59 protein-coding genes, 2 tRNA genes and 1 other RNA gene (1 of these 62 only partly in view) are annotated in these 53,983 nt (G+C 70.2%); 40 read left to right on the top strand and 22 right to left on the bottom strand.

All coding sequences use genetic code 11. The features are described 5' to 3' along the window. The 3 genes in view from ACFRFH_RS15630 to ACFRFH_RS15620 are tightly spaced (at most 22 nt apart) and all read left to right on the top strand, a layout consistent with a single transcriptional unit that may run on beyond the window. Positions 1-452, top strand: partial view of an ATP-binding cassette domain-containing protein gene (locus tag ACFRFH_RS15630; RefSeq protein WP_382464171.1) — the final stretch only. 565 nt of this gene lie to the left of the window's left edge; the window shows 452 of its 1,017 coding nt (coding positions 566-1,017); its start codon lies beyond the left edge, outside the window; its stop codon occupies positions 450-452. Further along, positions 428-2,005: a hypothetical protein gene (locus ACFRFH_RS15625; protein WP_382463918.1), complete on the top strand. Its 1,578-nt coding sequence runs from the start codon at positions 428-430 to the stop codon at positions 2,003-2,005. The genes ACFRFH_RS15630 and ACFRFH_RS15625 overlap by 25 nt, the downstream gene beginning before the upstream one ends. Positions 2,006-2,027: 22 nt before the next feature. Continuing rightward, complete coding sequence (locus ACFRFH_RS15620) at positions 2,028-2,309, top strand: DUF3039 domain-containing protein (RefSeq protein WP_382463917.1); 282 nt, start codon at positions 2,028-2,030, stop codon at positions 2,307-2,309. Positions 2,310-2,328: 19 nt separating this feature from the next. Here the strand turns inward: ACFRFH_RS15620 and ACFRFH_RS15615 are convergent, their stop codons facing one another. Further along, positions 2,329-3,633: a nicotinate phosphoribosyltransferase gene (locus ACFRFH_RS15615; RefSeq protein WP_382463916.1), complete on the bottom strand. Its 1,305-nt coding sequence runs from the start codon at positions 3,631-3,633 to the stop codon at positions 2,329-2,331. Positions 3,634-3,676: 43 nt separating this feature from the next. On the opposite strand from ACFRFH_RS15615, the gene murI reads away from it, so the two are divergent. The 4 genes from murI (at position 3,677) to ACFRFH_RS15595 (ending at position 6,892) form a co-directional block, all read left to right on the top strand. Beyond that, the gene (gene murI / locus ACFRFH_RS15610; protein ID WP_382463915.1) at positions 3,677-4,495 is read left to right on the top strand and encodes a glutamate racemase; all 819 of its coding nucleotides are present in this window, start codon (positions 3,677-3,679) and stop codon (positions 4,493-4,495) included. Positions 4,496-4,542: 47 nt separating this feature from the next. Further along, complete coding sequence (gene rph / locus ACFRFH_RS15605) at positions 4,543-5,298, top strand: ribonuclease PH (protein ID WP_370057049.1); 756 nt, start codon at positions 4,543-4,545, stop codon at positions 5,296-5,298. Continuing rightward, positions 5,298-5,897 carry an RdgB/HAM1 family non-canonical purine NTP pyrophosphatase gene (gene rdgB / locus ACFRFH_RS15600; protein WP_382463914.1) on the top strand — a complete coding sequence of 200 codons (600 nt, stop codon included), beginning with the start codon at positions 5,298-5,300 and terminating at the stop codon, positions 5,895-5,897. The genes rph and rdgB overlap by 1 nt, the downstream gene beginning before the upstream one ends. 92 nt (positions 5,898-5,989) lie before the next feature. Then, positions 5,990-6,892, top strand: coding sequence for a cation diffusion facilitator family transporter (locus ACFRFH_RS15595; protein ID WP_382463913.1), 903 nt, complete (start codon positions 5,990-5,992; stop codon positions 6,890-6,892). A gap of 68 nt (positions 6,893-6,960) precedes the next feature. Here the strand turns inward: ACFRFH_RS15595 and ACFRFH_RS15590 are convergent, their stop codons facing one another. The 4 genes from ACFRFH_RS15590 to ACFRFH_RS15575 all read right to left on the bottom strand — a co-directional run bounded on the left by ACFRFH_RS15590 (position 6,961) and on the right by ACFRFH_RS15575 (position 10,301). After that, on the bottom strand, positions 6,961-7,665 hold the full coding sequence (locus ACFRFH_RS15590; RefSeq protein WP_382463912.1) for a DedA family protein: 705 nt from the start codon (positions 7,663-7,665) through the stop codon (positions 6,961-6,963). Positions 7,666-7,814: 149 nt separating this feature from the next. Continuing rightward, positions 7,815-7,896: transfer RNA gene (locus ACFRFH_RS15585), tRNA-Leu, on the bottom strand. A gap of 17 nt (positions 7,897-7,913) precedes the next feature. Then, positions 7,914-8,951, bottom strand: coding sequence for an LLM class flavin-dependent oxidoreductase (locus ACFRFH_RS15580; protein ID WP_382463911.1), 1,038 nt, complete (start codon positions 8,949-8,951; stop codon positions 7,914-7,916). Between the two features lie 69 nt (positions 8,952-9,020). Then, positions 9,021-10,301, bottom strand: coding sequence for an MFS transporter (locus tag ACFRFH_RS15575; RefSeq protein WP_382463910.1), 1,281 nt, complete (start codon positions 10,299-10,301; stop codon positions 9,021-9,023). Positions 10,302-10,368: 67 nt separating this feature from the next. Between ACFRFH_RS15575 and prfB the strand changes: the two genes are divergently transcribed. The 6 genes from prfB to ACFRFH_RS15545 all read left to right on the top strand — a co-directional run bounded on the left by prfB (position 10,369) and on the right by ACFRFH_RS15545 (position 15,659). Next, the gene (prfB, locus tag ACFRFH_RS15570) at positions 10,369-11,481 is read left to right on the top strand and encodes a peptide chain release factor 2 (RefSeq protein WP_382463909.1); all 1,113 of its coding nucleotides are present in this window, start codon (positions 10,369-10,371) and stop codon (positions 11,479-11,481) included. A gap of 119 nt (positions 11,482-11,600) precedes the next feature. After that, entirely contained in the window at positions 11,601-12,647 is a 1,047-nt protein-coding gene (gene ftsE, locus ACFRFH_RS15565; RefSeq protein ID WP_382463908.1) for a cell division ATP-binding protein FtsE, read from the top strand. Continuing rightward, positions 12,644-13,549, top strand: a complete 906-nt coding sequence (ftsX, locus tag ACFRFH_RS15560; RefSeq protein ID WP_382463907.1) for a permease-like cell division protein FtsX — start codon at positions 12,644-12,646, stop codon at positions 13,547-13,549. Before ftsE ends, ftsX begins: the two co-directional genes overlap by 4 nt. An 82-nt stretch (positions 13,550-13,631) precedes the next feature. Next, complete coding sequence (gene smpB / locus ACFRFH_RS15555; RefSeq protein ID WP_382463906.1) at positions 13,632-14,108, top strand: SsrA-binding protein SmpB; 477 nt, start codon at positions 13,632-13,634, stop codon at positions 14,106-14,108. 47 nt (positions 14,109-14,155) lie between these two features. Beyond that, positions 14,156-14,920, top strand: coding sequence for a tyrosine-protein phosphatase (locus ACFRFH_RS15550; protein ID WP_382463905.1), 765 nt, complete (start codon positions 14,156-14,158; stop codon positions 14,918-14,920). Between the two features lie 64 nt (positions 14,921-14,984). Beyond that, entirely contained in the window at positions 14,985-15,659 is a 675-nt protein-coding gene (locus tag ACFRFH_RS15545; RefSeq protein ID WP_382463904.1) for a DUF5666 domain-containing protein, read from the top strand. Between the two features lie 16 nt (positions 15,660-15,675). On the opposite strand, the gene ACFRFH_RS15540 is transcribed toward ACFRFH_RS15545, so the two are convergent. Together ACFRFH_RS15540 and ACFRFH_RS15535 are read right to left on the bottom strand one after the other, a co-directional pair. Then, complete coding sequence (locus tag ACFRFH_RS15540; protein ID WP_382463903.1) at positions 15,676-16,341, bottom strand: SIMPL domain-containing protein; 666 nt, start codon at positions 16,339-16,341, stop codon at positions 15,676-15,678. Between the two features lie 58 nt (positions 16,342-16,399). Next, the gene (locus tag ACFRFH_RS15535) at positions 16,400-17,428 is read right to left on the bottom strand and encodes a LacI family DNA-binding transcriptional regulator (RefSeq protein ID WP_382463902.1); all 1,029 of its coding nucleotides are present in this window, start codon (positions 17,426-17,428) and stop codon (positions 16,400-16,402) included. A gap of 209 nt (positions 17,429-17,637) precedes the next feature. On the opposite strand from ACFRFH_RS15535, the gene ACFRFH_RS15530 reads away from it, so the two are divergent. The 7 genes from ACFRFH_RS15530 to ACFRFH_RS15500 all read left to right on the top strand — a co-directional run bounded on the left by ACFRFH_RS15530 (position 17,638) and on the right by ACFRFH_RS15500 (position 23,504). Further along, positions 17,638-18,621, top strand: coding sequence for an asparaginase (locus tag ACFRFH_RS15530; protein WP_382463901.1), 984 nt, complete (start codon positions 17,638-17,640; stop codon positions 18,619-18,621). A gap of 35 nt (positions 18,622-18,656) precedes the next feature. Next, a complete protein-coding gene (locus tag ACFRFH_RS15525) occupies positions 18,657-19,535 on the top strand; it encodes a polysaccharide deacetylase (RefSeq protein ID WP_382463900.1) in 879 nt (292 codons plus the stop codon). Between the two features lie 42 nt (positions 19,536-19,577). Next, positions 19,578-20,972, top strand: a complete 1,395-nt coding sequence (locus ACFRFH_RS15520; RefSeq protein WP_382463899.1) for an MFS transporter — start codon at positions 19,578-19,580, stop codon at positions 20,970-20,972. Next, a complete protein-coding gene (locus ACFRFH_RS15515; protein WP_382463898.1) occupies positions 20,969-21,727 on the top strand; it encodes an SDR family NAD(P)-dependent oxidoreductase in 759 nt (252 codons plus the stop codon). The genes ACFRFH_RS15520 and ACFRFH_RS15515 overlap by 4 nt, the downstream gene beginning before the upstream one ends. Before the next feature lie 9 nt (positions 21,728-21,736). Next, positions 21,737-22,474, top strand: coding sequence for an SDR family NAD(P)-dependent oxidoreductase (locus ACFRFH_RS15510; protein ID WP_382463897.1), 738 nt, complete (start codon positions 21,737-21,739; stop codon positions 22,472-22,474). Between the two features lie 104 nt (positions 22,475-22,578). Then, positions 22,579-22,973, top strand: a transfer-messenger RNA (tmRNA) gene (gene ssrA, locus ACFRFH_RS15505). A gap of 147 nt (positions 22,974-23,120) precedes the next feature. Further along, positions 23,121-23,504 carry a carboxymuconolactone decarboxylase family protein gene (locus tag ACFRFH_RS15500; protein WP_382463896.1) on the top strand — a complete coding sequence of 128 codons (384 nt, stop codon included), beginning with the start codon at positions 23,121-23,123 and terminating at the stop codon, positions 23,502-23,504. 120 nt (positions 23,505-23,624) lie between these two features. On the opposite strand, the gene ACFRFH_RS15495 is transcribed toward ACFRFH_RS15500, so the two are convergent. Continuing rightward, positions 23,625-23,777 (bottom strand): hypothetical protein, encoded by a 153-nt coding sequence (locus tag ACFRFH_RS15495; RefSeq protein ID WP_382463895.1) that lies wholly within the window; start codon positions 23,775-23,777, stop codon positions 23,625-23,627. 228 nt (positions 23,778-24,005) lie between these two features. Here ACFRFH_RS15495 and ACFRFH_RS15490 point away from each other — a divergent pair, with 228 nt between their 5' ends. From ACFRFH_RS15490 to ACFRFH_RS15465, 6 genes are all read left to right on the top strand, one after another. After that, the gene (locus ACFRFH_RS15490) at positions 24,006-24,779 is read left to right on the top strand and encodes a response regulator transcription factor (protein WP_382463894.1); all 774 of its coding nucleotides are present in this window, start codon (positions 24,006-24,008) and stop codon (positions 24,777-24,779) included. 60 nt (positions 24,780-24,839) lie between these two features. After that, positions 24,840-25,016, top strand: coding sequence for a hypothetical protein (locus tag ACFRFH_RS15485; protein WP_382463893.1), 177 nt, complete (start codon positions 24,840-24,842; stop codon positions 25,014-25,016). 122 nt (positions 25,017-25,138) lie between these two features. Continuing rightward, positions 25,139-25,555, top strand: a complete 417-nt coding sequence (locus ACFRFH_RS15480; RefSeq protein WP_382463892.1) for a hypothetical protein — start codon at positions 25,139-25,141, stop codon at positions 25,553-25,555. 60 nt (positions 25,556-25,615) lie between these two features. After that, positions 25,616-26,545, top strand: a complete 930-nt coding sequence (locus ACFRFH_RS15475; RefSeq protein WP_382463891.1) for a heavy metal-binding domain-containing protein — start codon at positions 25,616-25,618, stop codon at positions 26,543-26,545. A gap of 25 nt (positions 26,546-26,570) precedes the next feature. Continuing rightward, on the top strand, positions 26,571-27,392 hold the full coding sequence (locus ACFRFH_RS15470) for a heavy metal-binding domain-containing protein (protein WP_382463890.1): 822 nt from the start codon (positions 26,571-26,573) through the stop codon (positions 27,390-27,392). Continuing rightward, the gene (locus ACFRFH_RS15465; protein WP_382463889.1) at positions 27,389-28,213 is read left to right on the top strand and encodes a hypothetical protein; all 825 of its coding nucleotides are present in this window, start codon (positions 27,389-27,391) and stop codon (positions 28,211-28,213) included. Before ACFRFH_RS15470 ends, ACFRFH_RS15465 begins: the two co-directional genes overlap by 4 nt. Positions 28,214-28,274: 61 nt before the next feature. Here ACFRFH_RS15465 and ACFRFH_RS15460 read toward each other — a convergent pair whose 3' ends face one another. Further along, positions 28,275-29,486, bottom strand: coding sequence for a toxic anion resistance protein (locus tag ACFRFH_RS15460; RefSeq protein WP_382463888.1), 1,212 nt, complete (start codon positions 29,484-29,486; stop codon positions 28,275-28,277). A 197-nt stretch (positions 29,487-29,683) separates the two neighbouring features. On the opposite strand from ACFRFH_RS15460, the gene ACFRFH_RS15455 reads away from it, so the two are divergent. After that, a complete protein-coding gene (locus ACFRFH_RS15455) occupies positions 29,684-30,229 on the top strand; it encodes a hypothetical protein (RefSeq protein WP_382463887.1) in 546 nt (181 codons plus the stop codon). Between the two features lie 2 nt (positions 30,230-30,231). On the opposite strand, the gene ACFRFH_RS15450 is transcribed toward ACFRFH_RS15455, so the two are convergent. The 3 genes from ACFRFH_RS15450 to ACFRFH_RS15440 form a co-directional block, all read right to left on the bottom strand. Beyond that, complete coding sequence (locus ACFRFH_RS15450) at positions 30,232-31,647, bottom strand: APC family permease (RefSeq protein ID WP_382463886.1); 1,416 nt, start codon at positions 31,645-31,647, stop codon at positions 30,232-30,234. A gap of 86 nt (positions 31,648-31,733) precedes the next feature. Further along, positions 31,734-32,588 carry an alpha/beta fold hydrolase gene (locus ACFRFH_RS15445; RefSeq protein ID WP_382463885.1) on the bottom strand — a complete coding sequence of 285 codons (855 nt, stop codon included), beginning with the start codon at positions 32,586-32,588 and terminating at the stop codon, positions 31,734-31,736. Beyond that, positions 32,576-33,589 carry an adenosine deaminase gene (locus ACFRFH_RS15440; protein WP_382463884.1) on the bottom strand — a complete coding sequence of 338 codons (1,014 nt, stop codon included), beginning with the start codon at positions 33,587-33,589 and terminating at the stop codon, positions 32,576-32,578. The genes ACFRFH_RS15445 and ACFRFH_RS15440 overlap by 13 nt, the downstream gene beginning before the upstream one ends. Positions 33,590-33,708: 119 nt before the next feature. On the opposite strand from ACFRFH_RS15440, the gene ACFRFH_RS15435 reads away from it, so the two are divergent. Further along, positions 33,709-34,170, top strand: coding sequence for a DUF2809 domain-containing protein (locus ACFRFH_RS15435; RefSeq protein ID WP_382463883.1), 462 nt, complete (start codon positions 33,709-33,711; stop codon positions 34,168-34,170). Here the strand turns inward: ACFRFH_RS15435 and ACFRFH_RS15430 are convergent. The 4 genes from ACFRFH_RS15430 to ACFRFH_RS15415 form a co-directional block, all read right to left on the bottom strand. After that, complete coding sequence (locus tag ACFRFH_RS15430) at positions 34,073-35,059, bottom strand: NAD(P)H-quinone oxidoreductase (protein WP_382463882.1); 987 nt, start codon at positions 35,057-35,059, stop codon at positions 34,073-34,075. The two genes, ACFRFH_RS15435 and ACFRFH_RS15430, sit on opposite strands and share 98 nt — an antisense overlap. Continuing rightward, positions 35,059-36,300, bottom strand: a complete 1,242-nt coding sequence (locus ACFRFH_RS15425; RefSeq protein ID WP_382463881.1) for an ABC transporter permease — start codon at positions 36,298-36,300, stop codon at positions 35,059-35,061. The genes ACFRFH_RS15430 and ACFRFH_RS15425 overlap by 1 nt, the downstream gene beginning before the upstream one ends. A gap of 2 nt (positions 36,301-36,302) precedes the next feature. Continuing rightward, complete coding sequence (locus ACFRFH_RS15420) at positions 36,303-37,178, bottom strand: ABC transporter ATP-binding protein (protein ID WP_382464170.1); 876 nt, start codon at positions 37,176-37,178, stop codon at positions 36,303-36,305. A 141-nt stretch (positions 37,179-37,319) separates the two neighbouring features. Beyond that, on the bottom strand, positions 37,320-38,123 hold the full coding sequence (locus ACFRFH_RS15415) for an inositol monophosphatase family protein (RefSeq protein ID WP_382463880.1): 804 nt from the start codon (positions 38,121-38,123) through the stop codon (positions 37,320-37,322). Positions 38,124-38,244: 121 nt separating this feature from the next. On the opposite strand from ACFRFH_RS15415, the gene ACFRFH_RS15410 reads away from it, so the two are divergent. Further along, a tRNA-Lys gene (locus tag ACFRFH_RS15410) sits at positions 38,245-38,317 on the top strand. Positions 38,318-39,063: 746 nt separating this feature from the next. Here the strand turns inward: ACFRFH_RS15410 and ACFRFH_RS15405 are convergent. Beyond that, positions 39,064-39,339 carry a tyrosine-type recombinase/integrase gene (locus ACFRFH_RS15405; protein WP_382463879.1) on the bottom strand — a complete coding sequence of 92 codons (276 nt, stop codon included), beginning with the start codon at positions 39,337-39,339 and terminating at the stop codon, positions 39,064-39,066. A gap of 15 nt (positions 39,340-39,354) precedes the next feature. On the opposite strand from ACFRFH_RS15405, the gene ACFRFH_RS15400 reads away from it, so the two are divergent. Both ACFRFH_RS15400 and ACFRFH_RS15395 read left to right on the top strand, forming a co-directional pair. Then, positions 39,355-39,660: a nucleotidyltransferase family protein gene (locus ACFRFH_RS15400; RefSeq protein ID WP_382463878.1), complete on the top strand. Its 306-nt coding sequence runs from the start codon at positions 39,355-39,357 to the stop codon at positions 39,658-39,660. Between the two features lie 19 nt (positions 39,661-39,679). Next, positions 39,680-39,946 carry a hypothetical protein gene (locus ACFRFH_RS15395; RefSeq protein ID WP_382463877.1) on the top strand — a complete coding sequence of 89 codons (267 nt, stop codon included), beginning with the start codon at positions 39,680-39,682 and terminating at the stop codon, positions 39,944-39,946. A gap of 231 nt (positions 39,947-40,177) precedes the next feature. Here the strand turns inward: ACFRFH_RS15395 and ACFRFH_RS15390 are convergent, their stop codons facing one another. Continuing rightward, entirely contained in the window at positions 40,178-40,648 is a 471-nt protein-coding gene (locus tag ACFRFH_RS15390) for a hypothetical protein (RefSeq protein WP_382463876.1), read from the bottom strand. Positions 40,649-40,767: 119 nt separating this feature from the next. Here ACFRFH_RS15390 and ACFRFH_RS15385 point away from each other — a divergent pair, with 119 nt between their 5' ends. The 5 genes from ACFRFH_RS15385 (at position 40,768) to ACFRFH_RS15365 (ending at position 44,560) form a co-directional block, all read left to right on the top strand. Then, positions 40,768-41,598 carry an alpha/beta fold hydrolase gene (locus ACFRFH_RS15385; protein ID WP_382463875.1) on the top strand — a complete coding sequence of 277 codons (831 nt, stop codon included), beginning with the start codon at positions 40,768-40,770 and terminating at the stop codon, positions 41,596-41,598. After that, the gene (locus ACFRFH_RS15380) at positions 41,595-42,014 is read left to right on the top strand and encodes a Rid family hydrolase (protein WP_382463874.1); all 420 of its coding nucleotides are present in this window, start codon (positions 41,595-41,597) and stop codon (positions 42,012-42,014) included. The genes ACFRFH_RS15385 and ACFRFH_RS15380 overlap by 4 nt, the downstream gene beginning before the upstream one ends. A gap of 70 nt (positions 42,015-42,084) precedes the next feature. Then, the gene (locus ACFRFH_RS15375) at positions 42,085-42,552 is read left to right on the top strand and encodes an SRPBCC family protein (RefSeq protein ID WP_382463873.1); all 468 of its coding nucleotides are present in this window, start codon (positions 42,085-42,087) and stop codon (positions 42,550-42,552) included. Continuing rightward, on the top strand, positions 42,549-43,244 hold the full coding sequence (locus ACFRFH_RS15370) for a class I SAM-dependent methyltransferase (protein WP_382463872.1): 696 nt from the start codon (positions 42,549-42,551) through the stop codon (positions 43,242-43,244). The genes ACFRFH_RS15375 and ACFRFH_RS15370 overlap by 4 nt, the downstream gene beginning before the upstream one ends. A gap of 92 nt (positions 43,245-43,336) precedes the next feature. Beyond that, positions 43,337-44,560, top strand: coding sequence for an MFS transporter (locus ACFRFH_RS15365; RefSeq protein ID WP_382463871.1), 1,224 nt, complete (start codon positions 43,337-43,339; stop codon positions 44,558-44,560). Between the two features lie 25 nt (positions 44,561-44,585). Here the strand turns inward: ACFRFH_RS15365 and ACFRFH_RS15360 are convergent, their stop codons facing one another. After that, positions 44,586-46,520: an FG-GAP repeat domain-containing protein gene (locus ACFRFH_RS15360; protein WP_382463870.1), complete on the bottom strand. Its 1,935-nt coding sequence runs from the start codon at positions 46,518-46,520 to the stop codon at positions 44,586-44,588. Positions 46,521-46,617: 97 nt separating this feature from the next. Continuing rightward, positions 46,618-46,965, bottom strand: a complete 348-nt coding sequence (locus ACFRFH_RS15355) for a metalloregulator ArsR/SmtB family transcription factor (RefSeq protein ID WP_382463869.1) — start codon at positions 46,963-46,965, stop codon at positions 46,618-46,620. A gap of 68 nt (positions 46,966-47,033) precedes the next feature. Here ACFRFH_RS15355 and ACFRFH_RS15350 point away from each other — a divergent pair, with 68 nt between their 5' ends. Beyond that, entirely contained in the window at positions 47,034-47,984 is a 951-nt protein-coding gene (locus tag ACFRFH_RS15350; RefSeq protein ID WP_382463868.1) for an NAD-dependent epimerase/dehydratase family protein, read from the top strand. Here the strand turns inward: ACFRFH_RS15350 and ACFRFH_RS15345 are convergent. Both ACFRFH_RS15345 and ACFRFH_RS15340 read right to left on the bottom strand, forming a co-directional pair. Continuing rightward, a complete protein-coding gene (locus ACFRFH_RS15345) occupies positions 47,963-48,724 on the bottom strand; it encodes an SDR family oxidoreductase (RefSeq protein WP_382463867.1) in 762 nt (253 codons plus the stop codon). The two genes, ACFRFH_RS15350 and ACFRFH_RS15345, sit on opposite strands and share 22 nt — an antisense overlap. Before the next feature lie 11 nt (positions 48,725-48,735). Continuing rightward, positions 48,736-49,842, bottom strand: a complete 1,107-nt coding sequence (locus ACFRFH_RS15340; RefSeq protein WP_382463866.1) for an AI-2E family transporter — start codon at positions 49,840-49,842, stop codon at positions 48,736-48,738. Between the two features lie 237 nt (positions 49,843-50,079). On the opposite strand from ACFRFH_RS15340, the gene ACFRFH_RS15335 reads away from it, so the two are divergent. The 3 genes from ACFRFH_RS15335 (at position 50,080) to ACFRFH_RS15325 (ending at position 53,861) form a co-directional block, all read left to right on the top strand. Continuing rightward, positions 50,080-51,294, top strand: coding sequence for an ROK family protein (locus tag ACFRFH_RS15335; protein ID WP_382463865.1), 1,215 nt, complete (start codon positions 50,080-50,082; stop codon positions 51,292-51,294). Next, positions 51,291-52,481: a Gfo/Idh/MocA family protein gene (locus ACFRFH_RS15330; RefSeq protein ID WP_382463864.1), complete on the top strand. Its 1,191-nt coding sequence runs from the start codon at positions 51,291-51,293 to the stop codon at positions 52,479-52,481. Before ACFRFH_RS15335 ends, ACFRFH_RS15330 begins: the two co-directional genes overlap by 4 nt. 114 nt (positions 52,482-52,595) lie before the next feature. Then, positions 52,596-53,861 (top strand): ABC transporter substrate-binding protein, encoded by a 1,266-nt coding sequence (locus tag ACFRFH_RS15325; protein ID WP_382463863.1) that lies wholly within the window; start codon positions 52,596-52,598, stop codon positions 53,859-53,861. Positions 53,862-53,983 lie beyond the last annotated feature (122 nt).

The following is a 53,983-nucleotide window of genomic DNA, read 5'->3' as shown; positions in this document are numbered from 1 at the left end:
TGCGCGGGCTCTCGGCCAAGACGGTCCACGCCCGCACCGCCGACCTCGCGAACGCCTTCGGCATCGCCGACGCCCTCGACCGGCTGGTCGCCGACTACTCGGCGGGCATGACCAAGAAGATCGCGCTCGCGGCCGCCATGATCCACTCGCCGCGCCTGCTGGTGCTCGACGAGCCCTTCGAGTCCGTCGACCCGGTCTCCGCCGCGAACGTCGTGGACATCCTGCAGCGCTACACCTCGGCGGGCGGCACGGTCGTGCTCTCCAGCCACGGCATGGACATGATCGAGCGGGTCTGCGACAGCGTCGCCATCATCGTCCGCGGCCAGGTGCTCGCGGCCGGGACCATCGACGAGGTGCGCGGGGAGCAGACCCTGGAGGAGCGGTTCGTCGACCTGGCGGGCGGACGCAAGGCGGCGGAGGGCATGGAGTGGTTGCACAGCTTCTCGGATTAAGACTCAGGCTGCTGGGCAACTCCTTCCGGCGCAGCCCGTGGCAGGTGTTCGGCCTGGTGCTGGCAGTGGCGTACGGCATCGTGACGATCATCCTGGTCTTCGCCGCGCTGGTGGCGGCGCGCCTCGCGCCGGACGTCGCCGACGTGCACGGCGTGCTCGTCGTCATCGGCTCGATCGTCGTCGCCGGGTTCCTCCTGCTGCCGCTGATGTTCGGCGTGGACGACGCGCTCGACCCGCGCAAGTTCGCGCTGTTCGGCATCCCGGAGCGGGAGCTCGCCCGCGGCCTGGCCCTCGCCGCGCTGGTCGGCGTCCCCGCCCTCGTGCTGTTCGTCTGCTCGCTCGGCACGGTCATCACCTGGTCCCGCGATCCCGGCGCGGCCGTGCTCGCCGTGCTCTCGGCGCTGCTTGTCGTGCCCACCTGCGTCCTGGCGTCGCGGATCTCGACGGCGATCGCGTCGCTCCTGGTCCCGCCGCGCCGGTCGAAGGAGGCCGGCGGCGTCGTGGCGATCCTCGCCTTGGTACTGCTCGCCCCTGTGCTGATCCTGCTGCTCACCGTCGACTGGGGCCGCGACGGCCTCGGCGCCCTGAACGGTTTCGCCGGCTGGCTGCAGTGGACCCCGCTCGGCGCGGTCTGGAGCATGCCGGGCGCCGCCGCCGCGGGCGACGGGGGAGCGGCCTTCGTGCAGTTCCTGATCGCCGTCGCGACCGTCGGCGTGCTCTGGCTGGTCTGGCGCACCCTCGTCGCCCTGGTGCTCGTCGCGCCGGAGCGGGAGGTGCATGTGCGCGACCACCACGGCCTCGGCTGGTTCGCCCGGCTCCCCGGCGGCCCGACGGCGGCCATCGCCGCGCGGTCGATGACGTACTGGGGGAGGGACGCGCGCTACTGGGTGGCCCTGGTGGTGGTCCCGGTCATCCCGGTGTTCGTGGTCGTCGCGCTCGCGCTCGGCGGCCTCCCGATCCACTTCGCCTCGCTGGTGCCGCTGCCGCTGGTCTGCCTGTTTCTCGGCTGGACCATCCACAACGACATCGCCTTCGACAGCACCGCGGTCTGGCTGCATCTGGTGTCGGGCACCCGCGGCATCGCGGACCGGCTCGGGAGGATGTTCCCGCCGGTGCTCATCGGCATCCCGGTCATCCTGCTCGGCTCGATCGTGACCGCGGCGGTCTTCGGCGACTGGGCGGTGCTGCCCGCCATCGCCGCGCTGTGCGGGTCCATCCTGGTGATCGGCCTCGGCCTGTCCAGCGCCTTCTCGGCGCTGTTCCCGTACCCGGCGACCAAGCCGGGCGACAGCGCGTTCACCCAGCCGCAGAACTCCGGAGCGTCCGCGGCGCTGGCGCAGGCGTTCAGCTTCTTCGCCATCGTCGTCCTGGCGTCGCCGGCGATCGTGTTCCTCGCGCTCGGCCTGACCGTCGACCCGTTCTGGCTCGGCATCTCGCCCATCGCGTCGGTGCTGGTCGGGTTCGCCGCGCTCGGCGGCGGCCTGTGGGCGGGCGCGCGGGCGTTCGACAAGCGCGGCCCGGAGCTGATGGCGTTCGCCAACCGCAACGACTGAGCGACGTGCCTAGACTGGGAGGATGAACGACGCCAGCATCCTCGAACCCGGCGGCGAGCCGGGCGGCGGTGGCACCTCCACGCTGGAGCGGCCCGATGTCCGGGAGGCCCCGCAGAGCGGCGAGCCGGGCGACCACGAGCGCTTCTCGCACTATGTGAAGAAGGAGCAGATCCTCGAGTCCGCGATGACCGGCAAACCCGTCAAGGCGCTCTGCGGCAAGATGTGGACTCCTGGCCGTGACCCGGACAAGTTCCCCGTGTGCCCCACCTGCAAGGAGATCTACGAGAAGATGCGGGACGAGTGAAGCTGGACGTGTAGGGTGCTCAGCCGAAGATCGTCGGCAGCACCGGGTCGCCCCGGCCCAGCCGGAACGCCTCGTCCGGCAGTTCCCGCATCGCGCTCGCGCGGTGCTCGCGCGCCCGCGTCGTGCCCTCCGGGCCGAGGTGCTCGCGGTGGAGTTCGCCGTCCGTGACCAGCGACACGAGCAGGTCGCGGCCGGTGTCGTCGGGGATATCGCCGGCCTCCACGATGTGCACGACCTCGGCGACTGCGTGCCCCGACGCGTCCAGCCGGCGCACCGGGTGCTTGCGGCCGGGGATGCTCGGCTTGCCGTCGGACTTCTTGGCCACCGGCACCCACGCGCCGTCGTCGCCGCGGTGCGCGACGAGCTTGTAGACCATCCCGGAGGCCGGCGACCCCGAGCCGGTGACGACCGCCGTCCCGACGCCGTACGAGTCGACGGGCGACGACGACAGCGCGGCGATGGTGAACTCGTCCAGGTCGTTGGTCACCGTGATGCGCGTGCGGGTCGCGCCGAGCCGGTCGAGCTGGTCGCGCACCCGTCGGACGAGCTTCGGGAGGTCGCCCGAGTCGAGGCGGACAGCGCCCAGCTCCGGGCCGGCGACCCGCACGGCGGTCTCGATCGCGCGCTCCACGTCGAAGGTGTCGACCAGCAGCGTCGTGCCGGGCCCGAGCGCCGCGACCTGCGCGCGGAAGGCGTCCTCCTCTGTGTCGTGCAGCAGGGTGAACGCGTGCGCCGCCGTGCCCATCGTCGGCACGCCCCAGGTGCGGCCGGCCTCCAGGTTAGACGTCGCGCCGAAGCCCGCGATGTAAGCGGCTCTGGCGGCCGCGACGGCGCTGCGCTCGTTGGCGCGGCGCGATCCCATCTCGGCGAGCGGCCGGCCGGCGGCGGCGGTGACCATCCGGGCAGCGGCGGACGCGACGGCGGAGTCGTAGTTGAAGACGCTGAGGATGAGCGTCTCCAGGACGACCCCCTCGGCGAACGGCGCGTCCACGATCAGGAACGGCGACCCGGGGAAGTAGACCTCGCCCTCCCGGTACCCGCGGATGGTGCCGGAGAACCGGAAGTCGGCGAGCCAGTCGAGCGTCTCCTGGCGCACGACGTCGTTCTCGCGCAGGTACTCGAGCTCGGCGTCGCCGAAGCGGAAGCGCTCGATCAGCTCCAGCAGCCGTCCGGTGCCGGCGATGACGCCGTAGCGGCGGCCGGTGGGCAGACGGCGGGTGAACGCCTCGAAGACGCTCTCACGGTCGTGGGTGCCTCGGAGCAGCGCGGCGTCGAGCATCGTGAGCTCGTAGCGGTCGGTCAGGAGCGCGGAGGACTCGGTCACGGCTCCACCTTAGCCACGGCGCGGACGGGTAGGCTGGTCTGCTGTGACGGATGCGCCGATTGGGATCTTCGACTCGGGGGTCGGCGGACTCACCGTCGCCCGGGCGATCCGCGACCAGCTCCCGAACGAGTCGCTGCTCTACGTCGGCGACACCGCGCACTCGCCGTACGGGCCGAAGTCGATCGCCGACGTGCGCCGTTACTCCCTGGAGGTCCTCGACTTCCTGGTCGATCAGGGCGTCAAGCTGATCGTGATCGCCTGCAACACCGCGTCGTCGGCGATGCTGCGCGACGCCCGCGAGCGCTACTCCGTGCCGGTGATCGAGGTCATCCAGCCGGCCGTGCGCCGCGCCGTGTCCGCGACCAGGACGGGCCGCGTCGGCGTCATCGGCACGGCGGGCACGATCTCCTCCCGCGCCTACGAGGACGCCTTCGCCGCCGCGCCGTCGCTGCAACTCTTCACGCAGGCCTGCCCGCGCTTCGTCGAGTTCGTGGAGGCCGGGATCACCAGCGGCGAGGAGGTGCTGCGGGTCACCGCCGAGTACCTCCAGCCGTTGCGGGAGGCGGACGTGGACACGCTCGTGCTCGGCTGCACGCACTACCCGTTCCTCAAGGGCGCCATCTCGTACGTCATGGGCGAGGGCGTCTCCCTCGTCTCCAGCGACACCGAGACCGCCAAGGACGTCTACCGCACGCTCGTCAGCCGCGGCCTGGAGCGTACGGAGACCACGCCGCCCAGCATCCGCTACGAGGCGACCGGCCTCGACGCCGACTACTTCCTGCGCCTCGCGCACCGGTTCATCGGCCCGGAGATCTTCCGGGTCGACCTCGTGCACACCGGCGTGATCGACCTCCCGCTCTGACCCCGAACGCCGTTTTCCGACCACCGTTTCCGACCGAGGAGAGAACTGTGACCGACATCACCCGCGCCGATGGCCGCACCCCCGACGGGCTCCGGCCCGTCACGATCGAGCGCGGCTGGAGCCGGCAGGCCGAAGGCTCCGCGCTCGTCTCGTTCGGCAACACGCGCGTGCTCTGCACGGCCTCCTTCACCAACGGCGTGCCGCGCTGGATGACCGGCAAGGGCAAGGGCTGGGTCACCGCCGAGTACGCCATGCTGCCGCGCTCCACCAACGAGCGCATGGACCGGGAGTCGGTGAAGGGCCGGATCGGCGGCCGCACCCACGAGATCAGCCGCCTGATCGGCCGCAGCCTTCGCGCGGTGGTCGACATGAAGGCGCTGGGCGAGAACACGATCGTGATCGACTGCGACGTCCTCCAGGCCGACGGCGGCACCCGCACGGCCGCGATCACGGGCGCCTACGTCGCGCTCGCCGACGCGCTGGAGTGGGGCCGCGAGCACCGCTTCATCGGCCAGAAGGCCACCCCGCTGATCGACTCGGTCTCCGCGGTCTCCGTCGGCATCATCGACGGCACGCCGATGCTCGACCTGGCCTACGTGGAGGATGTCCGCGCCGAGACCGACATGAACGTCGTCGTCACCGGCCGCGGCCTGTTCGTGGAGGTGCAGGGCACGGCGGAGGGCGCTCCCTTCGACCGCAGCGAGCTGAACTCCCTCCTCGACCTGGCGCTCGGCGGCACGACCGAGCTGGCCGCCGTGCAGCGCGCGGCACTGGAGTCGTCGGCGCTCGGCATCGAGGGCTGATGGTCCGCGTCGTCCTCGCCACGCACAACCAGCACAAGGCGCGGGAGTTCCAGCAGATCCTCGGTGACGCCGTCCCCGGCCTGGAGATCGTCGGCTACGACGGTCCGGAGCCGGTGGAGGACGGCGTGACGTTCGAGGCGAACGCGCTCATCAAGGCGCGCGCTGCGGCCGTCTTCACCGGGCTGCCCGCGCTGGCGGACGACTCCGGCATCTGCGTGGACGCGATGGGCGGCGCGCCCGGGATCTTCTCGGCGCGCTGGGCCGGGCGGCACGGCGACGCGCACGCCAATCTCCGGCTGCTGCTCGATCAGCTCGCCGACCTCCCCGACGGCTCGCGCGCGGCGCACTTCACCGCGACGCTGGCGCTGGTGTCGCCGGACGGGCAGGAGACCGTGGTCGAGGGCATCTGGCCCGGCCGCATCGCGCACGAGGAGCGCGGCGAGCACGGCCACGGCTACGACCCGATCTTCGTCCCGGACGGGCACGAGGCCACCGCGGCGGAGCTCGGGCCGGAGGCCAAGAACGCCGAGAGCCACCGGTCGCGGGCATTCGCCGCCATCGTGCCGGCGCTCCGGGAACTCGTCGCGGCCGCCCGCTGAGCAGCCGCGCGCTGAGAATGAGAACGGCACTCATTCCTATCTAGCCGCAGCGCTGGCATGCCGCGGCGACTTCGACATACCGTAGAAGAACCATGAGTCACGACCACGGCCACTCGGCCAACCGCAACCGCCTCCTGATCGCCATCGGGATCGTCGCGGTGGTGCTCGTCGTCCAGGTGGTCGGCGCGTGGCTGAGCGGATCGCTCGCGCTGCTCGCCGACGCCGGTCACATGCTGAGCGACCTGACGGGCCTGGTCGTCGCCCTCATGGCCACCATCGTGGCGGCCCGCCCGGCGACCGACCGGCAGACGTTCGGCTACCGCAGGGCCGAGGTCTTCGGCGCGCTCATCAACGGGCTGATCCTGGTCGTGGTGGCGGTGTTCGTGACCGTCGGGGCGATCGGCCGGCTCGTGTCGGGGGAGGCGGACGTCCAGTCGGGCCCGATGCTCGTGGTCGCCGTCATCGGCCTGGTCGCGAACCTCGGCGCGCTGCTGCTGCTGCGTCCCGCCGCCGATCACTCGATCAACATGCGCGGCGCCTACCTGGAGGTGTTCGGCGATCTGATCGGCTCGCTGACCGTCATCGTCGCGGCGCTGGTGATCATGTTCACCGGCTTCGCCCCGGCCGACGCCATCGCGTCGCTGCTGATCGCCGCGTTCATCGTCCCGCGCGCGGTGCTGCTGCTGCGCGACGTGGTGCGCGTGCTGAGCGAGGCGGCTCCCGCGGACACGGACGTCGCGGAGATCCGCGACCACATCCTGGGCACCCCTGGCGTCGTCGCGGTGCACGACGTGCACGTCTGGGCGATCACCTCCGGCGCGCCGGTGTTCACCGCGCACGTCGTGGTCGACGCGGGAGTGTTCCGCTCCGGCGCCACGGGGGAGCTGCTGGACGAGCTCTCCGGCTGCCTGGCGAAGCACTTCGACGTGGAGCACTCGACGTTCCAGCTCGAGCCAGCCGAGCACGCCGCCCACGAGGACGAGTTCCACCGCTGAGCAACCGCCGAGGGGCACGTAAACGCCCCTAAAACGCGGTTTTAGGGGCGTTTACGTGCCCCTCGGCGTCAAGCGTCGGGCGTGGGGCGCGGCTCGGTGACGTTCGCCTCGGCCTCGAGGCGCTTCTTCTTCGCCTTGTGCAGCGACTGGAAGTAGTGGAATAGCGTCGGGATGAGCGTGATCACCACCGCACCGATGAGGATCAGGTCGATGTAGTGGGTGACGAAGTTCGCGATCGGCGGGATGTAGCCGATGAGGAAGCCGAAGAGGGTGAGCCCCGCGCCCCAGAGCAGCGCGCCGATCGCGTTGTAGAGCGAGTACTTCTTGTAGTTCATGTGCCCGACGCCCGCGGCGACCGGGGCGAAGGTGCGCACGATCGGCACGAACCGCGCGAGGATGACCGCGAGCGCGCCGAACCGGTCGAAGAACGCGTTGGTGCGGCGCACGTTCTCCATGCTGAACAGGCCGGTCTCCTTGCGTTCGAACACGCGTGGACCGGCCTTGTGACCGATCAGGTAGCCGACCTCGCCGCCGAGGAACGCCGCGAACGAGATCGCCAGGCAGACCCACCAGATGTCGACGCCGAAGACGCGCGACGTGTGGGTGAGCAGGCCGGAGATCACCAGCAGCGTGTCGCCGGGAAGCAGGAAGCCGACCAGGAGGCCCGTCTCGGCGAACACGATGCCGCACACCACGAGCAGCGCCCACGGGCCGGCCGCGCCGATGATCGTCGTGGGGTCGAGCCAGGGGATGAGGCCGGCGTGGTGGATCACATGTCTCCAGGGTTTCGGGTGGCGGATTCAGCCCCGAGTTTAGTGGGCACAACCTCCACGAACCGTGCGAATCAGGGCACGGCACAGGAAGATCCCCCTGTGGGCCCCCTGGACGCCCCCGGTGTTCATCCCGTGGGATGACGATGAAGTGCGGGAGAAGGGACTCGAACCCTCACGCCGTGAAGCACAGGAACCTAAATCCTGCGTGTCTGCCAGTTTCACCACTCCCGCGGTCGCGCTGCGCGCGGCTACGACAATAGCTCATCCACGCGCGGCGCGACCTCGCGGCCGAGCAGGTCGATGGCCCGCATGATGTGGTCGTGGCCGAGGGTGCCGTTGCTGAGCTTGACGTCGAACCGGGTGAGGCCGAGGCCGCGGGCGGCGTAGGCGATCTTCTGCGCGACGGTCTCGGGAGAGCCGACGACGAGGGCGCCGTCGGCCGCCGCCTCGTGCTCGAAGCGCGCGCGGGTGGCGGGCGGCCAGCCGCGCTCGCGGCCGATCCGGTTCGTCATGGCCTCCCAGTGCGGCCAGAGCAGGTCCTTGGCCTCCTGGTCGGTCTCGGCGACGAAGCCGGGGGAGTGCACGCCGATCGGGAGGTCGGTGTCCTGGCCGAACTGCTCCAGCGCGTTGCGGTAGAGCTGGGTCAGCGGCTGGAAGCGCATCGGCCCGCCGCCGATGATCGCGACCATGAGCGGGAGGCCGTAGCGGGCGGCGCGGACCACGGACTCCGGGCTGCCTCCGACACCGATCCAGGTCTTCAGCAGGCCGTGCTCGACCGGGGGATAGACGGACTGCTCGGTGAGGGGCGGCCGCAGCGTACCGCTCCAGGTGACCGGCTCCTGTTCCCGGATGGCGGCGAACAGGTCGAGCTTCTCGTCGAAGAGCTCCTCGTACTGACCGAGGTCGAAGCCGAACAGCGGGAACGACTCGATGAACGAGCCGCGGCCGAGGATGACCTCCGCCCGGCCGTCGGAGACGCCGTCGAGGGTCGCGAAGCGCTGGAACACCCGCACCGGGTCGTCCGAGCTGAGCACGGTGACCGCCGAGCCGAGGTGGATGCGCTCGGTCTGACCGGCGATCGCCGCGAGCACGACCTCGGGCGCGGCCACAGAGAAGTCCTTGCGGTGGTGCTCGCCGACGCCGATGAAGTCGAGGCCGGCCTGGTCGGCCGCTACGCCCTCCGCGACGACGTTGCGCAGCACCTGCGCGTGGGGCAGCGGATTCCCGTCGGTGTCCAGCGTGATGTCGCCGAACGTGTCGATCCCGATCTCCAGCTTCGCAGCCATGCCCGTCCTCCTGCCGTCGCGCACCGATCGATGCGTATGCATCGAACTGGAACCGCGGCGGGCCCGAGCCTATTCCGTCAGCCCGGCGGGAGGCGAGGCGCGGCGCGGGATGTAGCGCGGGATGAACCGGGCGAGCAGCCCGGCGCCGACCAGGCCGAGCGCGCCCATCACCCCGCTCGCGAACGCGATCGAGACCAGGGCGGTCAGCAGCGAGACCACGAGCGGCGCGACGGCCTGGCCCGCGTCGCCGGTGAACCGCCAGGCGCCGAGGAACGCCGCAGGGCTCTCCTTCGGCGCCAGGTCGGCCCCGAGCGTCATGATGATGCCGGAGCCGATCCCGTTCGCGAGCGCGAGGAACACCGAGACGCCGATGTACCAGACGACAGCGCCCGGCAGGTCGTGGCTGACCGACAGCACGAGGAAGCCGATGCCGAGGCCCAGCATGGAGGGCACGACGCTCCACATCCGGCCGAACCGGTCCATGAGCTGGCCGCTGGCGTAGAACAGCGCGAAGTCCACGGCGCCGGCGATGCCGATGATGAGTGCGGTGTTCGCCTCGCTCAGTCCGATCGAGACGGCCCAGAGCGGCATCATCACGGTCCGCGCCGACCGGACGGCCGCGACGAGGGAGATGCCGGAGCCCATCCGCGCGAGCACGCCGCGGAACGCCCAGATCGTCGCGAAGAGCCCGCGGGTGCGCTCGTCGGCGTCCTCCTCGCCCTCCGTCAGCCGCTCGCCGCCGTGGCCGGGAGTGGTCGGCGCCGGGCCGAACATCCGCTCGGGGTCCGGGAGCACCAGCAGGACGACGACGGAGCCCAGGCAGCTCACGATGAAGATCCAGAACACCGACTGCGTCGAACCCGTCGCCGCGATCACGACCGAGGCGAGGAGCGGGCCGATGAACCAGCCTGCACGGAAGATGCCGCCGAGCGTGGACAGGGCGCGCGCCCGGTAGCGCACCGGGACGTACGTCGTCATGAACGCGTGCCGGGCGAGGGCGAAGACGGCCGTCGCGAGCCCGACCACGAAGATGCCCGCCATCAGCACCCAGTAGTTCGGGGCGAGCAGGCAGACCACCACGCCCGCCACCGCGACCGCGGCGGCGGCGATCATGGCGGTCCGCTCGCCGATCCGGGAGACCACCCAGCCGCTCGGGATGTCGCCGGCCAGCTCGCCGAGCATGAGCATGGAAGCGATGAAAGCCGCCATCGCCAGGGTCGCCCCGAGGTTGCCCGCAGCGATCGGGATGATCGGGATGATCGCGCCCTCGCCGGTCGAGAAGAGCAGCGTCGGCAGGAACGCGGCGAGTGCGACGGAGCGGAAGGAGAACGGTCGCTCGTCGGAAGTCATTTGCTTAACACAGTACAACTGTCGGGTGGGCGTCTGCCCGGTCGTCGCCGGTAGGCTGGAGGACGCCATGATCGAACTAGACCTCTCCCCGCAGATCGCGGAGCTCCGCTCGACCCTCGCCGACATCGTCGCCGTCGTCAACGTCGAGAAGCTCCGCGCCGACATCGCCGACCTCAGCGAGAAGGCCGGGGCGCCCGATCTCTGGGACGACACGACGAACGCGCAGAAGGTCACCAGCGCGCTCAGCCACCGCCAGGCCGAGCTCGGCCGCATCACCTCCGTGGAGAGTCGCCTCGACGACCTCGAGGTGCTCGTCGAGCTCGCCAACGAGGGCGACGATGAGGAGTCCGCCGCCGAGGCGCTCGCCGAGCTGGAGTCCGTCCAGAAGACGCTGGGCGATCTCGAGGTGCAGACCCTGCTGAGCGGCGAGTACGACGAGCGCTCGGCGATCGTCACCATCCGCTCGGGCGCAGGCGGCGACGACGCCACCGACTTCGCCGAGATGCTCATGCGCATGTACCTGCGCTGGGCGGAGCGGCACAAGTACCCGGTGAAGGTCATGGACACCTCCTACGCGGAAGGCGCCGGCATCAAGTCGGCGACCTTCGAGGTCGAGGCCCCGTACGCGTTCGGCACGCTCTCGGTGGAGGCCGGCACGCACCGGCTCGCCCGGATCAGCCCGTTCGGGTCGGCGGACAAACGCCAGACCTCCTTCGCGGCGGTGGAGGTCATCCCGCTGATGGAGGAGGCCACGGCGGTCGAGGTCCCCGACGGCGACATCCGCGTCGACGTGTTCCGCTCCTCCGGCCCGGGCGGCCAGTCGGTCAACACGACCGACTCCGCGGTGCGCATCACCCACCTCCCGACCGGCATCGTCGTCTCGATGCAGAACGAGAAGTCGCAGATCCAGAACCGCGCGGCCGCGATGCGCGTCCTCCAGACCCGGCTGCTCCTGCTCCAGAAGGAGGAGGAGGCCGCCAAGAAGAAGGAGCTCGCCGGCACCATCACGGCGAGCTGGGGCGACCAGATGCGCTCCTACTTCCTCTACGGCCAGCAGCTCGTCAAAGACCTGCGCACCGGCTACGAGTCCGGCAACCCCGCGTCGGTGTTCGACGGCGACCTGGACGGCTTCATCGCCGCGGGCATCCGCTGGCGCGCCGGCTCCAAGGACGAGGACTAGCCGGGTCACAGGCCTCCCGTCGCCCGCGCACAGCGCGTGTGCCGGGGACTGTCAGGCTTGCGGCCCGCTGGCATGTCGCTACTGTGGAACGCGGAAGTGTTGCTTAGTCTCTAACAGTCATGATCCGGTTCGAACACGTATCCAAGCAGTATCCGGGAACCGCACGCCCGGCACTCAACGGCATCAACCTGGAAGTGCTGCGCGGCGAGTTCGTCTTCCTGGTCGGCGCGTCCGGCTCGGGCAAGTCGAGCTGCCTGCGGCTGATCCTCAAGGAGGAGCGGCCCACCAAGGGCGGCATCCATGTCCTGGGCCAGGACCTCGGTACGATCTCGTCGCGCAAGGTCCCCTACTTCCGCCGCAACATCGGCGTGGTCTTCCAGGACTTCCGGCTCCTGCCGAACAAGACGGTCTTCCAGAACGTCGCGTTCACGCTCCAGGTGATCGGCAAGTCGCGCGGCTTCATCCAGGAGGCCGTCCCCGACGTGCTCGCGATGGTCGGCCTCGACGGCAAGGCGCAGCGCCTGCCGCACGAGCTCTCCGGCGGTGAGCAGCAGCGCGTCGCGATCGCCAGGGCCGTCGTCAACAAGCCGCAGATCCTCCTCGCGGACGAGCCGACCGGAAACCTCGACCCGGCCACCAGCGCCGGGATCATGTCGGTGCTCGCCCAGATCAACGCCGGCGGCACCACGGTGCTGATGGCCACGCACGAGGCGGCGATCGTCGACCAGATGAAGCAGCGCGTGATCGAGCTCGTCGGCGGCCAGATCGTCCGCGACGAGCGCCACGGCGGCTACGGAGTGACGGCCGCCATCCCGCTGCCGCGGCCGACCGCGGAGGGGCTCGCGGCGCCGTCCGCGCCCATCCCGACCGTGCCCGTGTCCGCCGCCGCGGCGGCGCCCGCTCCGTCGGAGCCGATGACCCGTCCGCACACGCCGGTCGCGAACCCCACCGGGCCGGTCCCGGTCTACCAGCCGGCGCCGCCCGCGCCCGTGCAGCAGGCGCCGGAGCAGGCCCCCGCCGTGCCCGCGCCCGTCCCGGTCGCCGTGCCCGCCTCCGCGGGCGAGGACCTCCCGGACCACCTGAACTTCACCGCCAACCTCGACCTGAGCGGGCTGCGCGACGCGTCCGACCGCGACGGCGAACAGAATGTGGGTCCCACGAAATGAGATTCGGGCTCATCTGGTCCGAGGTCGGCAACGGCCTGCGCCGCAACATCTCGATGGTCATCTCCGTCGTGCTCGTCACCTTCATCTCGCTGACCTTCGTCGGCACGGCCGCGCTGCTCCAGCTGCAGATCGGGCAGATGAAGACGTACTGGTACGACCGTGCCCAGGTCGCCGTCTACATGTGCACCGAGACCGACAACTGCCCGGGCGGCGCCGCGACCCCGCAGACGGTGGAAGCCGTCAAGAAACAGCTCCAGTCGCCGGAGATCGCGCCCTACATCCAGAAGTTCTACTTCGAGGACCAGAAGCAGGGCTACGAGCAGTTCAAGCAGCAGTTCAAGGGCAACCAGATCGCCGACTACGTCACGCCGGACATGATCCCGCAGACGTTCTGGGTGAACCTCAAGGACCCGAACCGCTCCGATGTGCTGAGTGAGACGTTGACCAGTTCGCCCGGCGTGCAGAGCGTCGTGGACCAACGCAGCTACCTCGACCAGATCTTCAGCATCCTCAACGCGGCCAGCATCACCGCGATCGGCATCGCGATCATCATGCTGGTGGCCGCGGTGCTGCTGATCGCCACCACGATCCGCTTGTCCGCGTTCTCCCGGCGGAGGGAGATCGGGATCATGCGACTGGTCGGCGCGTCCAACCGCTTCATCCAGACCCCGTTCATCATCGAGGGCGTGATCGCCGCGTTGATCGGGTCGATCCTGAGTTGCGTGGTGATCTGGCTGCTGGTGCAGTACTTCGTGCGCGGCGTCCTCGGCCCGAAGATCCCGTCGATCAACTTCGTCGGGATGGATCAGGGCTGGCTGGTGATTCCGCTGCTGATCGTCGTCGGTGTCGTGCTGGCGGCGGCCTCCGCGAACTTCGCGATCAAGCGGTACCTGCGGGTTTGATCGTTCGGAGGGTCTGACCCGATAGACTGGTCTGCTGCCCGGCGGTGTGCCGGGCAGCACCATCTTGACGTCAGGAGACGCTGTGCCCAGGGAACGTGGCCAGAAGGTCGTGGCCACCAATCGCCGAGCGCGCCACGACTACACCATCGAGGACACCTTCGAGGCGGGCCTAGTGCTCACCGGCACCGAGGTGAAGTCGCTGCGCGAGGGGCGGGCGTCGCTGGTCGACGGCTACGCGTTCGTCGACGGCGGGGAGGCCTGGCTCGACGCCGTGCACATCCCCGAGTACCTGGACGGCACCTGGAACAACCACGCCCCGCGGCGCAAGCGCAAGCTCCTGCTGCACAAGGCGCAGATCGTCAAGATCGAGAACAAGGTCAAGCAGGGCGGCTACACGATCGTCCCGCTGCAGATCTACTTCAGTGACGGGCGCGCGAAGGTCGAGATCGCGGTCGCCAAGGGCAAGCGCGAGTACGACAAGCGCCAGGCCCTGCGCGAGCGCCAGGACAACCGCGAAGCCGACCGGGCGATGTCCAGCAGGCGTCATCTCGGCGAGTGACGGCCGGCGCTCGGCGCGCTGTCGGCGCCGGGTGGCAGGATGAGGGCATGAGCATGAACGACGAGGTGACGGCGGGCGTCGTCGCCGCGCGCATCCCGGTGAACGGCACCTACAACTTCCGCGACGCGGGCGGGTACCCGGTCCCGGAGGGCGCGGTGCGCCGCGGCAAGCTGTTCCGCTCCGACGCTCTGGCGCGTCTGGGCGCGGAGGGGCGGCGGTCTCTGCGCGAGCTCGGGGCACGCGTCGTGGTCGACCTGCGCGACGAGTTCGAGACCCAGGCGATGCCCGACGATGTCGACGGCCTCGACCTCCGACGGGTGCACCTTCCGGTGTTCGAGGGGTCGGGGAACTCCGCCTCCATGATCGGCATCACCCTGGCCGGGCTCTACGAGAAGATCCTGCTGCAGCACCGAGACGTGGTCGTGAGCGCCCTCCGAGAGATCGCGGACACCGGCGACGACGCCGTCATCGTGCACTGCACGGCGGGAAAGGACCGCACCGGCATCGTCGTGGCGCTCGCGTTGAGCGCTGTCGGTGTGGACCGCGAGACGGTCGTCGCCGACTATGCGGCGACGCAGGCCAACCTCGACGGCGAGTGGCTGGAGGGCATGATCGCGCTGGTCCGCAGCCATGGCGCCGAGGTCACGCCCAATTTCCGCATCATCCTCGGGGGGAGTCCGCCGGAGGCGCTCGAGGAGTCGCTCGACCTGCTCGACCGACAGTTCGGCGGAGTGCGGGAGTACCTGCTCGCCACCGGCCTGGACGAGTTCGAGCTGGCGAAGCTGCGCTCCGTGCTGGTGGAACCCGCGTGAGTTCACATCGAAGCCATAACCGGCGTTCAGCGGTATCGCGGCTGGATCAGGTGTTCTAGTGAGTATGGACGAGAACCAGCCCACCGAGCCGCTGTACCCGCAGCCGCAGGGAACGCCGCAGCAGGCCGTCCCGCCGCAGCAGGCCGGGTATGCGCACGGACCGCAGGCGCCGTACGGCCCGCCCGCGCGACCGGCGGGGGAGCCGTTCTACAAGCGCCACGGGCTGGCGTTCGCCATCTCGACGCTGGTGCTCGGCGTCATCGTGCTGTTCGGCATCGCCGGCGCCGGCGCGTTCGCGGTGGGCTCCGTCGTCTTCCACGCGGGCTCGTCCGTGTCGCGCCTGCTGCACGACGGCAACCGCGGCCCGGTGCAGGTGAAGCCGGGCGCCCCTGGGTTCCCCGGGCAGAACGGCAAGGGCAACGGCTCCGGCCAGGGCGGCCGCCAGGACGAGGGCCCGATCGCCAAGGGCGTCGTCCGCGGCACCGTGACGAAGATCTCCGGCTCGTCCTGGACCATCACGACTCAGCGCGGCGCGACCCTGACCGTCGAGACCTCCTCGTCCACCGTGTACGGCGCGCCCGGCCAGACCCGGAAGGCATCCGACTTCGCCGTCGGCGACGAGGTGATCGTCGTCGGCACCCGCTCGGGCAGCACCGTGACGGCGCTCCGCATCCTCAACGTCGCCGACCTCCCGCTGCGGCCGGGGCAGCCGACGCCGTCCCCGACGCCGAGCAGCTGACCGACCGGTGTAATTCTTAGGACGCCGCGAAGCGCGCGTGCACCTGCACCGCGACCGTGATGTCCTCGGGCTTCAGCGCGAGCGTCGCGCCGCCGAAGTCGGCCGACATCGCGCGCGCGTGCAGCGGCTGCGGCTGACCGTTCGTCGGCCCGTCACCGAGCATCCCCGGGTCGCTGAGCGCGAGCGGCTTCACCGTCGTCAGCCCGAGGCTGGTGGCGTACACCGTCGCCTTGGCCACCGCGTTCTCCACCGCCCGCCGCCGTGCCTCCTGCGTGATCGACTGGCGCCGCGCCTCCGTCAGACTCCAGGTGACGCCCTGGATCGTGACGCCGTCGAGGAGGGACACCACGCCCACCCAGTCGGAGAGCGCGGTCAGCTCGCTGAAGGTGACGTCCATCCCGACCTCCGCGTGATAGACCGGCGCGAGCCGGCGGCCGTCCTGGTTCCACGGCCGGTCGCCCCAGATGCGGAGCTGGTCGGAGGCCCACGCGGTCACCGGGCCGGACTGCGGGTTGTGCAGCTCGCGCAGCTCGGCGGCGAGGGAGGCGTGCCGCTGGGTGGCGAGGGCGAGCGTCTCGCCGCGCTCCTCGCCCTCGTAGGCCACGCTCAGCCGCACCGCTCCCCGCTCGGCCGGATGCGTCAGCTCGAACTCGCCCTGGACGGTGATGATGGTGTCGGCCATCCACCGATCGTGGCATAGAAGGTCGTGACTAAGAAGTCCGGGCTCGGCGGAGCCGCCATCACGACGCGGTGCTGCGCCGGACGATGAGCTCGGGCTTCAGGCGCTGCGATTCGACCTGCTCTCCGTCGATCGCGCGCAGCAGTGTTTCGAGGGCGCGCCGCCCCATCTCGTGCATGGGGGAGCGCACCGTCGTGAGCGAGAGGGCGTCGGACGCGGCGAGCGGCGTGTCGTTGTAGCCGACCAGCGCGACGTCCTCCGGGACGCGCAGTCCCATCCGCTCGATCACCCCGAGCGCTCCGATCGCGGCGAAGTCGTTGGTCGCGAACATCGCGTCCGGGTACGGCTTCTCGGCGAAGATCCGCTCGGCGCCCTCCCGTCCGGCGGCCGCGTCGAAGCCGATCGAGACGATCCGGTGCTCGGGGATGTCGATACCGGCCTCCCGGTAGGCGTCGACCACTCCGCGCGTGCGCTCGCGACCGGTCGACGCGAACGGGAGTCCGGCCAGAATGGCCACATCGCGGCGGCCTGACGCCAGCAGGTGCTCGGCGACCCGGCGTCCACCGAGCTCGTCGTCGCAGGTCACGGCGATGTGGTCGCCGCTGCGGCGGGAGGTGAGGACGAACGGGACGTCGCGCTCGGCGAGGGCGTCGAGGAACGGGTCGTCCAGGTGGGCGTCGCCGAAGATCAGGCCGTCCACCCGGCGATCGAGCATCGACTCGGTGCGCGCGCTGCGCAACTCGGCGTCGTCGAGCGAGTTCGTGACGAATGCGGAGACGCTGTGCTCGGTCGCCGCCTCGTCGATGCCTTCGTAGATCGTCGCGAGCACGAAATCCTGGAGGCGTGGCACGAGCACCCCGACCAGGTTCGAGCGCGACGTGCGCAGGCTCGCGGCGTGCGGGTTCGGCCGGTATCCGGTCTCGTGCGCGACGGCGAGGATGGCGGCGACCGTCTCCGGCGCGGCCCACCGTGCAGCGTCCTCCTGGCTCGCCGCCAGCACGCGGGAGACGGTCGTGACCGACACACCGACGCGGTCGGCGATCGTCCGCTGCGTCGTCGGGCGCCGGCCGGCCGGGGGTTTTGCTGTCATTGCGCTCCTTCTGCCGTCATTATGGCGTGCCCATCGCGAGCTCGGCCCCCGGCGGTCCGGTGAACCGTGGATTCGCCCCGCTCGACGGTGGTCCGTTTGCACAATCGTTCAACACAATCGATTGACGCAATCGATTGTGTTGTGGCAGAGTGGCTGTCAGACCTTCCGGTCGCCCCACGTCCGACGCTGAACGAAAGGACCTGCCGCCGATGCAGCACATCGTCGTCCTCGCCACAGGAGGGACCATCTCCTCCCGTTCCGGAGCAGGCGGTTCGGTGGCGACCGACGGCGGGCCGGCGCTCGTGGCCGGCCTTCAGGTCGCGGGCGTCACGGTCGAGACCGTGGACGTCCTCCGGAAGAACTCGTTCAACCTCACGCTGCGCGATCTGCGCGAACTGAGCGAGGCGGTCGCCGCCCAGCTCGACCGGCCGGAGGTCGACGGGATCGTGGTCACCCACGGGACCGACACCCTGGAGGAGTCGGCCTTCCTCGTGGATGCCGTGCACGATGACGATCGGCCGGTCGTCTTCACCGGCGCGCAGCGCCCGGCCGATCATCCGGAGTCCGACGGACCGGGCAACCTGGCCGACGCCGTTGTGCTCGCGGCCCATCCTTTCGCGCGTCGCCGCGGCGTGCTGGTGTGCTTCGCCGGCCAGGTCTTCGCGGCCCGGGGCGTCCACAAGGCGGAGACCCTCGCCCCCGCACCGTTCGCGGCGCGGGACGGCGTCCCCGTCGGCGTCGTGGCGGGCGGTCTCGTCGCGTTCCAGACGCCGCCACTGCGCCGGCGCGCGCTCCGGCGGCCTGGCGCGGGCTTCGACTCCGTGCGGGTCGACACCGTCGTCTGCCATCCGGGTGGCGACAGCGTTCTGTTCGACGCGGCGCTGGCCGCCGGAGCGCGCGGCGTCGTGCTCGTCGGGACCGGTTCCGGCAACGCCTCCGCCGGTCTGATCGCCACCATCGACGCGGCGACGCGGGCGGGGGTCGTCGTCGCGCTCTCCACCCGCGTGGCGCGTGGGCCGGTCGTGCCGCTGTACGGCGGGGGCGGCGGCGTGGATGCCGTCCGCGCCGGCGCGCTTCCCGCCGTGGAGCTGCCCGCATCGCAGGCACGCATCCTGCTCGCCCTGCTCCTGGACACGGAGCCCGCAGACCGCGTAGGCCCCCGGTTCACGGCCCTGGCCGGACCCGCACTCTGAACACCGCACCACCGATCGGAAGAAGGAAGACACCCATGACCAAAGAGATCTTCGTCGCGTTCGGCATCGACATCGACGCCGTCGGCGGCTGGCTCGGCTCGTACGGCGGCCAGGACTCGCCTGGCGACATCTCCCGCGGGCTCTTCGCGGGCGAGGTCGGCGTCCCGCGGCTGAACCGCCTGCTGGAGAAGTACGACCTCCCCGCCACCTGGTTCTGGCCGGGTCACTCGATCGAGACCTTCCCCGAGCAGTTCGACCAGGTCGTGGCGTCCGGCCACGAGATCGGGCTGCACGGCTACAGCCACGAGAACCCGATCGCCATGAGCAGGCAGCAGGAGTCCGACATCCTCGACCACTGCATCGAACTGATCTCCGACCGCTCCGGACGCCGCCCGACCGGCTACGTCGCCCCCTGGTGGGAGTTCTCGCCCGTGACCAACGAACTGCTCATCGAGCGCGGGATCCGCTACGACCATTCGCTCATGCACCGCGACTTCGAGCCGTATTACGTGCGCGTCGGCGACAGCTGGACCCCGATCGACTACGACGGCAGGGCTGCCGACTGGATGCGACCGCTGGTTCGCGGCGAGGAGACCGACCTGGTCGAGATCCCGGCGAGCTGGTACCTCGACGACCTGCCGCCGATGATGTTCATCAAGTCCTCGCCCAACAGCCACGGCTTCGTGAACCCCCGCCACCTCGAGGAGATGTGGCGCGACCAGTTCGACTGGGTGTACCGCGAGCAGGACTACGGCGTGTTCACCTTCACCATCCACCCGGACGTCTCCGGACGTCCGCAGGTGCTGCTGATGCTGGAACGGCTCATCGAGCACATCTCCGGCCACGACGGCGTGCGCTGGGCGACCTTCGACCAGATCGCGCAGGACTTCCAGCGTCGTTCCCCCCGGCGCTGAGCCGGCCCCACCCCAACCCATTCCCTCCACGAAAGGGGAGACATGAGCACCGTCGCTCGTGAGTCCGCCGGACGGCTTCGCACCGTCGGCGTCAAGGAAACCCGCCGCGCGACCGGAATCGCGTTCTTCGCCTGGACCATCGCGGTCTACGATTTCATCCTGTTCGGGACGCTGCTGCCCGACATCGCCGCCGACTTCGGCTGGAGCACCAGCGAGGCACTCCTCGTCTCGACGCTGGTGAGCGTCGGCACGTTCGTCGTCGTGATCTGCGTCGGCCCGCTGGTCGACCGGCTCGGCCGCCGCAAGGGCATGATCATCTCCGTGGGCGGCACCGCGCTCTCCTCGGCCGCGACCGCCGCGACCGTGGGCTCGGCATCCCTGGTCGGCGTGCGCTCGATCAGCGGCCTCGGCCTGGCGGAGCAGTCCGTCAACGCCACCTACCTCAACGAGCTCTACGCCCTGACCGAGGACAAGCGGATCAAGCGCAACCAGGGCTTCGTCTACGCGATCGTGCAGACCGGGTGGCCGCTCGGTGCGATGCTCGCCGCCGGCTTCGTCGCCGTCATCATCGCGATCTTCGGGGTCGACAGCTGGCGCATCGCCTTCCTGATCGCGACGGTGCCCGCGGTCATCGTCGCGCTGCTCTGCCGGCGGCTCAAGGAGAGCCCGCAGTTCGTCGTGCAGCAGCACGTACGCGCACTCCGCAAGGAGGGCAGGACCGAGGAGGCCGCGCAAGTCGCGGCCGCGGCGGGGCTCGACCACCAGACCGCTGCGCCGTTCAAGCGGATCTTCCAGGGCAAGCACCTGCGCAACACCCTCGTGCTGTCGTTGGCCTGGCTGGTGAACTGGTTCGGCATCCAGACCTTCTCGGTGCTCGGCACGACGGTGCTGCAGACCGGCAAGGGCATCGACGCCTCCAACGCCCTGCTGCTCGTGGTCGGCTCCAACCTGGTGGGTGCGCTCGGGTATCTGACGCACGGCTGGCTGGGCGACCGGTTCGGGCGCAAGCGGGTCATCGTGACCGGCTGGATGCTCGGCGGGATCTGCTTCGCGGTGCTGCTGCTGGGGCCGAGCGACACCGTGTTCGTGCTCGTCAGCTACATGCTCGGCCTGTTCTTCCTGCTCGGCCCGTACGCCGCGATCATGTTCTTCCAGGCCGAGTGTTTCGACCTGGACTGCCGGGCGACCGGAAGCACGTTCATCGGGGCGATGAGCCAGCCCGGCGCGATCATCGGCGGATTCATCCTCACCGGTCTCACCGCCGCCGCGGTGCCGTTCGCCACCGCCGCGCTCTGGGTGGGCGCGCTCGGGACGCTGCTGTCCGGGCTGGTCATGCTGGGAACGAAGACGGTCACCCCGAAGTCCGCTGTGGTCGCTCCGGACCCGTCCGCCGTGGTTGTCCCTGTCGCCGGCGCCGGCGAGGAGGCCGACGGATGAGCGCCGTCAGCATCGTCAGCGGCGCGGCCTCCGGGATCGGCAGGGCCGCCGCCGTCCGGCTCGCCTCCCGCGGCGACCGCGTGGTCATCGGCCACTTCGCCGCCGACCCGCACGACGCGGGGGAGACACTCCGTCAGGTGCGGGCGGCCGGGGGAGAGGGTGCCGTCGTCGATCTGGACGTGGCGAGCACCGCCTCGGTCGACGCGTTCGTCGCCGCAGCGCTGAGCGCGTACGGACGGGTCGACCATGTCGTGGCCAACGCCGGCATCCTGCGCCGGGCGCCGTTCGCCGAGATGACGGACCGGCAGTGGGACGAGGTGCTGCAGGTGGACCTGCACGGTGTGATGCGGCTGGCCCGCGCCGCCGTCCCGCACCTCGGCGACGGCGGATCGGTCGTCGCCATCTCCTCCATCGCCGGCGGGGTCTACGGCTGGCAGGAGCACGCCCACTACGCGGCGGCGAAGGCGGGAGTGCTCGGCCTGATCCGCAGCCTGGCCGTCGAGCTCGGCCCGCGCGGGGTGCGGGCGAATGCGATCATCCCCGGCCTGATCGAGACCCCGCAGTCGCTCGACGCGGTCAACTCGCTCGGCCCGGACGGGCTGCGCGCGGCCGGCGGCGACATCCCGTGGGGGCGCGTCGGCCGTCCGGAGGAGGTCGCCTCCGTCATCGCCTTCCTCACCTCGGCCGACGCGGTCTACGTGAGCGGCCAGGCGATCACCGTCGACGGCGCGCTCACCGTCGCGATGCGGGACTGAGGGCGAGGGATGAATGGAATGCTGAGCGGGCGCGCCGCACTCGTCACGGGAGCCGCGGGCGGCATCGGGCTGGCGATCGCACGGCTCTACGCCGCCAGCGGGGCGGCGGTGATCGGCGCCGACCGCGACGCCCGCGTGGTGGACCTCGCCTCAGCGGAGGGCTGGGCGGCCGGCATCGTCTTCGACGCGGCGGACGAGCGTTCGGTTCGTGACGCGGTCTCCACCGCGGGGGAGCGGCTCGGCCGGATCGACATCCTGGTCGCCTCGCACGGCATCCTCACCGAGTCGCCGGTCGCCGCCATGACGCTCGACCGCTGGGAGGAGACACTGCGGATCGATCTGACGAGCGTCTTCCTGCTGGCTCGGGCGGTCCTGCCGGGCATGCTCGAGCGCCGGGACGGCCGGATCATCGCCGTCGCCTCGCAGCTCGCCCTCAAGGGCGGCGACGGTCTCGCCCACTACGCGGCGGCCAAGGCCGGCGTCATCGCCTTCGTGAAATCACTGGCGCTGGAGGTGTCGGCCAGCGGCGTGCTCGTCAACGCGATCGCCCCCGGCCCGATCGAGACCCCGCTCGTCGACGGCATCAGCGAGGACTGGAAGGCGGCCAAGCGCGCCGAGCTCCCGCTGGGCCGGTTCGGCCGGCCGGAGGAGGTGGCGCCCGCGGCGCTGCTGCTGGCGTCGGACCCGGGAGGCAACCTCTTCGTCGGCCAGACTCTCGGCCCGAACTCGGGCGACGTCATGCCCTGACCTGCGGGTCTGTGATGTAGAATGAGAAGCTCGCCGCCAGGAGCGGCGTGAATCTGGACAACTCAACAGCGCGCGATGACGACCCGGCCTCACGGCCGTCGCACGGGGATGATCGGTTTCGACATTGTCTGCGAGAGTGTGAGAAGCGGGTCGAGGACGCATGGTTATCTCGTAAACGATCCATGCAAAACAATAAGTGCCAATAACAAGAGCACTGTCTCGGCCAAGGCCGACTTCGCCCTCGCGGCGTAAGTTCCCCTTCGCTATATAAGAGACCGTCAGACCGGGAACTGTCTTCTACCCGGATCCTGGCGTCAGCTAGAAGACTTGCTTCTGCGTTGAGCATCAGGGCGCAGAGGGACTCCAACTGATACTGAGCCCGTCGGAGCAGGTGCCAGCGACAAGTTCCGGGGCTGAGAAAGCGACTTAACTGGCTACACCCGTAGAAGGCACATGACCACAGCAGTGGACGGGGGTTCGATTCCCCCCATCTCCACCGGATCGGTCGTCGTCGCGCGTTGTTGGGATCCGCGGGATTCCGTGGACGTTGGGGCCCTCTCCGGTTTCGGAGAAGGCCCCTTTTGTCGTATTGACCTCCGGGTTCGACGGGTGGAGGCTTTATGGAGCTTGGCAAGGGGGCGTTCGCATGCAAGATAGTCAGCGGTTCACCAGGGGCCTCGAGATTCGTCGTGAAGTGTTGGGAGACGAATACGTCGACGACAATCTGTCTGGGTCGGACGAATTCATGATGACCTTCCAACACATCGTGACGGAACTGGCGTGGGGACTTGCATGGGATGGCGCAGCCCTTGATAAGAAGACGAAATCGATCCTGAGCATCGGCATTCTTGCCGCTCTCGGCCGTTTCGAAGAGGTCGAGATCTACACGAAGGCTGCACTAACCACCGGCGTCACTGTCGATGAACTCACGGACGTGCTGACCCACGTCTCGGTCTATTGCGGGACGCCGACGGGTCGTCAGGCATTTCTCGCCGCACACCGAGCGCTTGAGGCTGCGGGGATTGCGTAGCGGGATGGCACACCACCGACTACGTTTGGCCATCGGTGGCTTCGTGATCGCGGCCGGCAACTTCGCGGTGATCATGTGGACCCGGCGCAGGCGGGGCGCCGAGCGGGGGGTCGATGGGTATCAGTGATCGGTCGGCGTGCCCGCGACCGCGGTCTCTGCGTAGAACTGCGAATACCGGTCACGCACCCGCAGTCGCACAATGGCAGCGGAGGCGATCACCATGAACGTCCTGAGCACATCGGCCGAGCCCATCGCCATCGACTGCGTCATCATCGACTGGGATCAGGTTCAACTCCCTGCGACCGGTCCGGAACCCCAACCCGCGAACGAGCCCGCCAGGCAGTAGAGCGCGGGGACGGGTGGTTCGGGTAGCACCCGTTCCCGTCTCCCGAGGGCGTACGCAGTTCCTGCAGGTGGCGGACCGCCCCTGAACGACCCTACCTGAGAGTTCTCGAATGCTCCCTCCCCGCGGTTCGTGGACGGTCGTATCCTGTCGCGCAGGTGCGTTGGGGGCGCAGCGCGGGCGCGATCATGGACGTTCGGGCGCAGGTACTGTCGGTCAGCTACGACGTCGACGGCGTCGCCGGGAGGGACGCGCGCGTGCACGCCATCGCCGAGTCGCTCGACGTGATCCTGCCGTCGGAGCACTCCGGGTGGGCCGACATCGGGTCGCTGCCCGGTGACGTCACCCTCATCGCCCGCTACGGTCCCGAGCGCGTCGTCGTCGTCGACGCGGTGAAGCGGACGGCCGACGCGCATCCGACAATGCTGGCCTTCCGCAGCCGCCCGCGTTCGGTGGACCCGGTCCGCTTGAGCGACCGGATCGAGCTGCGGGAGTGGCGCCGGCACCCGGTCTACTCCGAGCTGTTCAGTCTGCTGGGCACCACCTATCAGATCGCGCTCCCCGTCCAGCCGCTGGCCACGGGCCGCCTGCGGACGTGGGTGTTCAACCGAGCCGACCGCGACTTCGGTGACGACGAGCTCGAGCTCGCCCGACGGCTGCAGCCGCTCCTGGCCGCGGTCGACACCGTGGCGGTGGCCCCCCGTCCGTCCGTCGCATCGGCGGCGTTCGCCGCGCGGTCCGGACTGACCGCCCGCGAGGCGCAGATCCTCGGGATGCTCGGCTCCGGGATGACCGCCACTTCGATCGCGTACGTGACGCGCGTCAGCCCGCGCACCGTCCAGAAGCACATCGAGCACATCTACGCGAAGCTGGGCGTGCACGACAGGGTCTCGGCCGCGCTCCTCGCTGCGGACCGGCTCGGCCGTCCGTAGTTCTGCGTATGGCGCCGCCTGTGGCGGATCGGCGACGATCGCAGCGATCGGGGGTGCGCGATGCTCATCCGGGCGGCCGTGTGCGCGGTCGTGGTGGCGACGCTGCTGGCGATGCCGTCAGCGCCACAGGGCCGTGTCGTCGCCCCGGTCGGCGTCGGTCGGAGCACGGGAATCGTCGTCGTCGACCCGTTCCAGCGCGCCGGAGCGCGTCCGATCGACTACACGCCACCTCGCTGACGCGGAGGCCCCGATACGGGCTGCCACGATCGAGCAGTTATGGAGAAGCGCCACCCCCTCCCGCGACCGTAGATTGTGTCTCAGCCGATCGAACGGCGAGAACTCACACGAAGGGGACGATCATGGCCGACACCACGTTCAGCAAAGAGGAGAAGGCGGCGATCCGGGCCACCGTCGCCGAGCAGAAGGCGATGAAGGCGGGCGCCGACGCCGCCGCCGCGTGCGATGAGGCGATCGCCGCGATGACCGGCACCGACAGGGAGCTCGCGGAGGCCTTCCACCAGCTCGTCACAGACAACACCGACCTCGCCGCGAAGACCTGGTACGGGATGCCGGCCTACGCCGACGCCGACGGCAGGACGGTCGTCGCGTTCAAGCCGGGCTCGAAGTTCAAGATCCGTTACGCCACGATCGAGTTCCAGCAGGCCGCGACCCTTGACGACGGCAGCCTCTGGCCGGTCGGGTTCGCACTGATCAAGCTCGACGACGCCGACAAGGAACGCGTCGCGCAGATCCTCCGCACGGCCGTCGGACGCTGACACGCCGCGGCCCCTCCGCGACAGTACGCGTCGGGGCCGCGGACGTGATTGGATGAGCGCGTGACCCAGACTCCGGACGGCCTCCCCGCGGCTGCGCGCTCGCGCGTGGAGCGGCAGGCCGCCAGCGGGGTGCGGTCGTCGCTCTTCTCCGCGCCGGCCGCGGCCGCGGCCCGCAGCGCGGGGCTGCTCCCGGTCGGCGAGGTGTTCGGCGGCCTGGTCGTCAGCCTCGGCTGGACCGGCTCGGGCTGCTCCTGGTGGAGCATGACCGGGCCGACGGTCGGTCCCAGCTCCGCGCTCAACCGCCCCACCTGGAGCTCGCCGGTCACGACCTCCGGTGGCAGCACCTACGTGGGCTTCGCGCCCTACGTGAAGGCGTTCGAGTCCGCCTGGTACGGGGCCGTGCGGCGGATGCTCGCCGAGGCCCGCGCGCTCGGAGCGCACGGTGTGGTGGGCGCGACCGTGCAGCGCACCCGGCTCGACGGGTCGACGTGGGAGTTCACGGCGCTCGGCACCGCGGTCCGCTCCGACGACCCGCTGCTCGTGCCGTACCCGAAGAACCGCGGCGACGTGTGGAGCACGAACCTGACGGTCGAGGACACGGCGTCCGCCATCCTCAGCGGGTACTCGCCGGGCGAGCTGCTGCTCGGGATCAGCATCTCCACCAAGCACGAGGACTACGAGCTGCGCACCCAGCGGACGAGCTGGGTGAACGGCGAGGTGACCGGGATGACCGCGCTCGTCCAGGCTGCGCGGGCGGAGGCCCTGCACCGGCTGGAGACGCGCGCCACCGCGACCGCGGGGGCCCACCTCGTCGTCACCGACCTCCACCTGGGCGAGTTCGAGACGCCGTGCGGCGAGGAGAAGGACCTCCACGCCGAGGCGACCGTGATCGGGGCCACCCTGATCCCCGTCCCGCGCTTTAGCCGCCGCGCCGAGCTGTCCGCCGTCACCACCGTCATCCCGCTCAGCGACCTGCGTCCGCGAGCCTGAGACCCACCACCCGAGAGGAACCACCGTGTCCGACCCGTTCTCCAGCGTCACCCTGCCCAGCGACGCGCGGGCCCGCCTCGCCGACGGCCGCGCACGGCTGTTCACCTCCGACCTGTCTGTGAACGAGTTCCTCCTGGTCCGGCAGGCGGGATTCCGCCCCGTCGGCCTCGTGCTCGGCTCCAGCGTCTACCATGTGGGCATCCAGGCTCGTAAGTGGAGCAAGAACATGGAACTCGAGAAGCTGAGCCAGGCGATGTACCACGCCCGCGAGCTCGCGATGACCCGCATGGAGGCCGAGGCCGACGCGCTCGGCGCGGACGGGATCGTCGGCGTGCGGCTCGAGATCGAGTTCAAGGAGTACGGCAACGACCTCGCCGAGTTCGTGGCGGTCGGCACGGCCGTCGTCGCCGACGAGAAGCCGCCGACCGGCACCTGGCGCAACAACAAGCGGATGCCCTTCACCTCCGACCTGTCCGGTCAGGACTTCTGGACGCTCATCCAGTCCGGCTACGTCCCGCAGGGCCTCGTCATGGGCACCTGCGTGTACCACATCGCCCACCAGGGCATGATGGCGACCATGAACAACCTCGGCTCGAACGTGGAGATCACGGCGTTCACCGAGGCGCTCTACGACGCCCGCGAGCTGGCGATGGGCCGCATGCAGGCCGAAGCGGAGGCGCTCGACGCGGAGGGCGTCGTCGGCATGCAGTTGCTGTCGCTGCCGCACCGCTGGGGCGGCCACACCACCGAGTTCTTCGCCATCGGCACCGCGGTCCGCCCGCTGCGCGACGACCACGTCATCGCGACACCGAACCTCGTCCTCCCGCTCACCGACGGCGGACGATGACCGGACCCGCTGAGGCGGCGGCCGACCCGCAGACGTTCCTGGCCGATCTGGTCGAGAGCGTCGGCCGCGCCCTGCCTCCGGCGCTCGCCGCCCGGGTGCTGGTCGTCGAGCGCAGGCGGACACTCGCCGACCGCGTCTCCGGGAGGCCGGGGGCGATCTCCCGGGTCAGCCTGATCGGCACGGAGGAGACGCTCACGCTCGGCTACGAGCCGGGGCCGCACTGGAAAGGGGAGGCGCACCGCGTCTACGGCGGCGTGACGATCGCACGCCGTGCCCTCGGCCTGGGGGACTGGCTCACCGCGTTCGCGGGCCGGGTCGCCGCGCTCGCCGCGGAGGCGGCAGGCGACGCCGCGACCTCGTCGCGCGCGTTGCAGACCCTGGGTCTGGAGCCGGCCGGGTCGGAGATCCAGGTGCGCGACGCCACGATCGAGGGCGACCTCCGGACACTCCCCGCGCGCCTCGGCCATCGGGTGCCGGACGAGGCGGTCGCTCAGGTCGGGCGGATCGGGGACCTCCTCATCGACGCCCTCCCACGGGTCGCCGGGCAGGGCGAGCCGGAGGTCGTGGTGCGGCGGACCGCGACCGTCTACCTCCCCGACACGCTGCGCGCCTACCTGTCGCTGCCGGCGGACTGGGCGGCCGACCACGTCTTCCCGGACGGGACGACCGCGTCGGCGGCGCTGGTCGGTCAGCTCTCCGAGTTGGAGCGCGCGGCGAGGCGGATGCGGGACGCCGCGATCGAGCAGGACGCCTCCGCGCTGCTGGTCAACGGGCGCTTCCTGGCGGACCGGTTCGGGGCGTCGCGGCTCGACCTGCCCTGAGCTCGATTGTCCTGAGCGCCACCTGCCCTGAGCGCGACGCGCCCGCGAGCCTGGCGCCGGGTCAGTTGCTCGTGCCCGAGTGCGACCGGTCCAGGTAGCTGCGCGAGCGCGAGATCTGCTGCTCCAGGGCGTCCACCGTCTTCGCCATGCTCTCGACCGCCTTCACGCGGTAGCTGTCGATCGAGTCCATCGTCGCGAAGACGTTGTCGAAGGCGTGCTGGAGGGTTTCCAGGCTGACGCCGGTGGAGACGGCGTCCTCGTGGACGCGCGCCGTCTGCTGGCGCAGCAGCTCGCCGGTGCGGTCGATCATGGAGTTGGTCGCGTCGTTGAGGGCGCTGATCTGGTCGAGCACCAGCTCCTGATTGCCGAGCGCCTGCGCGACGATGATCGCGGTGCGCAGGGCGGCGACCGTGGTCGTCCGAGCGCGCTCGACGCCTTTGATGAGCTCCAGGTTGTTCTTGCGGATGGCGTCGAGCGCGAGGTAGCCCTGCACGGACACCGCGATCTGCGTCGTCAGGTCCTGCCGGCGCTGGCGGATCGGGAAGAGCGCGTCGGCCACTAGGGCGTCCGCTCGGCTCGGGTCGGAGGCGCGCAGCTCGGCGGCACGCGTCTGGATCGAGTCGTCCAGGGCCTTCGCGAGCGTGGTGTACTCGCCGAGCTTGCCCATCGTCGCCCACAGGTTGGTGCGCTCCAGGTCGATGGCGGCGTTGTCCTTGAGCAGGGCGTCCTGACCGGAGATCAGGGCGGTGATGATCGCGTCGAGCTGCTTCTGCGCCGGCTGGTAGCGCTCGAAGTACCGCATCAGGGACTTGCCGCCCGGCAGCTTCCCGAGGAAGCCCTTCGAGCCGGAGAGATTGGAGTGGCCCGGGTCGAGGTCGGTGATCGTCGTCCGCAGCTGCTGCAGGGTCTGGGCGACCTGCGTCTGCGGGTCGGAGGGGCCGCCGCGACCGCGCGCCGCGGCGAGCGAGGACTCCGGCCGCTGCAGCATCCGGTTGGACACCTCGGAGGACGACCGGATCTCCTGCACGCCCATCCGCGCGATCTCATCGACGCGGCGGGTGAACTCGGGGCTCCCCGGCTCCACCCCGGCGAGCCCGGAGACGAACTCGTCCGCCTTCGCGGCGAGCTCGGCCCGCTTGTCGGCGGGCACGGCGACCATCCCGACGGCCTGGTCGCCGCCGACCTCCGGCACCGCGGCGGGAGGCGTGAGGCTCACCCCGGCCGCCGGCTGGTCCGGTGGCGTCAACGGCTGGTTGAGGTCGAGCTCGGACATCGGTACTCCTCCCCGGGGTCGGACGCGCGAACGTGCGGCGCCCGACGACAAGACACTTGAGCCAACACTAGAACGAACAGTGCTGCGCGGGCGCGCGGTTTGGGGTGACTCGCAGGTGAGTCGGTACAGCGCAGGGATGATCGGGTGGCGACCGGAGCCGGATGCGCGGGCTCGTGGGCTGCGGCGAGGCTGGGGTGATGCGTCTGCGTTCCGTGCTCCAGTGGACCCCGTCCGTGCTCTTCGTCCTGCTGGTGGGTGTCGGCATCCTGCTGATGACTCTTGAATTCGACAACACGACGACAACCCTGCTGGTGGGGGAGCTCGACGGCGCCCAACTGGGGCTGACCCTTCTGCTGGTCGCTGCCGCCGTCACGGTCGTGCTGCTCGGCCAGCTCATGGTCGTCGTGGAGCGGGTGCCGTGGCGGTGGGCACGCGTACTGACGAGGGTGGCCGCGGTCGCCGTGTGGATCGCGCTCATCCCCGTGGCGTTGGCGATGTTGTACGTCCTCGGCTGGGCCAGCAGCGTGGAGTACGTCCATCTCGACGTCCCCGGGCGCGACCTCGCCGCCTACCGGTCCTCGGCGTCGGAGACCATCGGGCTGATGGAGCGGCGCGGACTCTTCTACGAGCGGGTTCACTGCCCGCCGCTGGAGGCCGCCCTGCAGGATGACCTGGCGATGGGTCACCGCGGGACCCCCGGTTGGCCGCGCTGGGACGAGTTCGACCTCCAGCAGTGCCGCTGACCTTATGCAGTCGGCTCCCGGTCCTTGCCGACCGCCGTCGTGAACCCGGTGACCGGCTGGTTCTCGTCGAACGCCGCGGCCCGGCGGCGGAAGCCGCGCGTGAGCACGAGCAGGTACGCGAAGCCGATCGCCGTCCAGATCAGGCCGCCGATCAGCGCGTCCTCGTGGAGGTTCACCCAGAGGACGCCCGTCAGCGCCATGCCGATCGCCGGGAGGACGATGAAACTCACCACGTCGCGGAAGTTCTTGCGCCGTCCCTGACGAATCGCGAACCACGCGATCACCGAGACGTTCACGAAGGTGAACGCGATGAGCGCGCCGAAGTTGATGAAGGCCGAGATCATCTCGAGCGTGAACGACGCCGCCAGCAGGCAGATCGCTCCGACGAGCACGATGTTCAGCGTCGGCGTGTGCGTCCGGGGGTGGACGTAGCCGAAGAACCGGCGCGGGAGGACGTTGTTGCGGCCCATCACCAGCAGCATCCGGGACACCGACGCGTGCGACGCGAGGCCGGAGGCGAGCGTGGCCGCGAAGCCGGCCGCGACGAAGATCGCCTGGAAGACCGGGCCGCCGACGATGAGGCCGATCTGGGGGAGCGGGTCGTCGGTGAACTCCCCGAACGGCGCGTTCGTCGGGAAGCGGAGCTGCGTGAAGAACCCGGCGATGAGGAAGATCGCCCCGCCGATCACCACCGTCAGCAGGATCGCCCGCGGCATCACCTTCGGGGTCGTGGCCTCCTCGGCGTACATCGTCACCGCGTCGAAGCCGATGAACGAGAAGCAGACAACCGTCGCGCCGGTGAGCACGGCCGACAGCGTGACGCCGTCGTGGAAGAACGGCTTCACCGAGGCGACCGTGCCGTCGCCAGCGCCGTTCGCGAGCTGCGCGACCACCATGACCACGAACACGGTCATCACGACGATGGCGAAGACGAGCAGGATCATGTTGATGTTCGAGGTGCCGCGCATCGTGAAGTAGATGAGCGTCGTGACCGCCGCGCAGTAGAGCACGACCCAGATCCAGCCGGGGACGCCGGGGAAGACCTGCTCCAGGTAGAGCCGGATGATCAGGCAGTTCACCATCGGCAGCAGCACGTAGTCGATGAGGGAGGTCCAGCCGACCATGAAGCCGAGGTTCGGGTGGATGGACTCCCGCACGTATGTGTACGCCGACCCGGCGCTCGGGATGGCGCCCGCCATCTTGCCGTAGCTGACGGCCGTGAACATCATCACGATGAGCGCGACCAGATAGGCGGCGGGAACGGCGCCGCTGGTCTGGTCGGAGACGATGCCGAAGGTGTCGAAGACGACGGTCGGCGTCATGTACCCGAGGCCGAGGCCGACGATGGCCCACAGCCCCAGGCTGCGGCGCAGGGTGCCGGCGCGTGCGGGCGTGGGCGCAGTGGACGTCGTCGTCATGGGCTCTCCTTCGGGAACGGTTCCCGAGACCCTAGCAGGAGAAGAGCGCTTTTCTGAAAGAACCCACAGAAATGTGAGCGTTTCGGTCAGCGGGTGGAGGTCGCGACCACCCAGTCCAGTGCAACGGGGAGGGCGGTCAGCACCGAGACGTGGCCCTCGCGCGGCCGCAGCCACAGCTCGCCGCGGCGGAGCCGTTCGAGCATCCAGCCCGCGTGCGTGGCCGGGATGACGCGGTCGCGGCCGCCCTGCACGAGGAGGGTCGGGGCGGCCACCGCGCCCAGCTCGACGCCCCACGGGGCGACGTAGGCGAGGTCGTCGTCCACCTCGCCGGCGTGCCCCTCGGCCGCGCCGGCCCCGGCGTCGGCGCCGAGCGCGGCCCAGGCGCCCTTCAGGGTCTCGTAGTCGCGGGCGGTGAACGACTCCGGCTCGAATTCGGCGGTCTCGGCGTGCGCTGCGCGGGCGTCCCGGCCGGCGAGCGCGGCGCGGAGGCCGCCGGGGTCGGCCATCCCGGCGAACCAGTCGACGTCGCCCCAGAACGGAGCGATGCCGGCGAGCGACACCACCGCGCTCACGCGTGCGGGGGCGAGCACCGCGCAGGCGAGCGCGTGCGGGCCGCCGCCGGAGGCGCCGAGCGTGGCGAAGCGGTCCACGCCGAGCTCGTCGAGGACGGCGAGCACGTCGGCCGCAGCGGCGGCGACGGTGCGGCCGGTCAAAGCGTCGGAGCCCGGGTAGCCGGGCCGGGCCACCGAAACGACCCGCAGGCCGCGGGCGGCGGCTGCGTCCGCGATGGGCGGGATGACGGCTCCGGTCTGCGGGGTGCCGTGGTGCCAGACGACGACCGGTGCGTCGGCATCATCCGGGGCCCCGGTGTCGAAGAACCGCACCGAGCGGCCGTCCGGTCGGGTGATTCTCCCGACCCGGCCTCCGGTCAGCTCCGCCACGCGTCCACCTCCGCCTGCAGCTCGGCCTTCCGCTCGGCGGTCGCGAACGAGGCGTCGATGGAGGTGCGCGCGAACCGCTCGGCCTGCTCGGCGGTGACTCCGAGCGTGTCCCGGATCGCGAGGTAGTTGTCGCCGACGTAGCCGCCGAAGTAGGCCGGGTCGTCCGAGTTCACCGTGACGCGGACCCCGGCGGCGTCGAGCCGCAGCAGCGGGTGGGCGCTCAGGTCGGGGACGGTGCGCAGGCGGACGTTGGACAGCGGGCACACCGTCAGCGGGATGCCGTCCGCGGCCAGGCGCGCCAGCAGGTCCGGGTCCTCGGCCGCGCGGATGCCGTGGTCGATGCGCTCCACGCCGAGCAGGTCGAGCGCCTGGACGATGTAGGAGGGCGGACCCTCCTCGCCCGCGTGCGCCACCGCGTGCAGCCCGGCGTCCTTCGCGCGGGAGAACACGTTCGCGAACAGCTCGGGCGGGTACCCGACCTCGGCCGAGTCGAGCCCGACCCCGAGCAGCCGCTCGGGCCGGGTGAGCGCCGCGGTGAGGACGGCGTCGGCGGACTCCACCGGCTGGTCGCGCAGGAAGCACAGGATGAGGCCGCCCGACATCCCGAGGTCGCGCTCGGCCTCCGCCAGTGCGCCGCTGATCCCGTCCACAACCGCCTCGATCGGGACCCCGCGCGAGACGTGCGCCTGCGGGTCGAAGAACAGCTCGGCGTGCCGCACACCCTGCGCGGCGGCCGTCCGGAGGTAGCGGCGGGTCAGCTCGGCGAAGTCGTCCTCGGTGCGCAGCACGGCCATCGTCGCGTAGTAGAGGTCGAGGAACGACTGCAGGTCGGAGAAGTCGTACTGCGCGGCGAGCTCCTCGACCGAGGCGTACGGCAGGTCCACCCCGTTGCGCCCGGCGAGCTCGAACGCCAGATCGGGCTCGAGGGTGCCCTCGATGTGCAGGTGGAGCTCGGCTTTCGGCAGGGCGAGCAGGGCGTCGTCGGAGGGCGGCGTGGTCATGGTTCGATCCTCCCACTGAACGGGGGGCGGCCGGTGTCGAGCGCATCATCCGGTCGGCGGATGCTGGGTCCATCGCCCGCCGGACGTCTCAGCGTCAGCACCTGAATAGCCTCGACACCATGCCCTCCCTCGCTCGCCGCCGCGCCCTCCTGATCGTGGCCGCGCTCGCCACCATCGTCGCCGGGCTGACCGTCCACGAGACCGTCGACAGCTGGGTCGGCGCGTTCGCCGGGGATGCGCTGTATGCGGTCCTGATCTTCCTGCTCGTCGCAGTCGTGGCCGTGCGGGCGTCGAGCGCTGTGGTGGGCGGCGTCGCTTTCGCGCTGTGCGCCGCCGTGGAGGTGTTTCAGCTCACCGGCGTCCCCGCGCACCTGTCGGCGACGATCCCGGGGGTCGAACTGGTGCTCGGGTCCACGTTCCAGTGGAGCGATCTGCTCGCCTACGCGCTCGGGGCCGTGCTCGCGGCCGCGGTGGATGCGGGGATCAGGAGACGCGCAGCAGGATCTTCCCGAGGTGCGCGGACGACTCCATCCTCCGGTGCGCCTGGGCCGCGTCCGCCAGCGGGAACACCGAGTCGATGACTGGGCGGACCTTGCCGGATTCCAGCAGCGGCCAGACGTGCTCGCGCACGGCGGCGATGATCGCGACCCGTTCGGCGAGCGGGCGGGCGCGCAGCGTCGTGCCCTGCAGGCGGGCGCGCTTCATCATCAGGAGGCCCATGTCCACCGCGGCCGGCGTGCGGTCGCGGATCGCGATCGACATGATGCGGCCGCCGGTCGCGAGGGCCTCAAGGTCCCGGGCGATGTAGGCGCCGCCGACGATGTCGAGGACGACGTCGGCGCCGCGGCCGTCGGTGAAAGCGCGGACGGCCGCCACGAAGTCGTCTGTGCGGTAGTCGACGGCGGCGTCCGCTCCGAGGCCGCGGCAGAAGGCGGCCTTCTCCGGACTGCCGGCGGTCGCGATCACGGGCGAGCCCAGCGCGTGGGCGAGCTGGATGGCCATGCTTCCGATCCCGCTGGAGCCGCCGTGGACCAGCAGGGTCTCGCCTGGCGTCAGCGCGCCGAGGTCGAACACGTTCGACCAGACCGTGGCGGCGACCTCGGGTAGTCCAGCAGCCTCCACGCGGTCCACGCCGGGCGGGATCGGGAGCACGAGCCCGGCGTCCACCGCGACGTACTCGGCGTAGCCTCCCCCGGGCAGCAGTGCGCAGACGAGGTCGCCCTCACGCCACCGGCCCGGCTCGACCTCTGTGCCGACCGCGTCGATGACGCCGGACACTTCGAGGCCGAGCCATTCCGGGGCGCCGGGCGGCGGCGAGTAGAAGCCGCGGCGCTGGCTGAGGTCGGCGCCGTTCAGTCCCGCCGCGATCACGCGGATGCGGACCTCGCCGGCTGCGGGCTGCGGCTCCGGGACGTCGGCGACGGTCAGGACCTCCGCGTCGCCGGGCTGCGGCACGACCACGGCGCGCATCAGCGGACCGCCGATCCCGTGGCTGGCTTGCGTCCGAGCACATCCCGGATGCGCACCTTGCTGGAGTACTCGATGGACCCGTAGCGGAAGAGCCGCACGGCCAGCCGGAGCACGACGTAGGACAGGGCGAACAGCTCGACGATGATCACGATCGCCTGCCAGAGCGGCAGCGAGCCGAACGCGTTGAGGATCAGCGCGGTGATCGGCGCCGTGTAGGGGAAGAACGCCAGGATCTGCACGATCGGCGCCTCCGGCGTGCTGACCGCGTAGCTGGACGCGTAGATCGGGATGACGACGGCGAAGATCACGACGGAGAAGAACGGCGCGGCGTCCTTCGCGGTCGGCATCACCGCGCCGACGGCGACGAGCGTCCCGGTGAACAGCGCGAACCCGCCGATCGTGATGAGCGCGCCGACGATCATCTTCTGCGGATCGAACACCAGGGAGCTCAGGTCGAAGTTCGGGATGGCGAGCTGGTCGCGGAAGAACAGGTAGCCGATCACGACCGGCAGCGCGAAGACCGCGATCTGGATTATGCCGACCGCGAACAGCGACACCACCTTGCCGACCAGGAGGTTGGTCGGGTTGATCGTCGTGAGGATCATCTCGGTGACCCGGTTCTCCTTCTCCTCCAGCGTCGAGTTGAGCATCTGGTTGCCGAGGAACACGATCACGACGAAGAACGCGGCCAGGAAGATCAGCGGAGGCAGGATGCCTTGGAATCCCGGCGCGACAGCGCCGTCCTTGAAGGTGGTCGTCGAGGTGTTCGTCTCCCCGCGCAGGATCGCGACGTCAACCGGGCTGTTCAGCTTCTGCTCCACGCTCGTCGCGATCAGCGATTGGGCGACGGCGGAGTACTTGCTGTTCGCGAACACGCCGGCGTCGGCCCCGTAGACCTTGATCGTCTGTTTCGACGGGTCGGCCGGGTAGTCGAAGAAGGCCGGGGTGCCGCCGATCTGCACCTCCTCCACGCCCTCGGAGCTGCTGGCGATCTCCTTGCCGCCGTAGCTGCTCGCGACGGTCGGGTCGACCAGGCCGGACGCGTCCACGTAGAGGAAGTCGAAGCGGGCGTTCTTCTGCTGGTCGGCGGTGTTGGCGCTGGAGACGTTCGCCGAGATAACGAGCGTCCCGAGGCCGAATACCAGGATCGGCAGGATGAGCGTCACGGCCCAGAAGCTGCGCTTCTTGATCGTGCGGGTGAACTCGAACCCGATGACGGTGGAGAGGTTGTGGCGGGCCATGCTCAGTCCTCCTGGCGGCTCTCGGCGCCGTAGACCTCGACGAAGATGTCGTCCAGGGATTTGCGGGTGGGGGCGAAGCGGGTGATGTGCAGGCCGGCGTCCACGAGGCTGCGAAGGATCGCCGCGGTGTCGGCGTCGTTCGCGACCTCCAGCTCGGCGTGCCCGTCCTCGTCCGTCGCGACGCGGTAGGCGGGGGAGGCGGGGATGGTGCCGTCGTGGTCCACCTGGACGACCGTGCCGCCGAACTGCTCCTGCACCTCGGAGACGGTGCCGTAGGCGCGGGAGACGCCGTCTTTGAGGAGGATGACGCGGTCGCAGAGCCGCTCGACCTCCTCCATCTGGTGGGTCACCATCATCACCGTGGAGCCTGCGCGCTTCTGGTCGTCGATGATGTCCATGAGCAGACGCCGGTTGACCGGGTCGAAGCCCTTGGTCGGCTCGTCGAGGATGAGCAGCTCCGGCTGGTTCATGATCGTGACGCCGAGCTGCACCTTCTGCTGCTGGCCGCCGGAGAGCTTGTCGAGCCGGACCTTCTCTTTGTCGCCGATGCCGACGCGCTCGAGGTATTCGCTCGACCAGCGCCGCGCCTTCTCGGCGCCGAGGCCCTTCAGCCGGCCGAAGTAGACCATCACGTCGATGACGGACTCCTTCTTGTAGAGACCGCGCTCCTCCGGGAGGTAGCCGAGCCGTTCGCCGGCCTCCGGGGAGAAGTCCTTGCCGTCGATGTGCAGGACGCCCGCGGTCGGCTGGTAGATGCCGAGCAGCGCGCGGATGGTCGTGGTCTTGCCCGAGCCGTTGCTGCCGAGGAACCCGAACGTCTCGCCGCGGACGATGTCGAACGACAGGTCGCGGATGACGGTGGTGCGCCCGAAGTCCATGCGGAAGCCGGCGATGTGCACGAGGGGCTCGACGCTCTGGGTATTCACACGGTCGAGCCTATTGGGTGGAGGTGCCGCGGTCGCGGGATTCGGAGCCTATGAAAGTGTTGCCGCGCGTTGCCTGCTCGGTGTGCGGCCCCGCTACGCGAGGGCGTCGAGCAGGGCCGTGTGCAGCAGGCCGTTCGACGCGAGCGAGGAGCCGTGGGACGGCCCCGTTTCGCCTGTCACCGACGTGAACGCGCCGCCGGCCTCCTCCACGATCGGGATGAGCGCCGCCAGGTCGTAGGTCTTGACGTCGAACTCGCCCACCGCGTCCAGGAGGCCCTCGGCCAGCAGCATGTACGCCCACATGTCGCCGTAGGCGCGGTCCCGCCACACGCGCCGGGTGAGGGCGACGAGCCGGTCGAGGTAGCCCGCCTGGTCCCACTGCGCGATGCTCTGGAAACTGACCGACGCGTTCGCGAGGTCGTCGACGCCAGAGACCCGGATGCTCCGCGGCTCCGCGCCTGGTGCGTCCGTGGTCCACGCCCCGCCGCCGGCGGCCGCCCACCAGCGCTTGCCGAGCGCGGGGGAGCTGACCACGCCGACGACCGGCGTGCCGTTCTCGGCGAGGGCTATGAGCGTTCCCCACACCGGCACGCCGCGCAGGTAGTTGGAGGTCCCGTCGATCGGGTCGAGAATCCACTGCCGCGCGGCGTCGCCCTCGGTGCCGTACTCCTCGCCGAGGATGCCGTCGCCCGGCCGCTCGACGGCGAGCGCCTCCCGGATGGCCCGCTCGACGGCCAGGTCGGCCTCCGTGACGAAGGTGCGATCGGGCTTGGTGTCGATCTGCAGGCCGCGCTCCCGGAAATGCGCGGACGAGATCGAGTCGGCGAGGTCGGCGAGCCTCAGCGCGAGCGCCAGGTCGTCGGTGCGGAGCGGGGCGGTGTCACGAGCGTCGTTCACGCCAGGAGCCTAGCGGCCCGGCGCTGGGACACGCCCGGGGTGCGCTTTGGGTGCCGTCGATTGGCGTCCCGCCCGGACCGGATGCTAATGTTGAGCCTCGGTCCGGGAAACCAGACCGAATGCGCCTCTAGCTCAATCGGCAGAGCAATTGACTCTTAATCAATGGGTTCAGGGTTCAAGTCCCTGGGGGCGCACCCAACACCGCAGGTGGCGAGAAGCCCCCGAATCCCTTGGAAACAGGGGGGTCGGGGGCTTTCTTGTATTCGTGGGTCGGTGCGCGATGGGCCGTTTGCCGCCGCCCGAATGCATCTCAAGGAGGATGCGCGTGTCGCCCTGGAGCGATCAACTAACCTCATAGACATTTACGTGCGCGGGGAGGAAATCGCGAACATATGGAGTTTCGAGGGTCATGTCTCGAGCTCGGTCCAGATCCGTTCAGGTATGAAATGGGGAACGGTTGATTTCGGCCAGACAAGCTTCGAAAAGCCCCGTCGCGGGCCGGTCTCATCTCGGCTGGGCGATCAGCATCCTGATTGTGTGCGTGCTCATCCTCGGAATGGGCGCGGCGTACTACGTCCGGTCGAATCTCCCGGTCGAACTCAAGCATGCTGACGTAGTCGGCACCTGGGTGAACGCGCAGGGCGGACCTGGCGTTGCTGTCTTTCATGCCGACGGGACTGCCGAGATCCGAGATATCCCTGGCGGATACCCGGCCACTGGGGAAGGACGATGGAGCCTCACCCATTTTCAGGGCCCGACTGTAAGCGTGGGCGTGGGAAGTCGCGGATTTGATTTTGGCTCGGAATGGAACAACTTCCGAACCGTACTGGTCACGTACTCGGGCGACCCTGACGACCCGAGAAGCGCAAACATATTCGTCCGCAGAACCAAGTGAAATAGACCGCCCGTCCTCACTGCAACGCTGTGGCTCGGTGACTTTTCAAGCCGGTCGTGTGTTCCAGAGAATGGTGCCCAGTCGTGCGGCTGCCTCGTCTAGCCGCGCTGTCACCATATCCAGGTCCTCGTCGAAGAGATCCACGTAGACGTCGAACGTCATCGTGGCGCCCTTATGGCCGAGTATCTTCTGCAGCACTTTGATGTTCGCGCCCGCGCTGACCGCCAAACTCGCCGCTGTGTGGCGGAGGTCGTGCGGGGCCATGTACTCGAGGCCGGCGTTTTGGCAATGGCGCCCCCATGCAGTGGCATCGGTCGGCATGGGACAATTCCTGCCATGAACCCCGCGGAGCGACTGGACGCGCAGGCGATATCCCGCGCGTGCGAAGTACGCGGAGTCAGCCGGCTTCGCGTTTTTGGTTCTGTGCTGGGCGACACGTTCGACCGCGAGATTAGCGACGTCGATTTCCTCGTGGACTTCTTGCCAGGCCGCGGCGGGCTCTTCCGCGACTACTTCGATTTGAAGGAAGACCTTGAGCGGATCGTGGGCGCAAACGTCGATCTGGTCGAGGCCGGCGCAGTGCGCAATCCCTACTTCGCGCGGTCCGTGTTCAGGAGGGCCGAGGATATCTATGCGGCCTGAAGCGAGTCCTAGCGGCCCGATGAATCCGACCAAGCGAGCGTCCTGGATCGTTCGCGTTACTCAGACGAATCAGTACAACTGGATCCTTCTGGTGATTGTGGGCTTAACGGCGGGAGTGTTCAGTGTCGGTGGCTTGATCGCAGGCAATATCGCTGGTGCTCTGGTCGTCCTGCTTTTCGGAGCGTCCATGGCCGGACCGGGCGCCTGGTGGTTGCGCCGCGCCACCCGGATACCGGCGGAAGAATTGCAGCCGGAACCCGACCAGGGATCACCGGAGGAACCGTAATCGAAACGATCTCTCGTCAACCAGGGGGGCGTAATTCCGCGGATTCTCGAGCCGCTCGGTCTTCTCCGGCGGCCGGCATCACTGAATGCGACCATCGAATCCATCACAGGGCTCCTGGACCGGCCGAGTCTGAGGGCACAGTTCGGATAGCCAGGTCGATGCGGACGCGTTGCGCAATCCCTACTTCGTTCGAATGGCGCATGATTCCTCGGGTTTTGAACCCACACACAGTCAGGCGTACGGCTGTGCTCCGCGGACCTCGCCCCATCGCCGCCACCCGGGTTGTGGAGTGATGACCGCCAAGCAGCCGTGGTAGCCAGTTTCAGCGTGGGTGGATCCGTCCTCGAAGGTGAGTGTCAACTGCGACCGTCCAAACGCCACTCGCTCGTCGAGGCGGCCGGCAGTGACAGCCGCTAGCGCATTCTGGGCGAATGCTCTGCCCGTGGTGTCGTACGCCAGCTCCCATCGGCCGCCGCCGGAGCCTTCTACCGCAAAGACGATCCATTGATCGGCAATGATGTTCACTGCGCGGGCGCCGCTTCGATTTGGTACGACCTCGATGTACGGAGCGCCGTTTTCGAGTGCTCCGACCTCCACAATTGCGGTCGCGCCGACGAGCTCCCGCGCAAAAGCTTCTAGCTCATCGAACGTGTTCACTGTCAGAGGGTCAGGCCAGGGGTCCTGGTACTGGGCGGTGTCCACATGGAGACAGTAGAGGAGCAAGCGTTAGCGTAAGAGATGCAACGCCCACGGACCTGTTCGCCTGTGGGCTGGACGACGAGGTCTGAACACACCGCCTCCCCGCGCGCCATAATGCCCGCATGCGGCGCGTCCCGCTCTCCACGGGTGTCGAGCTGGCCGTTCAGGACGCCGGCCACGGCGAAACCGTCGTGCTCCTCCACGCGTGGGGTGAAACGCATCGCTCGTTCGACGGGCTGACGCCGTTGCTTCCGGGTTCCCTGCGGCTCGTCGTGCCCGATCAGCGCGGCGTCGGCGAGAGCGGGAAGCCGGCCGCCGGGTACTCGCTGAGGGACGCCGGCGAGGATGTGGTCGCCCTCCTGGACGCGCTGGCCATCGACTCCTGCTGGCTGCTCGGGACCTCCAGCGGCGGCTACATCGCGCAGCAGGTCGCGGTCGCGCATCCCGAACGCGTGTCGGGACTCGTGCTCGTCGGGGCGCCGAGCGACCTGCAGGGGCCGGTGCCGGAAGCGCTCGCGCGTGCGCTGGCGTCGTTTCAGGACCCGGTCACCCGGGACGACATCCGGGCGGTGGGCGGCGTGATCCCGGTGCGCACGCCGGTGCCGGAGAGCTTCCTCGAGGACCAGGAGACATCGGCGCTGAGCATCCCGCGGACGGTCTGGATCGCGGGCATCGAAGGGCTCGTCACCGCGGCGCCGCCGCTGCGGAGCGGGACCATCGCGGTGCCGACCCTGATCCTGTGGGGCGCGGACGACGACATCCTGCCGCCGTCGCAGGCGCAGGAGCTGGCGGCGGCGATCGACGGCAGCCGGTTGGCGATCTACCAGGAGACGGGACACCTGGTGCTGTGGGAGCGGCCGGAGCGGGTCGCGGCGGATGCGGCCGCGTTCATCGCGGCGAACGCGTCAGGGCACCCTGCCGACACGCGCCAGGAGAAAGGAAGCCCACCATGACGACGTACGCCATCGGCCCGCACCGCGAGGGGATCGTGCCCGCGATCTGGAGGCCGTTCTTCGAGGCGTCCGGGGTGCCCGCCGCCGTCCGCGACGGCGAGACCCTCCACGTCACCGGTCACACCGGCGAGGACGAGGACCTGCGGTTCTCCCCGGACCCCGCGCACCAGATCCGGCGCACGTTCCTGAACGTCGACGCGACGCTCCGGGAGGCCGGGTTCGGCTGGGCGGACGTCGTCGAGCTCCGGTCCTTCCATGTCGGGCTCCGCGATCAGGCGGACGCGCTGCTGGCGATCGCCGCTGATTTCCTCCCGCGACCGTTCCCGGCCTGGACGGCGGTCGGGGTCGCCGAACTGTGGGACGAGGGGTCGGTGATCGAGGTGGCGTGCACAGCGGTGAGGACGGCGCAGCGGTGAACCATCCGCCCGCGCACCCCGTGTACCTCACAGGAGGACGCACGCCGTGACGACCCCACGCGCCAGACTCATGACAATTCGCACCGAGAGCCGCATCATCGTCGCCGGCAGTGTCCGCGACGTGTGGGACTACCTGTGCGACGTCGCCCGCTGGGCGGAGTGGGCGCCCACCGTGCTCGAGTGCAACGTCCGGGGCGGCGGCCCGCTCGTCGCCGGCGGGTGGATCGACCAGCGGGCGCGGGACTTCCGGCGGGAGCACCGCCGCAGCGAGCGGGTCACCGACGTCGACGCGCCGCACACGATGGCGTTCGCGGGCACCATCGGGTCCTCGCCCGCGCGCTGGGGGATGGAGATCCTGCCGGCGGGCGAGGACAGCACCGACGCCATCATGTGGGTGGAGGTCGACCTCGAGAACGTCATGCGGCTCATCCCGCCCGGCATCCTCCGGCGCAGGATTCAGCGCACGAGCGACATCGAGATGGCCGCGATCAAGGCCGCCGTAGAGGCCGACGTCCAGGCGGGCGCGGGGTCGGCGTGACGCGGCTGGACGGCGCCGAGCGCCTGATCGAGGTGTACCGGCGGAAGGCCGCGCACTACGACCTCACCTCGCGGCTGTCCCCGGTTCCCGGCTACCCGCAGCGGTCGCAGCGGCTCCGCACGGTGCGGTCGCTCGGCCTGCGCGCCGGCGCGACCGTGGTGGAGGTCGCCTGCGGCACCGGACTGAACTTCCCGCTGCTTCAGGACGCGATCGGCCCGGGCGGACGGCTCATCGGGGTCGACCTGACGGACGCGATGCTCGACCGCGCCCGGTCGCGGGTCGCGGCGCACGGCTGGCGGAACGTGGAGCTGGTGCAGGCGGATGCAGCGGAGTTCGCCTTCCCGCGCGGGGTGGACGCCATCCTGTCCACGTACGCGCTGACGCAAGTCCCGGACTGCGGCGCGGTCGTCGCGCACGGAGCGGCGTCGCTCGTCGCGGGCGGTCGCTGGGCGGTGCTCGACCTGAAGGCACCCGACCGCACGCCGGCGTGGCTGACGAGGCTCGGGGTCGCGGCGGTGGGGAAGTCGGCCTCGCTGGACGAGTGGATCGGGCGGCGGCCGTGGGAGGTCATCCGGGCCGCGATGCGCGACGGGCTGGCGGACGCGGCGTGGGAGGAGCTGTGCTTCGGGACGGCGTTCCTCGCGACGGGGACGGGTAAGGGTTCAGATACGGGGGAGCCGGCCACTCGGTGAGGGCTCTTGCGGAGGCGGCTTCCAGCGCCTACCATCGCACAAACCGTACAATAGTGGGTTTTTCCGGCCCGCCCGAGGGAGACCCCGCTCCGATGACCGACCAACTCACCCGTACCCCGTCCGCCGTGCGGGTCGTGCTGGCCTCCCCGCTCTACCGCGGCGCGACGGTCGCGCTGTTCCTGTCCGGCCTCGGCTTCTCCGCCGCGGCGCCGCAGATCGCCCAGTTCCTGGTCAGGGACCTCGGCGCCTCGCTCACCGTGGCCGGCCTCTACTACCTCACCAACCTCACCGCCCCGATCGCGGGCTACCTGATCGGGCGGCGCTCCGACCGCACCGGGCGCCGGCTCGGGCTGTTCCGGCTCTGCGCGGTCGCCGGGTCCGCCGGCTGGCTCGCGATCGCGTTCTCCGGCGCGCTGTGGATGCCGTTCGTGATCAGTGCCGTCGTGCTCGGCTTCGCGGGCGCGGCGACCTCCCAGCTCTTCGCGGCCATCCACGACGAGCTCGCGGCGTCGCCGACACCGGCGGCCGACGGCGTGGTGTCGATCGTCCGGATGGCGCTGACGCTCGGCTGGGTCGTCGGACCGGTGGCCGGCGCGTTCCTCGCGGCGCAGGCGGGGCTGCGCGCGATGCTGGTCGCGACCGCGGTGTGCACGCTCGCCCAGATCGTGCCGCTCGGGACGCTGCGCGAGCGCGTCGACGCGGCGGCGGTCGACCCGGACGTCGCGCGACCGGTCGTGCACGTGCCGGTGCGGGCGATGGCCGCGCTCCTGGCGTTCACGGGACTGTTCATTCTGGTGTACGCGGGTGAGCCGATCAAGTACGCGTACCTGCCGATCTACATGAACGAGCAGCTGCACCTCCCTGCCGCCCTCAGCGGCGCGATCATCGGCATCCAGCCGCTGGTCGAGCTCGTGCTGATGCCGGTCGCGGTCGTGGTCGCACGGCGGGCGGGGATGCTACCCCTCATGGTGGTCGGCGCGCTGTTCGGGGTGGGCGCGAACATCCTCTTCGCGACGACAGGGACGGCGCTCGGTCTGTTCGCCGGCCAGATCCTGATGGGCGGCGTCTGGGGCGTGTTCGCGGGGCTCGGGATCATCGTGGCCCAACGGCTGCTCCCCACCGCGATCGCCACGGCGTCGGCGATCTACCTCAGCGCTCCGGCGCTCAGCTCGGCGGTGGGCGGGCTCGCGGGCGGCCTCGGGGCGGGCGCGCTCGGGCTGCCGCTGGTGTTCGTCATCCCCGCGGGGCTGGCGCTGGTGGCGGCCGGCGGGCTGGTGGTTCTGAACCGGAACGTGGGGGAGCGGGTGCGGGGGTAGCGCGCGCAGACAGTACCGTCTGGCGTCAGCCGATCCAGTTCATGATGTTCCAGCCTTGGCCGATCTGGTAGGGGGTGCCCCAGCCGTTCTGCCCGTCGGTGGGGTAGTTCCAGAGGTTGCCGGTGGTGTCGCGGGCGATGATGTCGGTGATGCCGTCGCCGTCGAAGTCGCCGACGGAGAGGATGCTGGTCATGGTGTTCCAGCCGGTGCCGACGATGGCTTCGCCGGTCCAGCCGGTGGGGGTGTGGTAGTAGGCGAGGAGTTGGCCTGCGTTGTTGCGGGCGAGGAGGTCGGGGTTGCCGTCGCCGTCGAAGTCGCCGGGGGAGAGGATGGCGGTCATGACGTTCCAGCCGGTGCCGATGTTGCTGGGGGTGCCCCAGCCGCCGTGTCCGTTGCCGGGGTAGAGGCGCAGGGTTCCGTCGGTGGTGACGGCGAGGACGTCGGGGTGGCCGTCGCCGTTGAAGTCGCCGGCGGCGATGATGCTGGTCATGATGTTCCAGCCGGTGCCGATGGCGGTGCGGGGGCCCCAGCCGCCGTTGCCGTCGCCGGGGTAGAGCCAGAGGGTTCCGGTGGTGTCGCGGGCGAGGATGTCGGGGTGGCCGTCGCCGGTGAAGTCGCCGGGGGCGATCATGGCGGTCATGCCGTTCCAGCCGGAGCCGACCTGGGTGGCGATCGGGGGCGCCCAGCCGCCGGTGCCGTCGCCGGTGTACATCAGGAGGGCGCCGGCGCTGTTGCGGGCCATCACGTCCGGGTTGCCGTCCCCGTTGAAGTCGTGCAACCGCCACACCGGCTGCGACACCGAGAACGAATTGCTGACACCGGTGGTGCCGCCGCCGGTCTCGGTGCCATTCTCGGCCAGGTAGAGGACGTGGTCGCCGGGGGACGTGTCCGCCGGGATCGGCACCGCGATCGTCGCGCCGCCGATGGCGTCCGTCCAGTCGAAGACGAGGACGGGGCCGGTGCTGGAGTCGAGCCGGATGGTGAACGCGTTCCGGCGCTCGAGCCCGGCGATGGTGGCGGTGACCGACCCGCCGGAGGTCACACTGTCGGGCGACGCAGTCAGGCTGAACGGGATGGTGAACCGGAAGACGATGGCCCCGAGCCGGGTGTTGGTGTCGCCGCTGGTCACCGTCACTCCCGGTGCGAGGTAGCCGGAGCCGCCGCCGCCCGCGCCGTTCGAGGTCGTCCCTCCCGCGGTGTAGACGCTGCCGCCGCCACCACCGGTGTAGCCGCCTCCGCCGCCGCCCGCGCCCGCCGCGCCGTAGCCGCCGAGCGCCGGCTGGATGACGCCGTTCACGACCGACGCCGGTCCGGACCCCGCCGACCCGGCACTCCCCGGTGCGCCGGTGCTGCTGACGCCAGGGGTGCCGGCCGTGCCGCCTGAAGCGCCGCCGCCGACGGCCTGTGGATTGGCGCCCGCCGTGCCGCTCGTCCCGGCGACCGGTGCTCCGGAGGCGGCGAGGTAGCCTCCCGACCCGCCGATGGTGGTCGCCGAGACCGCGCCCGTGTCGCTTCCGGCCCCGCCACCGCCGCCGGCCACCGCGATCAGGGTGTTCCCGGCCGCGAGGTACGTGCCGCCGCCTCCCGCGTTCTGCGTTCCGGTCGGCGCCGCAGCGCTGCCGAGCCCGTTGCCGCCGACCAGGTAGCTGAGGGTCTGGCCGGCGTACGCGGTGCCGAGGTCGATCACGAAGTGGCCGCTGTGCGAAGTGCTCGGATTGCCCACCGGCGCCGTCGCCCCGCCGCCGAGCTCGACCGTGAGGTCGCTGATGCCGGCCGGAACGGCGTACGACCCTTGGGTGCCGGTGTAATAGAAGAAGTCCGTGGTCTGCGTCGACGGTGTCGTTGTGGGCCCGGACGCCGCGGCGGCGGGTGGGGTGCTGTGCGGAGCGGCTGCGAGCGTGAGCGCTCCGACGACGGCGATCGCGGCGGCGACAGCGGTGTTCCTGCTAACGAATGACATAGCGATACCCGATCCCCTGCGATCGGCCCGGCGAGTCGGGCTTCCCGATCGGAAGGCTACACGCTGCGGGAGCGTTCTCCCAGGACCACCCGCAGCGTCACCCCGCGGGGTGAGTGGCCGCGCTGCCGGCGCCCCGGCCGTTCCCGCGCTTGCGCACCTCGCGCAGCACGATCTGCTCCGGGCACACGGTCGACAGGAAGTCTCCGACCGACAGTGCGAGCCGGTCGGTCACCAGGGAGTAGAGGATGCGGTTGGCGTCCCGACGCTCGGTGACGAGGCCGGCCTGGCGGAGGACGCTCAGGTGCCGGGAGATGGTCGGGCCGGTCGCGTTGAACCGGGCGGCGATCTCCCCGGCGGCGAGCTCGCCGTCTTTGAGGTCCTGGAGGATCTGGCGCCGGGTGGGATGCGCGAGCGCCGCGAACACCTCGGTCGCGCTGTCTGTCATGGTTGCAATATAGCACCATTGCTAGATACAGTTTAGCTTCATTGCTAACAAGCGAAGGAGCAGGGATCGTGCACATCGCCATCACCGGGGGTACCGGGTTCGTCGGACGTCACCTCGCCGAGCGGCTGGACCCCGCCGACACCGTGGTCGTCTCCCGCCGCACCGGCGTCGCAATCGACGACGTGGACGCCCTGACCCGCGCCTTCGCCGGCTGCGACGCGGTCGCGCACTGTGCGGGGATCAACCGGGAGATCGGCGGCCAGACGTTCCAGCGCGTCCACGTCGACGGGACCCGCGCCGTCGTGGAGGCCGCGCAGCGGGCGGGCGTGAAGCGGATCGTCATGGTCAGCTTCCTGCGCGCCCGGCCGGACTGCGGCTCGCCCTACCACGAGACGAAGTTCGCCGCCGAGCAGCTCGTGCGCGCCTCCGGCATCGAGCACACGGTCCTCAAGTTCGGGATGATCTACGGCCCGGGCGACCACATGATCGACCACGTCACGCGCGCGGTGCGCACCCTGCCGATCTTCGCGACGGTCGGCTTCCGCGAGCGGAACGTCCGGCCGGTGCCGGTGGACGACGCCGTCGACGTGCTGCTCGCCGCCCTGGAGGGCCGCGTCCCCGACCCGACCGTCGCGGTCATGGGCGCGGACGAGTTCACGCTGGGGGAGGCGGTCCGCCGCATCGCGCGCGTCGCCGGGCGCCGGCCCGTCTACGTCCCGGCGCCGGTCTGGACCATCCGCGTGCTCGCCCGCCTCACCGAGTGGACGATGGTGGTCCCGCTGGTCGCGAAGGCCCAGGCGCGGATGCTGGCCGAGGGCGTGGACGAGCCGGCGCCGTACGCGCCGGAGCTGCCGGAGGGCCCGCGGCCGTGGCGGTCGTTCGACGATGAGCGGATCAGGGCGGCGCTGCCGCAGGGCGGCTTCGGGCCGGACGACCTGCGGGTGGTGCGGTGGTGGCGCGGACGCGGCCGCGGCCGTGCCGGTGCCGGCCGGCCCGGTTACCAGGGCAGCACGCCGTAGCCGCCTTCGCCCTCCCGCAGCCACAGGTGCCCCCAGAGCACGCCGGACGGCCCGTCGTCGGGCAGCGTCGCCAGGTGGACGCTCGGCTCCGCGCCGTCCTCGACCGAGCGGATGCCGCGATGGTCGTTGAAGTCGGTGTCCGTGAAGCCGGGATTGGCGGCGTTCACCTTGATCGGGGTGCCCCTCAGCTCCTTCGCATACATGGCGGTGAGCATGTTGACCGCCGCCTTGGACGACGGGTACTGCGCGGACGCGGGCATGTCGTACAGCGGGCTGGCCGGGTCGGACTGCGACCCGATCGAGCCGACCTCGCTCGACACGTTGACGATGCGTCCGGCCGCGGAGTGGCGCAGCAGCGGCAGCATCGCGTTGGTGACGGCGACCAGGCCGAAGACGTTGATGTCGTAGACCGCGCGCATGTCCGCCAGGGCGGTCGCGCTGGCGACGGCGCGCTGCCGCGAGACCGTGGCCGTGCCCGCGTTGTTCACCAGCACGTCGAGACGGCCGAACTCCTGGTCGATCCAGTCGGCGGCGCGCGCGATCGAGGCGTCGTCGGTCACATCCAGCGGGAGGAAACGGGCGTCGGCGCCGCCGTCCCGCAGCGCGGCCTCCGCGTCGCGTCCGCGTTGCTCGTCCCGCGCGCCGACCAGCACGGTCATCCCGAGCTCGCCGAGCCGCCGGGCGGTCTCGAAACCGATTCCCTTGTTCGCGCCCGTGATGAGGGCGATCGTGGTAGTCACGTCGATGGACTCTACGCCCGGTCCTTCCGCGGCATCACGACCTCCTTGATGATGAGGATGATGCCGGCGGAGATCGGGATGGCGACGAGTGCGCCGGGGAGGCCGAACAGGGTCGAGCCCGCGAGCGCGGAGATGAGCACGACCGAGCCGGGGATCTGCACGGCCTTGCCCATCACCCTCGGGGTGAGGATGTATGCCTCCACCTGCATGTAGACCAGCATGAAGATCAGCACGACGATGGCGCTCACCGGCGAGTGGATCAGCGCCAGGATCGTCATCAGGATGGTGGTGAGCACCGTCCCGATCAACGGGATGAGCGTGATGAAGAACGCCGCGATCGCGATCAGGAACGCTCCGGGCACGCCGGTGACCAGCAGCAGGATGAGGCTGTAGGTCGCGTTGAAGAACGCCAGGATCACCATCCCGCTCAGGTACTTGCCGAAGTTCTGCAGGATGCGCTCGGAGTAGCCCTCGAACTGAGCGCGGTGCGAGCGGCGCACCAGGTGGTAGAGCGAGGCCTTGGTGGAGTCGTAGGAGGCGATGAAGTAGATCGTCAGGATGGCGATGAAGAAGCCGGTGGTGAAGCCGTTGAGCACCGAGAGGCCGAAGCCGACCAGGCCGTTGCCGATGTTCGCCCAGGTCTGCGGGTTCTTCACCTGGTCGGAGATCCAGGTGAGCGCCTGGCCGAGGACGCCGTTGCTGGCGGCGTTGGTGCTGTCGAACCAGCCCTCGGCCCGCAGCTTGGCGACCTCGGCGGGGATGGCCGTCGCCAGGTTCGTGATCTGCTGCACCACGAGGGGCACGACCACCCAGATGATCGCGACGAGCACGCCGACGATGAGCAGGATGACCGTGACGATCGCCCAGGCCCGCTTCATCCCGTGCCGCTGGAACCAGCGGATCAGCGGGTCCAGGCCGACCGTCGCGAAGGCCGCCAGGAAGACCGAGAAGATGATCGAGCGCAGGCCGTAGAGCATGTAGCCGGCGGCGACGGCGCCCAGCGCGCCGAGCGTGACGACGAAGCCGAACAGCAGCGGGCTGCGCGTCAGGAGCGGCGCGCTGCCGGTGTCGGGAATGTGCGGTCGCGTGCGCCGCTCCGGCGACTGGATGAAACGCATGGCTCCCGCCTCTCGTCGTCGGCGGATCTCACGCCTTCCGCCGAGCGTATTGGGGCGCGGTCGGGGAGGACAAGAGCGGCGCGCGCCGGCGACAGGAGCGGGGTGGGACGGCCGGGAATACGCAAATCGATTTGTTTGTAGGGAAATCGCTCTTGACGTTCTCCTGAGCGGCATGCTCTACTGTCCGAAAGCAATTACAAAAGTCATTTTCTTTGTAACGGACGGAGAGGTCCCGCGATGGTCCCCGGCGACAACGGCGCGACGAACGACGCGCGACTGGCGAACGCGAGCGGCGCCCGCGTCGCCGTCGCACTGCGCGACGGGGGCCGCGCGACCGTCGCCCAGCTCGCCGAGCGCATCGGCCTCTCGCGCCCCACGGTGGAGGCCACCCTCCCGCTGCTGCGCGAGCGCGGCCTCGTCGGCATGATCGACGAGCACACCCACGGCGGCCGCGGAGCCGGCCGGCCCGCCCGCATCTTCGAGTTCGTCGCCGACGCGGGCCTCCTGGTCGGGGTCGACGTCGGCATCCACCGCATCCGCGTCGTCGTCGCCGACCTGACGGGCCGGATCGTCGCCTGGCACCAGCGCGACATCGACGGGACGTTCGTCGGTGCGAGCCGGCTGGAGAGCGTCAAGGAGGCCGTGCTCGCCTGCTTCGAGCTGGCCGGCATCGACATCGGCCGGCTGTCCCGCCTTTCGGGCATGGCCGTCGCCGTCTCCGGCATGGTCGGCTCCGACGGGCGGCTCACCGTGTCGCACAACTTCCCGGACTGGGAGGGCGTCGACATCGCCGGCAAGCTGAGCGAGGAGTTCGGCTGCCCGGTCACGATCGAGAACGACATGAGGCTCGCCGCCCTGGCCGAGCACCGGATGGGCGCCGCCCGGCTCGTCGACGACGTCGCCTACTTCTTCGCCGGCCACCGCATCTCGATGGGGCTGATCATCGACGGCAGGCTGCGGCGCGGGCGCCACGGCGCCGCGGGCGAGATCGGCGGCAGCGTCTTCTCGATGCATGTGGACGAGTCGGGGCAGCTGCGCTGGGAGTCCGCCGGAACCGGCGAGGAGGTCTTCCGCGCCGCGGGCGAGGGCGACCCGGCCGCGATCGCGGAGATCGAGGCGTTCGTGCGCGGCGTCGCGACCGGCATCGCGACCGTGACGATGGCGGTCGACCCGGACGTCGTTGTCGTCGGCGGCGGCCTGTCGCGCGCCGGCGAGGAGCTGCTGCGGCCGCTGCGCGCGGCGGTGATGGCCGAGATCGGCGTGCCCGTGCGGCCGTCCATCATCCAGTCCGAGCTCGGCGCCGAGTCGGTCGTGCTGGGCGCGCTCGCGCTGGCCTCCGGTCAGGCGATGGAGCGGCTGTATCTGGCTCCCGGGATGCCGGAGCCCGAGATCGACGTGGCAGGGGCGCAGGCCCTGGCCGCGCGGGAGAGCGTGGAGGGAGCGCGGAGATGACCGTTCAGGAGACGATCGGCGTGGACGCCGCGAAGCGGGTGCTGCGCCTGGCCGTGATCGGCGCCGGCGCGCGCTCGGAGATCGCCCACCATGCCGTCGAGAGCGGCGACGGCCGGATCGTCGCCGTCGTGGACCCGTCGCCGGCGGCGCGGGAGCGCGCAGCCGAGACGTTCGGCGCCGGCGCGACCTACGCCGGCCACCGCGAGCTGATCGCGGGAGGCGACGCGGTCGACGCCGCGTTCGTCACGTCCCCCGATCACACGCACGCGGAGATCGCGATCGACCTGCTGCGCGCGGGGATCGCCGTCTACCTGGAGAAGCCGCTCGCCATCCACGTCGCCGACGCCGACGCCATCCTCGCGGCCGCCGCCGAGACCGGCACTCGGCTGTACGTCGGCCACAACATGCGGCACATGAGCGTGGTGCGCACCATGCGCGACATCATCCGGCGCGGTGAGATCGGCGAGGTCAAGGCGGTCTGGTGCCGGCACTTCGTCGGCAACGGCGGCGACTACTACTTCAAGGACTGGCACGCCGAGCGGGCGAAGTCGAACGGCCTGCTGCTGCAGAAGGGCGCGCACGACATCGACATCATCCACTGGCTGGCCGGCGGCTACTCCGAGCTGGTCACCGGGATGGGCGGACTGACGGTCTACGGCGGCATCGAGGACCGCAGGGACAACTCCGACCGGGCGATGCCGGACTGGTTCTCGCTCGACTCCTGGCCTCCGCTGACGCAGCGCGAGCTCAACCCGGTGATCGACGTGGAGGACATCTCCATGATCACCATGCGGCTCGACAACGGGGTCTACGCCTCGTACCAGCAGTGCCACTACACCCCGGACTACTGGCGCAACTACACCGTGATCGGCACGGAGGGGCGCCTGGAGAACTTCGGCGACACCGAGGGCGCGGTCGTCCGCGTCTGGAACCGCCGGACCACCTACCACCCCGCAGGCGACGTCGAGTACCCCGTGCTCGGCGACGAGGGCGGGCACGGAGACGCGGATCGGCTCACCATCGCCGAGTTCGTGGGCTTCGTGCGCGACGGCACCGCGACGACGACGTCAGCGGTAGCAGCGCGCAACGCGGTGGCCACCGCTGTGGCGGCCACCGAATCGCTTCGCGACGGATCGCGGCCTCGCGCCGTCCCCGCCGCGGACGGGCGGGTCGTCGCGCTGCTGTAGCGACGTCCCGCGCTCCGCGAATCGCGGAGCACCCTGCACCGAAGGAAGACCGGGCCGGCGAGGTCAATTCGCCGACCCGGGAAGCATCGACACCACATTTCGAAGGAGAAACCAATGCGAAAAGCCATGCTCGCCGCCGCGGCCGCTGTCGCGTCCGCAGTCGTGCTCGCCGGATGCTCGTCCAACACTGGCAGCGGCTCCGATGCCCCTGCCGATCATAATCTCTCGGCCAGCATCTCCTACGCGTTCTGGGACGTGAACCAGAAGCCCGCGATGGAGGCCCTGATCAAGGACTTCAACAAGACCTATCCGAACATCAAGGTGACGTCGCAGATCACCCCGTACCAGAACTACTTCACCAAGCTGCAGACGCAGGGCTCGTCCAAGACGCTGCCCGACGTGTTCTGGATGAACGGCCCGAACTTCCAGCTCTACGCGTCCAACGGCCTGCTGGAGCCGGTCGGCTCGGCGATCGACCCCGCCAACTATCCGAAGGCGCTGGACTCGCTCTACTCGTACAGCGGCAAGCAGTACGGCGTCCCGAAGGACTTCGACACGATCGCCGTCTATTACAACAAGGCGATCTTCGACAAGGCCGGCGTCTCGTACCCCACCGCGGGCTGGACCTGGGACGACTTCCACCAGAAGGCCAAGGCGATCTCGGACAAGCTCAAGGGCGAGGGGATCTACGGCGAGGCCAGCGGCCTCAGCGGCGGCCAGGAGATGTACTACAACACCATCCTGCAGGCCGGCGGCTCGATCATCTCCGCCGACGGCAAGAAGTCGGGCTACGACGACCCCAAGTCGATCAAGGGACTCCAGTTCGTGCGCGACCTGATCGCGGACGGCTCCTCGCCCACGCTCGCGCAGCTCTCCGACACCCCGCAGGACCAGTGGTTCATCAACGGCAAGTCCGCCATGTTCTGGTCGGGCACCTGGTCGAACGCCGAGCTGCTGAGCTCGCCGGTCAAGGCCCAGATCGCGGTCGCGCCGCTGCCGACCGGAGCGCGTCAGGCGACCGTCATCCACGGTCTCGCCAACGTCGTCGCCAAGGACTCCAAGAACAAGTCGGCCGCCATCGCCTTCCAGAACTACCTCGGCGGCAAGGAGGCCGCGCAGACCCAGGCGAAGATGGGCGCGGCGAACCCGGCCTACAACGGCACCCAGCAGGCGTTCGTCGACTCGGCGCCGTGGGACCTGAACGTGTTCGAGAAGGCGGCGACGGACTACGCGTACCCGTACCCGATCTCCAAGAACACGGCGGCCTGGAACAAGGCGGAGAGCGACCTGCTGCCCGACGCGTTCAGCGGCAAGAAGCCCGTTGACGAGGTCGCCAAGGAGCTCGCAGCGCAGATGAACGCGGACCTCGCCAAAGAGTGACGATGTCCACTCAGACGATCACGAAGGGAGCGGGCGCCGCGGCGGCGGCGCCCCCCCCCCCCGGCGCGGCGCCCCCCCCCGGCCCCCCCCGCCGCCCCCGGCGCCCGCCGCGCGCGGGCGGG

Source organism: Leifsonia sp. NPDC056824 (genome assembly GCF_042789575.1).
Classification (GTDB): Bacteria; Actinomycetota; Actinomycetes; order Actinomycetales; family Microbacteriaceae; genus Leifsonia.
Note: the sequence above shows the minus strand (reverse complement) of the source record. Positions and strands in the feature narration are given on the sequence as shown.

Coding starts and splice junctions, on each gene's coding strand:
- ACFRFH_RS15520 (WP_382463899.1), top strand. CDS start 19,578: ATGAGCACCGTCGCTCGTGAGTCCGCCGGACGGCTTCGCACCGTCGGC.
- rdgB (WP_382463914.1), top strand. CDS start 5,298: ATGGTCCGCGTCGTCCTCGCCACGCACAACCAGCACAAGGCGCGGGAG.
- ACFRFH_RS15405 (WP_382463879.1), bottom strand. CDS start 39,339: ATGCCGACCGATGCCACTGCATGGGGGCGCCATTGCCAAAACGCCGGC.
- ACFRFH_RS15380 (WP_382463874.1), top strand. CDS start 41,595: ATGACGACGTACGCCATCGGCCCGCACCGCGAGGGGATCGTGCCCGCG.
- ACFRFH_RS15500 (WP_382463896.1), top strand. CDS start 23,121: ATGCAAGATAGTCAGCGGTTCACCAGGGGCCTCGAGATTCGTCGTGAA.
- ACFRFH_RS15620 (WP_382463917.1), top strand. CDS start 2,028: ATGAACGACGCCAGCATCCTCGAACCCGGCGGCGAGCCGGGCGGCGGT.
- ACFRFH_RS15455 (WP_382463887.1), top strand. CDS start 29,684: ATGCGTCTGCGTTCCGTGCTCCAGTGGACCCCGTCCGTGCTCTTCGTC.
- ACFRFH_RS15460 (WP_382463888.1), bottom strand. CDS start 29,486: ATGTCCGAGCTCGACCTCAACCAGCCGTTGACGCCACCGGACCAGCCG.
- ACFRFH_RS15435 (WP_382463883.1), top strand. CDS start 33,709: ATGCCCTCCCTCGCTCGCCGCCGCGCCCTCCTGATCGTGGCCGCGCTC.
- ACFRFH_RS15510 (WP_382463897.1), top strand. CDS start 21,737: ATGAATGGAATGCTGAGCGGGCGCGCCGCACTCGTCACGGGAGCCGCG.
- ACFRFH_RS15515 (WP_382463898.1), top strand. CDS start 20,969: ATGAGCGCCGTCAGCATCGTCAGCGGCGCGGCCTCCGGGATCGGCAGG.
- ACFRFH_RS15545 (WP_382463904.1), top strand. CDS start 14,985: ATGGACGAGAACCAGCCCACCGAGCCGCTGTACCCGCAGCCGCAGGGA.
- ACFRFH_RS15420 (WP_382464170.1), bottom strand. CDS start 37,178: ATGGACTTCGGGCGCACCACCGTCATCCGCGACCTGTCGTTCGACATC.
- ACFRFH_RS15540 (WP_382463903.1), bottom strand. CDS start 16,341: ATGGCCGACACCATCATCACCGTCCAGGGCGAGTTCGAGCTGACGCAT.
- ACFRFH_RS15395 (WP_382463877.1), top strand. CDS start 39,680: ATGAATCCGACCAAGCGAGCGTCCTGGATCGTTCGCGTTACTCAGACG.
- ACFRFH_RS15360 (WP_382463870.1), bottom strand. CDS start 46,520: ATGTCATTCGTTAGCAGGAACACCGCTGTCGCCGCCGCGATCGCCGTC.
- ACFRFH_RS15575 (WP_382463910.1), bottom strand. CDS start 10,301: ATGACTTCCGACGAGCGACCGTTCTCCTTCCGCTCCGTCGCACTCGCC.
- ACFRFH_RS15440 (WP_382463884.1), bottom strand. CDS start 33,589: ATGACCACGCCGCCCTCCGACGACGCCCTGCTCGCCCTGCCGAAAGCC.
- ACFRFH_RS15595 (WP_382463913.1), top strand. CDS start 5,990: ATGAGTCACGACCACGGCCACTCGGCCAACCGCAACCGCCTCCTGATC.
- ACFRFH_RS15535 (WP_382463902.1), bottom strand. CDS start 17,428: ATGACAGCAAAACCCCCGGCCGGCCGGCGCCCGACGACGCAGCGGACG.
- ACFRFH_RS15385 (WP_382463875.1), top strand. CDS start 40,768: ATGCGGCGCGTCCCGCTCTCCACGGGTGTCGAGCTGGCCGTTCAGGAC.
- ftsE (WP_382463908.1), top strand. CDS start 11,601: ATGATCCGGTTCGAACACGTATCCAAGCAGTATCCGGGAACCGCACGC.
- ACFRFH_RS15425 (WP_382463881.1), bottom strand. CDS start 36,300: ATGGCCCGCCACAACCTCTCCACCGTCATCGGGTTCGAGTTCACCCGC.
- ACFRFH_RS15325 (WP_382463863.1), top strand. CDS start 52,596: ATGCGAAAAGCCATGCTCGCCGCCGCGGCCGCTGTCGCGTCCGCAGTC.
- ACFRFH_RS15525 (WP_382463900.1), top strand. CDS start 18,657: ATGACCAAAGAGATCTTCGTCGCGTTCGGCATCGACATCGACGCCGTC.
- ACFRFH_RS15375 (WP_382463873.1), top strand. CDS start 42,085: ATGACAATTCGCACCGAGAGCCGCATCATCGTCGCCGGCAGTGTCCGC.
- prfB (WP_382463909.1), top strand. CDS start 10,369: ATGATCGAACTAGACCTCTCCCCGCAGATCGCGGAGCTCCGCTCGACC.
- ACFRFH_RS15430 (WP_382463882.1), bottom strand. CDS start 35,059: ATGCGCGCCGTGGTCGTGCCGCAGCCCGGCGACGCGGAGGTCCTGACC.
- ACFRFH_RS15330 (WP_382463864.1), top strand. CDS start 51,291: ATGACCGTTCAGGAGACGATCGGCGTGGACGCCGCGAAGCGGGTGCTG.
- ftsX (WP_382463907.1), top strand. CDS start 12,644: ATGAGATTCGGGCTCATCTGGTCCGAGGTCGGCAACGGCCTGCGCCGC.
- ACFRFH_RS15335 (WP_382463865.1), top strand. CDS start 50,080: ATGGTCCCCGGCGACAACGGCGCGACGAACGACGCGCGACTGGCGAAC.
- ACFRFH_RS15365 (WP_382463871.1), top strand. CDS start 43,337: ATGACCGACCAACTCACCCGTACCCCGTCCGCCGTGCGGGTCGTGCTG.
- ACFRFH_RS15550 (WP_382463905.1), top strand. CDS start 14,156: ATGAGCATGAACGACGAGGTGACGGCGGGCGTCGTCGCCGCGCGCATC.
- ACFRFH_RS15340 (WP_382463866.1), bottom strand. CDS start 49,842: ATGCGTTTCATCCAGTCGCCGGAGCGGCGCACGCGACCGCACATTCCC.
- ACFRFH_RS15400 (WP_382463878.1), top strand. CDS start 39,355: ATGAACCCCGCGGAGCGACTGGACGCGCAGGCGATATCCCGCGCGTGC.
- ACFRFH_RS15465 (WP_382463889.1), top strand. CDS start 27,389: ATGACCGGACCCGCTGAGGCGGCGGCCGACCCGCAGACGTTCCTGGCC.
- ACFRFH_RS15485 (WP_382463893.1), top strand. CDS start 24,840: ATGCTCATCCGGGCGGCCGTGTGCGCGGTCGTGGTGGCGACGCTGCTG.
- ACFRFH_RS15530 (WP_382463901.1), top strand. CDS start 17,638: ATGCAGCACATCGTCGTCCTCGCCACAGGAGGGACCATCTCCTCCCGT.
- ACFRFH_RS15355 (WP_382463869.1), bottom strand. CDS start 46,965: ATGACAGACAGCGCGACCGAGGTGTTCGCGGCGCTCGCGCATCCCACC.
- ACFRFH_RS15450 (WP_382463886.1), bottom strand. CDS start 31,647: ATGACGACGACGTCCACTGCGCCCACGCCCGCACGCGCCGGCACCCTG.
- ACFRFH_RS15480 (WP_382463892.1), top strand. CDS start 25,139: ATGGCCGACACCACGTTCAGCAAAGAGGAGAAGGCGGCGATCCGGGCC.
- ACFRFH_RS15495 (WP_382463895.1), bottom strand. CDS start 23,777: ATGATGACGCAGTCGATGGCGATGGGCTCGGCCGATGTGCTCAGGACG.
- ACFRFH_RS15580 (WP_382463911.1), bottom strand. CDS start 8,951: ATGGCTGCGAAGCTGGAGATCGGGATCGACACGTTCGGCGACATCACG.